At 68.5% G+C, this 46,657-nt stretch carries 37 protein-coding genes; 23 read left to right on the forward strand and 14 right to left on the reverse strand.

Features of this window, described 5'->3' with window-relative positions; translation table 11 throughout:
* Positions 1 to 515: 515 nt before the first annotated feature.
* From ACFXOM_RS34780 to ACFXOM_RS34820, 9 genes are all read right to left on the reverse strand, one after another.
* Entirely contained in the window at positions 516 to 923 is a 408-nt protein-coding gene (locus ACFXOM_RS34780; RefSeq protein ID WP_385041413.1) for a hypothetical protein, read from the reverse strand.
* 331 nt (positions 924 to 1,254) lie between these two features.
* Positions 1,255 to 2,706 carry a hypothetical protein gene (locus ACFXOM_RS34785; protein ID WP_385041416.1) on the reverse strand — a complete coding sequence of 484 codons (1,452 nt, stop codon included), beginning with the start codon at positions 2,704 to 2,706 and terminating at the stop codon, positions 1,255 to 1,257.
* A complete protein-coding gene (locus ACFXOM_RS34790) occupies positions 2,703 to 4,016 on the reverse strand; it encodes a DUF4365 domain-containing protein (RefSeq protein WP_385041419.1) in 1,314 nt (437 codons plus the stop codon). The genes ACFXOM_RS34785 and ACFXOM_RS34790 overlap by 4 nt, the downstream gene beginning before the upstream one ends.
* A 264-nt stretch (positions 4,017 to 4,280) precedes the next feature.
* On the reverse strand, positions 4,281 to 4,592 hold the full coding sequence (locus ACFXOM_RS34795) for a hypothetical protein (protein WP_385041422.1): 312 nt from the start codon (positions 4,590 to 4,592) through the stop codon (positions 4,281 to 4,283).
* Positions 4,593 to 4,718: 126 nt separating this feature from the next.
* On the reverse strand, positions 4,719 to 5,576 hold the full coding sequence (locus ACFXOM_RS34800; protein WP_385041424.1) for a hypothetical protein: 858 nt from the start codon (positions 5,574 to 5,576) through the stop codon (positions 4,719 to 4,721).
* Positions 5,573 to 6,289, reverse strand: coding sequence for a ParA family protein (locus ACFXOM_RS34805; RefSeq protein ID WP_385041427.1), 717 nt, complete (start codon positions 6,287 to 6,289; stop codon positions 5,573 to 5,575). Before ACFXOM_RS34805 ends, ACFXOM_RS34800 begins: the two co-directional genes overlap by 4 nt.
* A 165-nt stretch (positions 6,290 to 6,454) precedes the next feature.
* Positions 6,455 to 7,027, reverse strand: a complete 573-nt coding sequence (locus ACFXOM_RS34810) for a helix-turn-helix domain-containing protein (RefSeq protein ID WP_385041430.1) — start codon at positions 7,025 to 7,027, stop codon at positions 6,455 to 6,457.
* The gene (locus tag ACFXOM_RS34815) at positions 7,024 to 7,662 is read right to left on the reverse strand and encodes a MarR family transcriptional regulator (protein WP_385041432.1); all 639 of its coding nucleotides are present in this window, start codon (positions 7,660 to 7,662) and stop codon (positions 7,024 to 7,026) included. Before ACFXOM_RS34815 ends, ACFXOM_RS34810 begins: the two co-directional genes overlap by 4 nt.
* A complete protein-coding gene (locus ACFXOM_RS34820) occupies positions 7,611 to 8,522 on the reverse strand; it encodes a hypothetical protein (RefSeq protein ID WP_385041435.1) in 912 nt (303 codons plus the stop codon). The genes ACFXOM_RS34815 and ACFXOM_RS34820 overlap by 52 nt, the downstream gene beginning before the upstream one ends.
* 1,417 nt (positions 8,523 to 9,939) lie before the next feature.
* Between ACFXOM_RS34820 and ACFXOM_RS34825 the strand changes: the two genes are divergently transcribed.
* The 3 genes from ACFXOM_RS34825 (at position 9,940) to pglX (ending at position 24,068) form a co-directional block, all read left to right on the forward strand.
* Complete coding sequence (locus ACFXOM_RS34825; protein ID WP_385041438.1) at positions 9,940 to 15,456, forward strand: AAA domain-containing protein; 5,517 nt, start codon at positions 9,940 to 9,942, stop codon at positions 15,454 to 15,456.
* 312 nt (positions 15,457 to 15,768) lie between these two features.
* Positions 15,769 to 20,457 carry a BREX system serine/threonine kinase PglW gene (gene pglW, locus ACFXOM_RS34830; RefSeq protein WP_385041441.1) on the forward strand — a complete coding sequence of 1,563 codons (4,689 nt, stop codon included), beginning with the start codon at positions 15,769 to 15,771 and terminating at the stop codon, positions 20,455 to 20,457.
* Positions 20,454 to 24,068 (forward strand): BREX-2 system adenine-specific DNA-methyltransferase PglX, encoded by a 3,615-nt coding sequence (gene pglX / locus ACFXOM_RS34835; RefSeq protein WP_385041444.1) that lies wholly within the window; start codon positions 20,454 to 20,456, stop codon positions 24,066 to 24,068. The genes pglW and pglX overlap by 4 nt, the downstream gene beginning before the upstream one ends.
* Here the strand turns inward: pglX and ACFXOM_RS34840 are convergent.
* Positions 23,995 to 24,585 (reverse strand): ATP-binding protein, encoded by a 591-nt coding sequence (locus ACFXOM_RS34840; RefSeq protein WP_385041447.1) that lies wholly within the window; start codon positions 24,583 to 24,585, stop codon positions 23,995 to 23,997. The genes pglX and ACFXOM_RS34840 overlap by 74 nt on opposite strands.
* 173 nt (positions 24,586 to 24,758) lie before the next feature.
* Between ACFXOM_RS34840 and ACFXOM_RS34845 the strand changes: the two genes are divergently transcribed.
* From ACFXOM_RS34845 to ACFXOM_RS34885, 9 genes are all read left to right on the forward strand, one after another.
* Positions 24,759 to 25,589: a helix-turn-helix domain-containing protein gene (locus ACFXOM_RS34845; protein ID WP_385041450.1), complete on the forward strand. Its 831-nt coding sequence runs from the start codon at positions 24,759 to 24,761 to the stop codon at positions 25,587 to 25,589.
* Complete coding sequence (locus ACFXOM_RS34850; protein ID WP_385041453.1) at positions 25,586 to 25,789, forward strand: DUF397 domain-containing protein; 204 nt, start codon at positions 25,586 to 25,588, stop codon at positions 25,787 to 25,789. The genes ACFXOM_RS34845 and ACFXOM_RS34850 overlap by 4 nt, the downstream gene beginning before the upstream one ends.
* 998 nt (positions 25,790 to 26,787) lie before the next feature.
* A complete protein-coding gene (locus ACFXOM_RS34855; protein WP_385041456.1) occupies positions 26,788 to 26,958 on the forward strand; it encodes a hypothetical protein in 171 nt (56 codons plus the stop codon).
* A gap of 90 nt (positions 26,959 to 27,048) precedes the next feature.
* Positions 27,049 to 28,005, forward strand: a complete 957-nt coding sequence (locus ACFXOM_RS34860; protein WP_385041459.1) for a hypothetical protein — start codon at positions 27,049 to 27,051, stop codon at positions 28,003 to 28,005.
* 91 nt (positions 28,006 to 28,096) lie between these two features.
* Positions 28,097 to 28,396 carry a hypothetical protein gene (locus tag ACFXOM_RS34865; RefSeq protein WP_385041461.1) on the forward strand — a complete coding sequence of 100 codons (300 nt, stop codon included), beginning with the start codon at positions 28,097 to 28,099 and terminating at the stop codon, positions 28,394 to 28,396.
* A 71-nt stretch (positions 28,397 to 28,467) separates the two neighbouring features.
* A complete protein-coding gene (locus ACFXOM_RS34870) occupies positions 28,468 to 29,541 on the forward strand; it encodes a hypothetical protein (RefSeq protein WP_385041464.1) in 1,074 nt (357 codons plus the stop codon).
* Between the two features lie 142 nt (positions 29,542 to 29,683).
* Positions 29,684 to 30,571, forward strand: coding sequence for a hypothetical protein (locus tag ACFXOM_RS34875; RefSeq protein WP_385041466.1), 888 nt, complete (start codon positions 29,684 to 29,686; stop codon positions 30,569 to 30,571).
* A gap of 92 nt (positions 30,572 to 30,663) precedes the next feature.
* Positions 30,664 to 31,098 carry a hypothetical protein gene (locus ACFXOM_RS34880; RefSeq protein WP_385041469.1) on the forward strand — a complete coding sequence of 145 codons (435 nt, stop codon included), beginning with the start codon at positions 30,664 to 30,666 and terminating at the stop codon, positions 31,096 to 31,098.
* Positions 31,099 to 31,215: 117 nt separating this feature from the next.
* A complete protein-coding gene (locus ACFXOM_RS34885) occupies positions 31,216 to 31,668 on the forward strand; it encodes a hypothetical protein (protein WP_385041472.1) in 453 nt (150 codons plus the stop codon).
* A gap of 122 nt (positions 31,669 to 31,790) precedes the next feature.
* Here ACFXOM_RS34885 and ACFXOM_RS34890 read toward each other — a convergent pair whose 3' ends face one another.
* The gene (locus ACFXOM_RS34890; RefSeq protein ID WP_385041475.1) at positions 31,791 to 32,465 is read right to left on the reverse strand and encodes a hypothetical protein; all 675 of its coding nucleotides are present in this window, start codon (positions 32,463 to 32,465) and stop codon (positions 31,791 to 31,793) included.
* 87 nt (positions 32,466 to 32,552) lie between these two features.
* On the reverse strand, positions 32,553 to 33,059 hold the full coding sequence (locus tag ACFXOM_RS34895) for a hypothetical protein (protein ID WP_358278683.1): 507 nt from the start codon (positions 33,057 to 33,059) through the stop codon (positions 32,553 to 32,555).
* A 467-nt stretch (positions 33,060 to 33,526) separates the two neighbouring features.
* On the opposite strand from ACFXOM_RS34895, the gene ACFXOM_RS34900 reads away from it, so the two are divergent.
* From ACFXOM_RS34900 to ACFXOM_RS34935, 8 genes are all read left to right on the forward strand, one after another.
* Positions 33,527 to 34,018, forward strand: a complete 492-nt coding sequence (locus ACFXOM_RS34900) for a hypothetical protein (protein ID WP_385041477.1) — start codon at positions 33,527 to 33,529, stop codon at positions 34,016 to 34,018.
* A gap of 830 nt (positions 34,019 to 34,848) precedes the next feature.
* On the forward strand, positions 34,849 to 35,514 hold the full coding sequence (locus ACFXOM_RS34905; protein WP_385041480.1) for an IS3 family transposase: 666 nt from the start codon (positions 34,849 to 34,851) through the stop codon (positions 35,512 to 35,514).
* A gap of 110 nt (positions 35,515 to 35,624) precedes the next feature.
* On the forward strand, positions 35,625 to 36,134 hold the full coding sequence (locus ACFXOM_RS34910) for a hypothetical protein (RefSeq protein ID WP_385041483.1): 510 nt from the start codon (positions 35,625 to 35,627) through the stop codon (positions 36,132 to 36,134).
* A gap of 268 nt (positions 36,135 to 36,402) precedes the next feature.
* Positions 36,403 to 37,053 carry a hypothetical protein gene (locus tag ACFXOM_RS34915; protein ID WP_385041486.1) on the forward strand — a complete coding sequence of 217 codons (651 nt, stop codon included), beginning with the start codon at positions 36,403 to 36,405 and terminating at the stop codon, positions 37,051 to 37,053.
* Complete coding sequence (locus ACFXOM_RS34920; RefSeq protein WP_385041489.1) at positions 37,050 to 39,197, forward strand: hypothetical protein; 2,148 nt, start codon at positions 37,050 to 37,052, stop codon at positions 39,195 to 39,197. The genes ACFXOM_RS34915 and ACFXOM_RS34920 overlap by 4 nt, the downstream gene beginning before the upstream one ends.
* 52 nt (positions 39,198 to 39,249) lie before the next feature.
* Positions 39,250 to 40,218, forward strand: coding sequence for a hypothetical protein (locus ACFXOM_RS34925; protein WP_385041492.1), 969 nt, complete (start codon positions 39,250 to 39,252; stop codon positions 40,216 to 40,218).
* Between the two features lie 16 nt (positions 40,219 to 40,234).
* Complete coding sequence (locus ACFXOM_RS34930) at positions 40,235 to 40,825, forward strand: hypothetical protein (protein WP_385041495.1); 591 nt, start codon at positions 40,235 to 40,237, stop codon at positions 40,823 to 40,825.
* Positions 40,818 to 41,567, forward strand: coding sequence for a hypothetical protein (locus ACFXOM_RS34935; protein ID WP_385041498.1), 750 nt, complete (start codon positions 40,818 to 40,820; stop codon positions 41,565 to 41,567). Before ACFXOM_RS34930 ends, ACFXOM_RS34935 begins: the two co-directional genes overlap by 8 nt.
* Positions 41,568 to 41,806: 239 nt before the next feature.
* Here ACFXOM_RS34935 and ACFXOM_RS34940 read toward each other — a convergent pair whose 3' ends face one another.
* A complete protein-coding gene (locus ACFXOM_RS34940) occupies positions 41,807 to 42,733 on the reverse strand; it encodes an IS701 family transposase (protein ID WP_385041513.1) in 927 nt (308 codons plus the stop codon).
* A gap of 167 nt (positions 42,734 to 42,900) precedes the next feature.
* Between ACFXOM_RS34940 and ACFXOM_RS34945 the strand changes: the two genes are divergently transcribed.
* Genes ACFXOM_RS34945 through ACFXOM_RS34955 form a run of 3 tightly spaced genes read left to right on the forward strand, consistent with a single transcriptional unit; the run spans position 42,901 to position 46,024 of the window.
* Positions 42,901 to 44,109: a site-specific integrase gene (locus ACFXOM_RS34945; RefSeq protein WP_385041501.1), complete on the forward strand. Its 1,209-nt coding sequence runs from the start codon at positions 42,901 to 42,903 to the stop codon at positions 44,107 to 44,109.
* Positions 44,106 to 45,038 carry a tyrosine-type recombinase/integrase gene (locus ACFXOM_RS34950; protein ID WP_385041504.1) on the forward strand — a complete coding sequence of 311 codons (933 nt, stop codon included), beginning with the start codon at positions 44,106 to 44,108 and terminating at the stop codon, positions 45,036 to 45,038. Before ACFXOM_RS34945 ends, ACFXOM_RS34950 begins: the two co-directional genes overlap by 4 nt.
* Positions 45,035 to 46,024 carry a tyrosine-type recombinase/integrase gene (locus ACFXOM_RS34955; protein ID WP_385041507.1) on the forward strand — a complete coding sequence of 330 codons (990 nt, stop codon included), beginning with the start codon at positions 45,035 to 45,037 and terminating at the stop codon, positions 46,022 to 46,024. The genes ACFXOM_RS34950 and ACFXOM_RS34955 overlap by 4 nt, the downstream gene beginning before the upstream one ends.
* Before the next feature lie 18 nt (positions 46,025 to 46,042).
* Here the strand turns inward: ACFXOM_RS34955 and ACFXOM_RS34960 are convergent, their stop codons facing one another.
* Positions 46,043 to 46,471 (reverse strand): DUF6086 family protein, encoded by a 429-nt coding sequence (locus ACFXOM_RS34960; protein WP_385041510.1) that lies wholly within the window; start codon positions 46,469 to 46,471, stop codon positions 46,043 to 46,045.
* Between the last annotated feature and the right edge of the window lie 186 nt (positions 46,472 to 46,657).

Raw genomic sequence — 46,657 nt, forward strand, 5'->3', positions numbered from 1 at the left:
TCCATGAGACCGCCCCCGCACGACCGAAGTCCCGCTACACTCCCGCCACCCAGCGAAAGACCAGGTCAGACACCGAAATCCTGCTGGAGTACTAGCACCACGGTGGCAAGGGTTTTCGGGCGCCTGATCGTCTCCCGGTCAGGACGCGGACCTGGCGAACGGCCACAACAGGAGTCGGTGAGTGGCCTGAGTGAGTTCCAGGCATTCCGTATGAGCGCCGTCACATCAGCTGCGAGGCAGAGACCCGCAGGCGCAGGACGCGCCAGCACCAGCGCACTGGAAAGGGCGCCCCTCGCTGTCGCGCGGGGCGAAAGGGCTCGCACTACGGCTTGACTCGTTGGACGTGGCGGTCGCCTGCCGCAACGGTTGCGTGCAGCCTCGGCCGTGCTCCCGACCGAGCCCACGCCGGGCTGGGCGGACGGATCATGGACAACCGTCCGCCCCCTCATCGCCTGCCTCGCCGACGTCTCCGCCTGAAGCCGCCACATCCTGCGCGCGAGTGACCGCGCGGGACTTCAGCCTCGTACAGCCTTGAGCACACTCCGGCAGGCTTCCGTGGCGCGAGCGGTGGCTTCGGCGCAGATACGGCAGTGGTCGTGGTGCTGGGTGTGTCCGCCGCACAGGTCGTGGCTGTGCTGGCAGGCGATGAGACAGGCCTCGACCTGTGCGGTGAGGAGCGCCGGATCGTGGCCGCTGTGCCGGGTGAGGATCCGGCGGGTCGCGGCGGCGACGTCGGCGCAGTCCAGATCCCGGTCGATTGCCGCCCGCAGCGTGTCCGCGTCCTTCTCCGCGAGCATGCCCGTGGCGCACGCGGTGACAGCGGTCTCGCACTCGGCCAGTACGTCGACGGCCGTGGCCAGGACCTCGTTGCCGAGGAAGCTCTCGGAAGAGATGCTGTCGAGGAGTTCACGGGTGTGGATCATGACGACCCCAAGGAAGCGAGATGGAAGGGATGGGGTGTTCTCGACCGACGCTAGTACCCATCCCGCCGCCCAGGAAGGGGGGAGGGCACTCCGGACCGGACGTGTTCCTGGCCCACTTCCGTGAGACTTGAGGGCGCCTACGATCTGACTGTTCGGGCTCGACGGTTCCCATTGCGTCACCCGGCAGCGCAGCGGCATGTCCGCTACGGACGGCAGGGACGGCGGCCCAGGCATCGCTCCCTGCCCCGGCATCCCCGACCTGTACGTATTCACACCATCCCGCAGGGCGCAATGAGAGCGAAGACCGACCTGGTTGGGGCTTCCAACCTGCCTACATGTAGTAGGCGTAGCGGGTGGCGATGCGGGCCTCGGCGGGGACGTATTTGAGGATGGAGCCGACGCGGTAGGCGGTGCGCAGGGTGAGGGGGTCGCGTTCGTCGAGTTGGGCGTTGTTCCAGTTCATCTTGGTCAGGGCGAGGATGTCGGTGCTGGCGGTCAGCAGGTTTGTGCCGTGTGTTGCGGGCCGGATCAGCAGTGGTTGGGGGACGTACAGGCCCGGGTAGGTCCGGAAGTACGGCACTGAGCCGCGGGTGTACAGGAGCAGGGAACGCGGGTCCAGTTGGACGCTGGTGCCGCGCAGCGGTGGGAGTTGCCCGGTGCGGTACAGGTGCGGGGCGCCGCGCCGCTGGATCCACAGCAGGTCGACATGGTCGATGTCGCGCATGTCGGCGGCCTCGTGGAAGCCGTCGATCTCACCGGTGGTGAAGTTCGAGGTCTTGTGTACGACGATGCGCGCGGGCTGGTGGCCGTGGGTGGTGCGGTACTCGGTCAGCGCGTCCAGCAGCAGTTGCCGGGCGTCGGCGAGCGTCAGGCGGGGCTGGCGGTCGGTCTTGGAGATCTGCGCCGTGCCGCCGCGGACGACGACGCCGTCGCCGCGTTCGTTGAACACCTGGGCGACCGCGGTGTGCAGCTCGTTTTCGTTCGCACTGCGGTAGAAGCTGACCCCGACGTAGCAGGTGGCCAGGTCGGAGCTGTGGCGCTGCATGCGCCAGGGGGTTCCGCCGGCCTTGTAATACAGGGCGGTGTGTAGGTTCCAGGCCCGGGTGGCCTCGTCCTGCAGAGGGCGGACGGTCTGCCCGTTGGTCCTGCTGGGGATCCCGGTCCAGGTCTCCTTGCGCATCAGCTGTAGCGGTGCCGGAAGCGTGAGCGCGGTGGCCTTGAGCAGGTCGTGGAAGTCGCCTCCGGTCTCTCGCTCGTCCTGGTCCTCTTCGCGTTCGGCCGTTGGCTCCTCCGACGGCGGGCGTTCTTCGCGGTCCTGGAGTTCTTCCGGGCGGGCGCAGATCACGACGCGGCAGCGTCCGGTCTCGGCCAGCGACCGGGCGGCGTCGGCGTAGAGGTCGACTGCGTCCTTGGTAGCGGAGGCTGTGTCGGCGCGGGCCAGGCGGCGCAGTTGGCGTTCGGGGATCTCGCGGACGAGGGCGTCGTCGAAGACGAGTTCGGCGCCGAAGGGGGAGTCGGTGCTGAAGCCGGGGAACGGCTGGTGGAGGTTCTCCTGGCCGGGTTTGGTGTCCTTGGCCTCGATGTGGTTCTGGCAGCGCTGCAGCCAGCTTCGGATGCCGTCGACCGCATGCGCGGGGCCGACGAGGGCGATGGGGATCTGGTGCGGTCCGGTAGGGGAGTCGGCGTCGGCGGGGCCGTACACGCTGATGCCGTAGCGGGGATCGATGTGGCGGTTTCCGGCACGGAACTCCAGTTCCGGCTCGTGCAGCACTGGTGCTTTCATTGCGGCAGCTCCCACAGTCCCTCGGCCAGCCCGTTCACGCTCGGTTTCGGCGCTGGTTCCTGCGGGATCCAGACGCTTTCGTCGATGGCGGCGTCGCAGTCGAGCTGCAGGAGCTGGCCGAATCGGATGCGCTCATCGCGGCTTCTGAACAGGGTGTCGTCGCCTTGCAGGTAGTCGGCCCAGGCGCGTACGAGCTGGTAGACGGCGTTGTTTCGTTCCAGCCGCTTGATCTTCTGGACGTAATCGGCGTCGTACAGGGAGTCGCGCCGGCCGTCGATGGTGAAGTGGTAGGTGGGGTTGATCTCCAGGTACCACTGTTCGCCCCAGCGGCGGAAGTACAGGCTGGCAGCGTAGTGACGGCAGAAGCTGATCTTGGTTATGTCGTCCTTGCCGAAGTACGGGGTGAAGAAGGCGCGCCCGCGGCTGCCGCGGTAGCGGCCTTTGATCTTCCGGCTGGACCGGTCCGGCGGGGCCTGCATGTAGACGATCTTCTTCGTGGGATGCCAGACCAGCTCGGAATGGTGTGCGGAGCGCAGGGTGAAGTTCAACAGGGAAACGAAGCGCCGTTGCAGGTCGGGGTCCTCGGTGGTCGCCCAGGTCTGTGTGGGGACGGAAGTGACCGGCCCGTCGCAGAGCACGGCGAGCGGGCCCTCGTCCAGTCGGCACAGTGAGTAGATCCGTCCGGCGGCCAGGACGAAGCCGCTCTCGAACTGGTTGCCGTTCGAGCGCATCCGTTCCCAGGCATCACCGCGGTCACGGCACGGCGTGGACGCCTCGTGGATGAGCGGGGCGAAGCCCTCAATCGTGAGGAGGTTCGAGACGAGCTGTTCGCTTCCTTCCAGCCGTGGCAGCGGCTCTCCGGCGGGCACGCCCAGGGCCGACAGCCGGCTGAAGGCATCAAGGTCGAAGCGGTCTACGGCCTTGTCGAACTGAACGACGCGCCGTGCCTTGCGTTCAGGGTCGGCGAACCAGGTGTCGACGCGCTTCCACCACGCCTGCTGGATACGCAGGTCCACGCAGATGAGCACGACCGGACGGCCCAGCCGAAGCCAGTAGGCGATGTGGTCGGCCTTGCAGGTGAATTTGAATTCGGTCTCGGTCTCGCCCCGGAACCCGACTTCGGTGCCCTTCACCTGGGCCAGGACGGCGACCCCGGTGACTTCCCGGTCGACGTCCACGAACTCGATCTGACCGTCGATGGCGAAGTCACGTTTGGTGTCGTTCCACACGTGGCCGGCGTCGGAGACGGCCTTGTCGACGAATGCCTCGCCCCGGAACCCGGCCCGCTGCTGGACGCTGCGCTGCGGCATCCGATCAGCGCTCCGGGAAGGACACCGGAGCGCCCGCCGTAGCCCAGCCGGATCTGGGAGGCCGAGGCCGCGCGTTGTTGTCCCACCCCATGGAGTGATCCTCCGTCCTTCACGCCTGGTCCAGGTCCACTCAGGATAGGAGGGACCACCGACAACGACCCGTGCACGCATGCGGGAGGAGACTCGGAGGACGGGCGCTGGGACCTATCGAGGACTTCACTGACCTCGCCCAAAGCGCAGGGCATCGCGGGCCGGGGGGTGTGGTCACTGTTGTTCGGCCTTGGGCGGGGTGAGGTCGGGAGGATAGCCTTTGGCGCGAAGGAATGCGTCGAGGGCTATGGCGACGATGTCGCCGTGCTGGATACCGTGGTCCGCGTGGTATCGCCGGCCGCGCCGCTGGAGTTGGAGGGCGTCGGGGACGGCGTAGTTGATCTGCCCGCGACTGGTATGGCGGCCACTGATGACCTCCAGTGTGTCCGGATGGGGCGCCAACGGGTTGTCGGTCGGGTCGGATTGCGCATCGAGATCGTCAGCAAGTTCACGCAGCTGACGGGCGTGGCGCGAGAGATCGGGCATGGGCTGCTCCAGTCCGGTCCACTAGTCGACTAGCTAGCCGCCTAGTCGACTAGTGGAATAGTCGGTGGGACGGGTGTCCGCGAACGAGCTGAGCGTTCGCGGACACCCTGGGAAATGAACGCGGCGTCAGAAGCCGCGGGCGGTGAGCCATTCGTCCAGGGCGACGGAGACGAAGTCGCCGATGGGCAGGTGGTCGAGTTCGTTGTCCAGCGCGAAGCGCTTGATCCGCTTCTTGAGCTTCAGCGCCGCAGGGACTGACGAGTCGAGGCTCTCGCGCGTGATGATGCGCTGGTTGAGGATCACGGCCGTCTCGGGGATGTCCTTGGGGCGACCGGGGCCGTGAGCCCACGGCGTTCCCTCGCTGGGTGCTGCCTCGGGGCGCACGTACTGCTCCTGGTGAGATCCCGGACCATCGGTCCTCACCGGGAACGCGGTACCTGCGGCGACCGGAGAGGCTGCCGGACGAACTGCCACCTCGCCGGCCGGGGCCATGTCAGCAACCGCGGACGTGACGGGAGACGGACCCTGCTGCGCAACAGGTTCGGCCGGTTGCGTGGCCTGGGGTGCAGATGCTCCAGGTAGGGCAGCTGGGACCACAGGCGTCACCTGCTGCTCCACCGGCTCCCCACCGGGCCCCGCCTCGGGGGCGACGACGTCCGGGCCAACCGGCTGACTTGCGGCCGGCTCCGGCACGGAGCCGCTCGGCGCCTGGGCAGTCGGTTGGGCGGAGGTCTGCGCCACTGCGGGCACCGCGTCGGTCCGGCTGTGCGCCGATGCCTCGGCGGGAACGGCGGAAGGTACGGGCTGAGCCTGCGGCTCGCTGGCAGAGAGATGGCCTTCGTCCTGGGCCGTGGCCTGTTCGGCGGCGTACTGCTCGTGGGTGAGCTCGGCGGCCGGGGGAGGGGGCGGAGGGGGCGTCTTCTTGGCCCCGCCGCCGAGGGTGCGACCAGTGCGGCGGGCCGGGGGCTTCATACGTTCGGTCATGCTGCGGTCAGCTCCTTCATCAGCTCGGCGTACTCGCTCAGCTCGGTCGGGATCTCGCCGAAGGCCTCCATGTAGTGCACCCAGGAGTGGATGGTGGTCTCGGCGAGCGGGAACGCCTCGTCGCGGTCCGGGCCGATGCCTTCGCCCTCGGTGGGCTCCAGCAGCTGGGCTTTTGCCCGGCCGGGAAGGCTGGTGCGGTCGTCGGCCTTGACCATCACCACATGGGCGGTGACGCCGTGTTCGTTGCGGGCGGCGGCGCGCTCGGCCTCGTCGAAGGTGGCCACGAGCTTGCGGCGCTCGATCTTGGTGGGGGCGACCGGGACGAGCAGCAGGTTCGCCTCGGTGACAGCCTCGTGGAAGATGCGGGCGCTGCCGCCGCCGGCGTCGACCACGATCGCGCCGAACTCGGCGCGCTTGGCACGGATGTACTCGGCGATGTCGTCGAACGGGTACCGCTCGACCACCAGGTTGGCGGGCATCTCGAAGCCGGCGGCCTGGGCGACCTTGAACCAGTCGTAGGCGGACTGACTGGTCGCGTCGGCGTCCAGCAGCAACGTGGGCAGGCCGAGGACGACGGCGTAGTAGAGGGCGATGAACCAGGCCGAGGTGGTCTTGCCGGTGCCGCCCTTGAGCATGCCGACGACGATGACGAAGGCGTCCCAGGCGCTTTCAGTGGCCGCGGCCAGGGTCTTGTGACGGGTGTTCTCGTTCACGTGTGCTTGATCTCCTGAAATGGGAAGGGGTGTCGTGTTGTGCGCGCGTCGGCGAGTGGGCCGATGACGGGGGCGCCCGTGCCGCCCTGCGGCGGCGGGGATGGCGCACGGCCGCCTGCTTGATCTGCCAGGCAGCGTGGGGAACGCCCACGAGGACGGAGGCGCTCATGGCCGTTTCCTCGGGTCTTGGGCCGGTCCGTGGTGGTGCTGGGGCCGCATGCGGGTGCCTGCTTGGTGCAGGAGCCGGTAGACGGTGGCGACGGAGTAGCTGTGCTCCCTGGCGAGTTCTGGCACTGTGGCGCCGGCCTCGTACCGGGCCCGCAGGGACAGCGCGACCTTGTACCGTTCGGCGGCCCGGGCTGCGGCGCGTATCCGCTGGGTCTGCTGGGTGGTGCGTACGGTGCCGCCGGCCTCGATCAGCAGGCGCCGGGCACCGCGCCGCGTCTCTCCCACCGTTGCGGCGAGTTCGGTGAGGGTGGCGCCGTGCTGCTCGTACAGGGTGCGCAGGTGGGCTGCGAGGCGCTGGCGGGTTTGTGGGTTCTGTCGCATCCGGCGGGTCTGCCAGGAGCTGCGCATGAGGGTCCCGGCGTCGTGCAGCCGGTTGAGGACGGTGCCGTAGGACAGGCCGCTGGCGGTGACGAGTTCGTCGACCGTGGCACCGGACTCGTACTTCTGGCGCAGGGCTTGGGGTGTCACCGCCTCGCTCGCGTCAGGGGTGACCGGGGGTTCTGGGTTCATGCGAAGGACTCCCATTCGCTGAGGGCTTCGGCGTGGGCGGCGGCCAGCTCGTCGTAACTGCGCTGGTCCGATGGGGTGATGAGGATCAGGCGGCCGTCGGTGGCGACCCGCCAGTCGGCGGCCGGACGTCCTGTGAGCGGGTCGAGGACGCGCCCGTCCGGGGTGAGCCACAGGGGAGGGATCTCGTCGGGGCGCGGCATGGGGACCAGGACCTGGCGGCCGTCGCGGACGATTACCACGGCCCTGCGGCGGTGCTCCGTAAGCCGGTCCAGTGCCTCCTGGTAGGCCGCCCGTTCCGCCATGTGCAGGGCCTTGCGCCGGGCCGCGATGCCCCAGGTGCCGTGTTGCTCGGCGACCTTGTCCCAGCCCTGTGCCGGCGTGTGGCCGTTGTCGGTGTCCGGGAGGCGGATACCGAAGCCCTCCAGTGCGCGTGGCGCGAGGGTCCAGGTCTCCCCGGTGTGCTGGACGAGGCCGTGGTCGGCGAGGCGTTGCAGGGTCCGGTAGGTGGTGGCGCGGGAGACCGAGGACGTAGCGACGAGCTGGGCAGCGGTCTGGTGGGGGTGCTGGTGCAGAGCGCTGATGATCAGGAGGGCGGCGCTGCCGAGGGCGTGGTGGGCGAAGGCGTCGTGGCCCATGAGTTGTCCGAGGACGGTGGAGTCGATGTCGGCCGTCGTGGCGGTCTCAGGAGTGGTCCACTCCTCAAGTGCCGGGTCGGGGGGAACTGAGTGGACTGGAAACGAGACAGCAGAGCTGGGCCACGGTGACCGGGGATGGTGCCGTCGCCCAGGTACCAGGTGGAGCCCTCCCGGCCATGGCCCACCCGCAGGCGCCGAAGCCAGCCGCGCGGCCGGAGGACCGTCTCGTAGACGATCCGCAGTGTCGTGCGGGAGACCCCGGCTTCCTCCGCGGTCTGCCGCTCACTGGCGTGGTGCAGGGGGCCGCCCGCGATCTCGGCGAAGTTCAGGTGCGCCCGCAGCACCCGCAGCGCGGTCCGCCCTCGTTCCCCGCGCCACGGTGTCGTTTCGATCCGGTCGCGCAGTGCGGCGAGGACCTCGTACGCCTCGTGCCTGGAGCCCAGCGCCCTGGTGCTGCTGATCGCGTCGGAGTCGCTGGCCCACACCCGGCGGATGTAGTCCAGGGCGCGCGACTGCCCGGATCGCAGCGCGATGTTGCGGGCGTGGCGTCCGCCTTCGTGCTCGGGGTGCAGCAGGAGCTGCGCGAGCTGGTCGACGGTGCCGCCGACGCGCGCCACGTGGCAGGCGACGGCCGCGGTGATCCGGTGCCCGTGCTCGGCCGCGCCCTGGCGGTCCGCGCGCAGGACCACGCTCCGGCGGTCGGAGCCGAGCCTGCTGTAGCTGCCCGCCGCGTATCGGCCGGTGAGGTCGCCGAGCAGGATCAGATCGGCCGCAGCCGGAGGGAGTTGGGAGAGGCCCACTGGGCCGCGTGCGAGAGGGATGTGTCGTTGGGGGAGTGGCTGGTGGGTGGTGTCTGTCACGGTGGGGTCGTCTCGCAAGGACGTGGACGCCGCCCAGGCCCGCTAAAACCACGGGTGGCATCCGGAACCGACCTCCCATCGGTGCCAGGCGAAACCTCCAGGTTTGCCGTCCTGGAGGCTTCGTGTGCCTGGCTCCGCATCGGAGGCAGGCGTCCCCATCGCAGCTCGACCACGGTGATCGGGGGCCTCTGACTGCCTGTGAGCGGCCCGAGCCGAATTCCGGCTCGAATGCCCTGGCAGGTCACAGCCGATCGGGGTTCAATCAGAGGTAGGGCCTCTGAGTTCACACCCGAGCGACTGAGGCCCGACCGGTTCGGAAGGGGCCGGCACAGAGCGCGATTGCCTCTGGCCGACTTTCCGCCCGACTCGGTCGGCTGGCAGAGTGACTGCGTCTGATTGCCTCTGATCGGACCCGGCTGCTCAGAGAGCCAGGATCAGAGGGATTGCCTCTGACTGGCTCTGAGCGCCCCGGGTCGAATCGGGGTCGAATCAGAGCGGTTTCCTCTGACTGCCTCCGATCGCCTCTGCAACCCGTCCTTGTAGGTCACAGCCGGTCCGATCCCGGAAACCCGCAGGTCAGAAAGGTGCGTCAGGAATACCCGGCGTACAGCCCGACTCGTCTGCCGCTGTGCTCTTTCCTGGAAGGGGCTCTGGCCTGGGTAGGGGCACGTTCACGGCTTTCGTTGGCTTCCTGCTTCAGGAGTGGAAGCCCCTCTGAAGCCCCTCAGGCGGCGCCGAGTGTCCCCCAAAGGTCCCAAAGCAGAGCGGAGGGGTGCGGCGTAGCTCCGAGCTGGGTCGGAACGGTGGACAGTGGTGCTGCTGCTCTACCGAACTGTGTGGCCGTCCTGTGCCTCGCGCGGGACCGGAGTTGGTATGCCCGGCGCCCGGCCACACGGCCGGTGGGTCGAGGACGGGGGAGCCTCTCTCGGGCGAAACGAGACGTCCGCGAGCAGGTTGCCGCCACTCGGGGTCACGCCCCGGGCGGAAGCTGTCGTAGCCGGCTTCTGGGCCGAGTAACTGGGGGACGCCGAGCGAGGAGCTCGTTGCCCATGTGCGAGGGCTACGGGATGTTCCAAGCCGGGTCTCCCGAGCAACAGTCGTTTGTGCTCGGGAGATAGTGCTGTTCCACTGCGACGTACTGGCGGGTCAGAACGGTCCCCTCACACGAAGCGGTATCCGCAGGCCTGGCGCGCGAGCCTCCGAGCCGTACGCGCCGGCTTGGACGTGCGTCTACTGCCTCGTCATCGATGACGAGGCCGTCAACGTCGAGGCCGGCCGGGCGGCGGTCGTGCAGGCATATTCACTCAAAGGCAATGTCCGGATCATTGGGGACATCGCAGCTCATCAGGCGTGCCACGCACATAGAATGCCCACACTCTCTTCATGCTTTGGCTCCATCAGTTCAGCGAGGTGGCTCGTGCCCGCATCCACCGTGACGCCCGACGATGTTGTCCGCCACATCTTCCGATACCTCGCGGAGGTGGGTGAGAGCCGTACCAGGCCGGTGCGTACGCACGACGACGCCAGGCACCAGGTGTGGTTCGCTGATCTGCCCGCGCAGTTCGGCTCCTTCCTCACCGACACTGTCTCGGGTGACGCGCCGTTGTGGCTGCGGGCCGACCGCCCAGTACGGCACGTGCCGCCGAATCCACCGCTGCCGCTCGCCCACTGGTTGGACGACCGGGAGATCCATGACTCGGCGAGGAAAACGCCCCCCGAGCCGCGGGCCGAGACGGACATACCGGCGGACGACATTTCCACTGAGGGAAGCGCACGCAGCCGGCGCATCAACGTGTTCCTGGCCGATTCGCCTCAGCGTGACACCGTGTACGCCCAGTACCGAGCCTGGTCCCGTGAGTGGGAAGGGTGGGCACGTCGTGACCGTGTCATGAAGCCCGTCGTGCGCGCCTACGACCGTCTCTACCGCCTTTGGGTGGATGCCTCCGAACTCGGCGAGAGTTTCGAGCTGGTCATCGGATTCGGCTACCTCACCTGGTCGACACAGGGCGAGCTGATCCGCCGTCATCTCGTCACCTGTCGGGCCGTCATCGCCATTGACCCCGACACCGGAGCCATCTCCGTCGGACCCGATCCCGAGCACGGCAGCCCGGTGCTGGAGGAGTCGATGCTCGACGCAGGGCAGAAGGCGCGGGCGGAAGTGCGTGCCCGCGTACGGCAGGAGCTGGAAGCCGCCGGCGACACCACAGATCCGCAGCTGACCGACCAGCTGCACCGGGCCCTCACCACCTGGGCGATCGCGGCCCACGAGGCAGGCCGCTACGACCCCGCACCGAATCGACACCGGGCAACGGGGGACCCCGACGTACCGGTCGTCAGCTTCGCGCCGGTGCTGTTGCTCAGGGAGCGCACCCGGCGCAGCATGCTGGAAGCGCTGCGTGCCGTCGCCCTGTCCATAGAGCAGGGTGCCGAACCCACCCGTCTACTGCGGGCGATCGCCGGTGAGGGCGGTGACCGCCCGCTGGGAGAACCGGGCAGCGGTGACGGCGCGGCACCACCGCCCGAGCTGTACTTCGCGCTGCCCTCCAACGACGAACAGCGCACCATCGCAGAGCGGCTGCGGGACCGGGAACTCGTGGTGGTACAGGGACCGCCCGGCACCGGCAAGACACACACCATCGCCAACCTGGTCACCGACCTTCTCGCACACGGCAATCGCGTACTGATCACCAGCCACACGGCTCGCGCCCTGAAGGTCCTGAAGGGCAAACTCCCCGCCGGCATTCGCGAGCTGTGCGTAAGCCGCACCGATGACGGAGCAGGCCAGCAGGAACTGGAGCACTCCGTCAAGGCCATCCTCGACCGGCAGGGAGATTTCTCCCCGCGGGTGTACCGGCGACGCATCCAGGAGCACGAAGAGCGTCTCCGGTCCGCCCGGTCCGCGCAGGCTCGCGCCTTGAAGGCGTTGCGCGCGCTGCGGGAGCAGGAGACGTACCATCATCCGGCCGAGACCGGCGACTACGAGGGAGTCCTGGCCCAGATCGCCCAGCGGCTCGCTGAGGAGCACCCGCGGTTCAGCTGGATTGGGCCAGTCCCCGCCGATGCCCCGATGCTGGACGCCGAGGTTCTCATGCGCCTGCGTCGTGCGGCGCTCGCCTTCACTGACCGACACCGTGCTCTCGCAGCGCCGGTCAGCGCCGCGCTGCCCGAGCCGGGGCAGCTCCCCGTGGCGCTCGCCTTCGCCGAGGCGGTCGAGACGATCAGGACAGCGGAGGCCGACCTCGCCGTGCTCCGGCAGGACGGCTCCATGTCCCGTCTTGACGACGCCGTATCCGCCCTCACCGCGGTACAGCAGAACCAACTGGCCGTCGCGCTGGACCGCTTCGATGCCGCGGCCCAGGCGGCCACCTCCATGCCGACGGCGTGGGCCTCCGAGCTGCGTGACGAAATCCTCGCCGGGCAGGACCTCGGCGCGCGCAGTCGCCACCAGCGCACCACCACGGCCCTCACCACGATCGAGGAGGCGGAGCGCGCCTTGGGTGCCACTCTGGTCAGCGGACTGGAGACGTATGACGTGCCGACGGCTCTCGGCCTCGCCGGCACCCTCAAGGATGGCCTCGCCTCCGGCGCGAAGCTGCGCGGAGCCCTGGGCATGAAGACCAAGCTCCGCAAGGCTGTCGGCGACTTTCCCGAGACTGTACGGGTGGACGGCCGCACGGTGGACACGGAGGCCGCCGCGTCCGCCGTCATGCACCGAGTCACGCTGGAGCGGCACCTCCAGGACATCGAACGGGAGTGGGGCGACGGCCCCGACGCCTGGCAGGCCACCGCCCGGCGTATCACCCGACTGCGCCAGGACATCGCCACTCTCACCACTCTGACCGCTCTCGCCGATCTGCGTCACGCCGTGGTCGGCGCTGCCGCAGCGGCTCCCGGGCTGGCCGGCGTCGGCTGGGGCGACCCGGTGCGAGCCACCGCCGTACGAAACCTCCTACAGGCCCGAGCGGTGCGCAGGAACGCCGATCCCGCCCGCACTCTGATCGACGACGCGCTGCGTGTACTGCGCGCCGCGGCGCACCGCAGGGGAGCCTCGGCGGCCCTGGAACGAGCTCGCGTCGCGGTCGAGTCCCGAGACCCGGTGGCCTACGGCGCCGCGGTGAACGAGTTGGACGACCTGCGCGAGGCGTGTGAGCGCAAGAAGGCATGTGACGACGCCTACCGGCTGGTCGCGGCCGAACTCCCCGACCTCGCCGACAGAGTCGAGTCGACGCCCGAGGACGGCGAGTGGGACACCCGGCTCGCAGACTTCGAGGCTGCGTGGGCGTGGTCGGTCTGGTACGACCGCATGAAGGAGCTGACGGACCCGGAGGCCGAAGCCCGTCAGCTACGACTGCTCGCCGAGGCGGACGCCGAGATCCGCATAGGCCTGGAACGGCTTGCAGCCGACAAGTCCTGGTTCAGCTGTCTGTCCCGGCTCACGGACGACCAGGCCGTGGCCCTCACCTCGTACCAGCAGAACGTCCGCAAGCTGGGCAAGGGAACCGGCAAGTACGCGGCCACCTACCGGAGACAGGCCCGGCAGAGTCTGCAGGCCAGCCAGGCAGCGGTGCCCGCCTGGATCATGCCGCTGCACCAGGTGACCGAGACCGTGCCGATGGACCGGGCCGGGCGCTTCGACGTCGTGATCGTCGACGAGGCCAGCCAGTCCGGTCCAGAAGCGCTGCTGCTCGCCTGGCTGGGCGCGAAAGTGATCGTCGTCGGCGACGACCAGCAGGTCAGTCCCGCCCAGGTGGGCATGGACCACGACGAGCAGTTCGCACTCCAGCGACGGCTCCTCGCCGCGTTGCCCGCCGCCCGTCGCAACCTGTTCACACCGACCGCCAGCCTCTTCGACATCGCGTCCGGTCTGGCCGGAGGCCGCGGCAGGCTGATGCTTCAGGAACACTTCCGATGCATGCCGGAGATCATCGGATTCTCCAACGAGCTCTGCTACGGCGGACGACTCCAGGCTCTGCGGCAGTACGGCGCCGACCGGCTGCCGCCCCTGCGCCCGGTGCACGTGCCTGATGGATACGTCGAGGGGAGCGGGCAGAAGCAGGTCAACCGGCCCGAGGCAGAGCAACTGGTGGAGGAGATCGTCCGGTGCACCGCCGACGCCGCCTACGCGGGGCGCACCATTGGCGTGATCACCCTGCTTGGAGCCGGGCAGAAGTACCTCATCGAGGACCTGCTGGCCGACAGGATCCCCCTGGACGAGAGACAGCGTCGACGTCTGCGCGTGGGAAACGCCGAGGAGTTCCAGGGCGACGAGCGCGACATCGTCTTCATCAGTACGGTCGTCTCGCTGACCGGCCCCGACGGGCCGCGCCGCCCTGGCCACTTCACCAGCTCCCTGAACCGGCAGCACCTCAACGTGGCCGCGTCCCGCGCCCGCGACCAGGTGTGGCTGTTCCACAGCTTCACCCTCACCGAACTCGGCGAGACCGATCTGCGGCGTGCCTATCTGGACTGGTTCTCCCGCCCGGCAGAGGAGCAGGACGGCCTCGGACTCGGTGAGGTCCGGCCGGATGTCCCGCACGAGGCCTTCGACAGTCTCTTCGAGCAGCGTGTCTACCTGGCTCTGCGAGCCCGGGGCTACCGGGTGCGACCGCAGTATCCGGCAGGCCGCTACCGGATCGACCTCGTCGTCGAGGGCGGCACCAGACGCCTTGCCGTGGAGTGCGACGGCGACGCGTTCCACACGGAGGAGAACGCCGACGCCGACGCGGCACGCCAGCGTGAACTGGAGCGTGTGGGGTGGACGTTCGTCCGCATCCGGGGCAGCCGCTTCTTCCTCGACCCGGAGCGGGCACTCGAACCGCTGTGGGCGGGACTCGACCGTCTGGGCATCGAGCCGGCAGCGCACTCACCCGCACACCGGGCTTCCGAGGTCAGCCGCCTCGGGCCGACGGGCGACGGCGGCAGGGTCCCGAACGGTGACGCAGCACCTGCCACCCCCGGTGCCCCGTCGGCCGGGCGATACGACAGCCCGTCCGAGCCGTCGCACGGCACAGACGCGACGCAGCCCCGATTCGTGACCGCGGCACGGTTGCACCGCGACGAGGTCAATGCGGCTCAGCACGCGTTCAGTATGCGGGCGACCGTTCCCGGGACTGCACGGTTTCTCGCGGGAGCGGGTGCGCCGGGCTTCCCGGGATCCGATGCCGTGGACATCCTGCGCGACGGGGATGCCGTCGTGCGCGTTGCCCACCCCGAGGTACAGGCCATGATCCGTGCCGCCATCGCCCGCGCCGACGTACCGGTACGAGGAGACGCCGGCCAGGTGGGGCTGGCTCGACACCACACACCCGGCTCGTTCGGAGCTTCTGACGGCTGTACGACGGAACTGCTGCGTGTAGAACCGGCGTCTGACCGGGTCCCGAGGAAGAATCTTCCGTCCGTGCCGCGGCAGCCGGCCCGCGCAGTGGAACCCGTCGCCGTCACGGGATTTGCTGCGCCCAGCCGTTCCGGGAACTCCCTCCGACTCCCGATCGACCGGCTCAGCGTTGCCGCCCATCGACGGGTGCAGCGCGAGCTCCAGCGCGTGCAGGACCTGCTGGACCGGCCGCTCCCGGAGATCGTGGCTGTGGACTCGTCCTCCAGGCAGGCCCAGCTGGCCGATCACGACAGGCGGCGCCTAGCTCTGCAAGAGCGGCGCAGCCACCTGCGTGCTCTGCTTGAGCAAGTGATCCCTGACTCTTCTTTCAAAGGCGGGGCGATGGTTGTCCCTGGATGCCTCGTCGGGGTTGAGGGGCCGGACGAGCCCGGCATCATGACCTACGAGATCGCGATGCTCCCGGGCGGCGATGCGGAGCGGTTGAGCCCCGACTCCGCCCTGGGGAAGGCGCTGATGTGGCGACAGGTCGGGGATGAGGTGAGCTGGCGGACGGAGGGGGGCGCCGACGTGCGCCTCATCATCCGGCACATCCAAGACTGAGGGACTGCAGCGGTGTTGGGGCTGCGGGCGGTTCATGACCGGCCTTGGTCATCGCCGTAGGCGTAGTGCGGGCCGCGCTTCGTGAACCTCTTACCTTTGGGGTGGATTTAACCGTTATAGAGCCTTCGGTCGTTTCGTGTGCCCTGGTGTACGAGGTGCAGGGCTCTCGCTTCCCGCCAAGCAGGCGGTATGTCCCCGTAGCCCCTTCCTCGTCACCCCTTCTCATGCCACAGGCAGGGACTAGGATCTGCACCCTGGGTCTGACCATGGGGAACGGTCGCCCGCGCAGGACAAGAGGAGCGGGGAAGAGGCATGCGGGAAGGCCGGTGGGTCACGGTCACCGAGTCCGAGTTCGATCACGAGCGCCGCGGCCTGGACGCGATTCGGGAGAGATTGCCGGACTCCGACCCTTGGCGTGCCTGGTCGAACTTCACCTTCACCGCCCATACCGGCCACGTCCGCGAGGTGGACCTGCTGGTCGTCGCCCCCGGCGGCGTCTGCATGATCGAGCTGAAGGATTGGCACGGCTCGGTCACGTCCGAGAACGGTACCTGGGTGCAGACCGCTCCCGGCGGTCGCCGCCGTACGCACGGCAATCCGCTTCACCTCGTCAACCGCAAGGCCAAGGAACTGGCCGATCTGCTCACGCTGCCCGGAGGCAAGCGGGTCTGGGTCGCCGAGGCCGTCTGCTTCACGGACAACAGCCTCCGTGTACGGCTGCCCGCCCACGACCAGAACGGTGTGTACACCGTCGACCAACTGGTCGAGATGCTCGGGCAGCCTCCGCGTGACGAGCGGCGCCGCATCACCGCGATCGGCTCGCGCGAGATCGAGGCGGCCCTCAAGAAGATCGGCATCCGCAAGAGCGACGCGCAGTACAAGGTCGGCCCGTACGAGCTGGAGCGGAAGTCCTTCGACTCCGGGCCCACCTGGGCGGACTACCTCGCCCGCCACAGCGATCTTCCCGAGGCCGCCCGCGTCCGCATCTACCTCAGCGAGCGCGGCTCCGACGCCTCGCTGAGGCAGTCCGTCGAGAACGCCGCCCGGCGCGAAGCCGCGGTGCTGGGCCGTTTCAAGCACCCGGGAGTGGTCGAGCTCAGGCAGTACTTTCCTTCCGGGCACGCGGCCGGCCCGGCCCTGATCTTCGACTACCACCCGGACACCCTGAAGCTGGACGAGTACCTGGTCCAGTACGGCGAGAAGTTGGACATCCTCGGCCGGATGGCGCTGGTCCGCCAACTCGCCGAGACCATGCGCTCCGCGCACTCCAGCCGCATCCACCACCGGGCGCTCGCCGCCCGCTCCGTGCTCGTCGTTCCCCGGCCGCGAGGCCGGAAGGGCAGGGCGGTGGGGGAGGAGGCCGCCTGGCTCACCCCGCAGCTCCAGATCTCCGACTGGCAGATCGCCACCCATCGCAGCGGTGATTCCTCCCAGGGCATGACCCGCTTCGCGCCGACCGCGCTGTCCGCCCAGCACGTGGCCGATGACGCCGACGCCTACCTTGCTCCGGAGCTCACCGCCCTCAACCCCGACCCGGTGCACCTCGACGTGTACGGGCTCGGTGTTCTCACCTACCTGCTGGTCACCGGCAAGGCCCCGGCCGCCAGCCAGGCCGAGCTGCTGACCCGCCTGGAGGCGGGGGAGGGGCTGCGCCCCAGCTCCCTGGTGGACGGGCTGTCGGAGGACGTGGACGAACTGGTGCAGGCCGCCACCGCCTACCGGCCGGGGCAGCGGCTGTCCGGCGTGGACGAGTTCCTGGAGCTGCTGGAGGTCGTCGAGGACTCCCTCACCGCCCCGGCTTCGGGGGCCACCGGTACGGAAAGGCCGGGCGACGAAGACGACGAGACGGCCGCCGACAAGGATCCGCTGGAGGCCGTCGCCGGTGACGTGCTTGCCGGCCGGTGGGAGATCCGCCGCCGCCTCGGCACCGGCTCCACCAGCCGCGCCTTCCTCGTCCGCGACCTTCAGGCGGAAGAGCGCAAGGTCCGCCCGCTGGCCGTGCTGAAGGTGGCCCTCTCCGACAGCCGCAGCGAGATCCTGGCTCGCGAGGCCGAGGCCATGGGCCGCCTGCGCCCCCACTCCGGCATCATCCGCCTCGTCGAACCCGAGCCGCTCCACATCGGCGGGCGTACGGTCCTGGCACTGGAGTACGTCGGCGACGAGCGCGACGACAGCGGACAGGGCACCGAGGGCGGCGGCCGTCCGCGCCGCCGTGAGGAGACCGTCTCCCGCCAGCTCCGCGAGAACGGCCGCCTCCAGGTCGACCAGTTGGAGGCGTACGGCGACTACCTCTTCGGAGCCGTCGACTTCCTGGAGGGCGAGGGCGTCTGGCACCGCGACATCAAGCCCGACAACATCGCCATCCGCATCCGTCCCAACCGCACCCGCGAACTCGTCCTCATCGACTTCTCCCTCGCCGGCTACCCGGCGAGGAGTACCAACGCGGGCACCGACGGCTACCTCGACCCCTTCGTCGACGTCATCACCCGCGGTTCGTACGACTCGCACGCCGAGCGGTACGCCGTCGCCGTCACCCTGCACCAGATGGCCTCCGGCGAGCTGCCCAGGTGGGGCGACGGCAGTGTCCTGCCGCGCATGACCGACGCGAAGGAGTGGCCGTACCCGACCATCGCGGCCGAGGCATTCGACCCGGCCGTACGGGACGGGCTGGTCGCCTTCTTCCAGAAGGCCCTGCACCGCGACGCCGGCAAACGCTTCCCCGAGCTGAAGCCGATGCGGGACGCCTGGCGCAAGGTCTTCCTCGACGCCTCCCGGACCGTCCCGTCCAGCCACCGTTCCCGCCACCCGGCTGCCGCGACCACTGCGGCCACTGAAGAGGGGGTTCCCGCCGGAGGGATCGCGGACGCCGAGCCGGAGACCGCCGAGCAGCAGCGCGACCGCCTCGCTGCCGAGGTCACCCGCGACACCCCGCTCACCGTCTCCGGCCTCACGCCCGCCGCCCAGTCCTTCCTCTACGGCCTGGGCATCACAACGGTCGGTGAACTGCTCGACTACAGCCGCCGCAAGCTCGTCAACGCCCCCGGGCTGGGCGCCAAGACCCGCAACGAGGTCCAGCAGCGGCAGCGCGAGTGGGGCGAGCGACTGCGCGAGATCCCCGTCTCGCCGCTGACGCCGAAGGCCCGGGCGGAGGCCAAGGAGGAGCTCGAGCAGCTCACCGCAGCAGAGTCGGCCTTCGTGGGGGAACTCGCCACGGGCGCCTCGGCGGGCGCACTGCCCCCCCGCATGCTCCGCTCCGTCAGCCTCGACACTCTCGCCACCGTCTTCGTACCCGCCGTCAACAACAACGGCTCCAACCGCAACAAGGCCGAGATGGTACGGCTGTTGCTGCGCCTGCCCGACGAGCACGGTGTGCTGCCCGACATCGGGGTCTGGCCCAAGCAGAAGGACGTCGCGGAGGGCCTCGGGCTGAGCCACGGCCGAATCCCGCAGATGCTCAAGGACGAGCGCAAGCGCTGGAAGGCGGAGCCCGCCGTCCGGGCACTCCGCGAGGAGATCATCGATCTGCTCGTGAGCATGGGCCGGGTCGCCTCTGCGGTGGAGATCGCGGATGCCCTGGCGGTCCGGCGCGGCACGCACCTCGCGGGGCGCGAGCAGCGGCGCGCGATGGCGCTGGCGGCCGTACGAGCCGTGGTCGAGGTCGAGCAACTGCTCCCGCAGGAAGCCGAGTTCCAGCACCAGCCCAACCGCAAGGCGACCGACGAGTCCCTGGGCGCCGGCCTGCTCGCCCTCGACGTACGGGAAGACGACGGCCCGGACACCCCGACCGCGCCCGGTCTGCTGGAGTACGCGACCCGTCTCGGCAAGACGGCCGACCGGCTCGCCAGGCTGGACACCCTGCCGACGGCGGCCACCGTGCTGGCCGAGCTGGGCGCGCTGACGGTGCCGCCGGGAGCGGTGGACTGGGACGAGCGGCGCATGGTGGAGCTGGCGGCCGCGGCGTCCGTGAACGCCGCTGCCACGCCGCGCCTGGAGATCTACCCGCGTGACCTGTCGCTGGTCAGGGCGCTGCGCCTCACCCAGGCCGGGCTCGTCCGCTGGATCCCCGGAATGCCCGAGGGGCAGCAGCCGGGCCTGACCGGCGAGGCCGTGCACGAGAGGGTCCGTGCTCGTTTCCCGGAGATGGTCGTCCCCGACGGGCGCGGCAGCACGCACCACGAACTGCCGACGGGCGGCCCGCTCACCAAGGCGTTGCGCGACGCCGGCTTCGAACTGTCGCTCAGCATGCACGAACGCGAAGGCGTGCTGCGCTACCTGCCGACACGGGTGGACGACGCGTCGAGCTACCTGACGACGGGGGCGTGGCGGCAGTCGACACGTACGGGCGCGGTGACGCGGTACGCCGACGACCCGCAACTCGCGGGCGCGGTACGCGCGGAGGAACGGCTGCTCGCGTCGGCCCGGCGGGACGGGTACCGGGTGCTGACGGTCGGGCAGCGGTCGGTGCGGGAGGCGGTGACCGGGCTGGGCAGCGAACGGCTGGGCGCGGAAGCGGTTTCGGTGACCGAGCTGTTCCTGGAGGCTCTGCACGCGCAGGTCACGCCGGGCACCAAGCCCACCTGGGACACCCTGCTCAAGGCGGACGCCGCCGAGCCGGGCTCGAAGGGCGCGGTGCGGTTCGCGGAGTACGCGCGCACGGCGTGGGGCGCGGTGGAGCCCCGGATCGCGGAGCTGCTGGGCAACGGTGGCGGGGCCGGGCCTGTGCTGCTGACGGAGGCCGGGGTGTTCGCGCGCTACGACGCGATGGGCGTCCTGGACCGGCTGGCGTCGGCGGCCCGGCGGGGCGGGCGGGGACTGTGGCTCCTGGTCCCACAGAGCGACCCCACGCGCGAGCCTCGGCTGGGGCAGGTGGCCGTGCCGTACCAGGCCGGCCTGGGGGAGTGGATTCAGCTTCCGGACACATGGGTGGGCAATGCCCACCGTGGGTCCGGCGGGGGTGCTGCAGGTGTTGGTTCCAGTGGTGTCGAGGGAGACGTCAAGTGATCGACCGCAAGGCTCTGTTGAACGACCTGAAGCAGCAGGTCAAGGCGGTTGAGACGGATCTTGGGCGCCAGGTGAGGGCGCTGGGGGATGTCGGCGCCCGCCTGAGGGCCGAGTACGACCAGGCGCGCAAGCTGGGGCGCACGGCGGCGACGTGGAACGCGTGGCTTGACGAGCGGGTCACGCAGGTCGCAGTGGCATGGGTGCTGGGAAGCGTCTTCGTGCGGTTCTGCGAGGACAACCGGCTGATCCCGGAGCCGTATCTGACGGGGCCGGACGATGACCGGCGGGAGCTGGCGGAGTCCCGGTACGACGCGTATGTGGAGTCGGACGAGGACCCGACGTACCGGGGGTGGCTGGAGAAGGCGTTCGAGGAGCTGGGACAGGGGCAGGCGGGCCGGCTGCTCTTCGACAAGCGGCACAACCCGCTGTACCAGGTTCCGCTGTCGCACGACGGTGCGCGGGATCTGGTCGAGTTCTGGCGGGGGAGGGACGAGGCGGGAGTCCTCGTCCACGACTTCACCGACCCGCTAAACGAGGACGGTACGGAGGGGTGGGATACGCGGTTCCTGGGGGATCTGTACCAGGACCTGAGCGAGGCGGCGCGGAAGACGTATGCGCTGCTCCAGACGCCGGAGTTCGTGGAGGAGTTCATCCTCGACCGGACGATGAACCCGGCGGTGCGGGAGTTCGGGTACGAGGAACTGAAGATGATCGACCCCACGTGTGGGTCGGGGCACTTTGTGCTGGGGGCGTTCCGGCGGCTGGTGCGGCTGTGGGGGGAGGGGCAGCCTGGGCGTGATGTGCATGAGCGGGTGAGGGCTGCGCTTGACTCGGTGCACGGGGTGGATATCAATCCGTTCGCGGTGGCTATTGCTCGATTCCGGTTGCTGGTTGCGGCTATGGCGGCGGGTGGAGTGCAGGCGCTGGGGGAGGCTGCGAAGTACGAGTGGCCGGTTAATCTGGCGGTGGGGGATTCGCTGATCAAGTCCCGTCGCGCTCAGCAGGGTGACCTGTTCGGAGCCGTGGACGAAGACTTGGTGGACGAATTGGCCGAGTTTCAGTACGCCACGGAGGACGTGCACGATCACCCGGAGATCCTGCGGCCGGGTCGATATCATGTTGTGGTGGGGAATCCGCCCTACATCACAGTGAAGGACAAGAAGCTCAACGAGTTGTATCGGGAACTGTACCCGGCTTGCGCGGGTACATACGCGCTGTCGGTTCCATTCGCCCAGCGCTTTTTCGAATTGGCCAAGCGCGGAGATTCAGACGGACAAGGCTACGGCATGACTGGGCAGATCACCGCTAACTCCTTCATGAAGCGGGAGTTTGGGACGAAGCTCATCGAGGGCTTTTTCGGGCATGCGGTTGAGCTCACTGAGGTCATCGACACGTCAGGTGCTTACATTCCGGGACACGGAACGCCCACGGTCATCCTGGTCGGCAAACAGCGGGGTGGGAGTGACCGATCGCCAGTTATCCGGACTGTTCGCGGCGTGCAGGGAGAGCCTGCTGCACCAGAGAATGCTGAGGCGGGATTGGTGTGGCGAGCGATTGTCGAACAGATTGACATGCCGGGTTCGGTAAGCCAGTGGGTATCCGTGGACGACCTGGACCGCAAGAAGTACTTCGGTAAGCAGCCTTGGATTCTGGCCGACGGCGGACTGGAGATGGTCGATCAACTTGGGCAAGCAAGCAGCCAAGTACTGAAGTCGGTCATCGAACCTCCGATCGGGCGGGCTGTTCGCGTTGGTGCTGACGGGGCGTTTCTTCGGCCTCTCCGAGCTACGTATCAGACTCACGCCGATCGTCGGGGTCTGCTGCCGTTTCTCACGGGCGATGTGGTTCGGGACTGGGCTTCTCAACCTGACGAGGCAATCTGGTTCCCGTATGTGCCAGGTTTCGACGTCGCGAGTCTTGCTTCCGAACTTTGGCCGATGCGCCGACTGCTTGAGGCGCGGAGTACCTTCCAAGGAGACATGGCGGAAGCGGGGCTGAAGTGGTGGGACTATATGCAGTACACTGCGTCGGCTTACAAGACCCCTCTGTCCATCATGTTTGCGTTCGTGGCGACTCACAACCACTTCGTATTGGATCGCGGAGGCAGCGTGTTTAACCGTCACGCGCCGGTGATCAAGCTGCGGGAAGGGGCGAGTGAGGAGGAGCACCTGCGGTTGCTTGGACTTCTAAATAGTTCGACGGCCTGTTTTTGGCTTCAGCAGGTATCTCACAACAAGGGCGAGGGTGGCGGTGCACGGGTCGACGCCGGGTACTCAGCCATGGGTAGCGAGGCGTGGAAGAACTCGTTCGAGTTCACTGGCACGAAGCTCCAAGAGTTTCCGCTACCTGCCAGCTACCCGATGGCGCTCGCCACCGCCCTCGATGCGCTCGCCCAGCAGTTGGCCACCGCTTCCCCCTTTGCCCTTGTCGAGAATGAGACTCCCACGGTTTCCGCTCTCCGCGATGCAAGGGCCCGTTGGGAATCCCTGCGGGCCCAGATGATCGCCCGCCAGGAGGAGTTGGACTGGCAGGTCTATTCCCTGTACGCCCTGCACGCCGAGGAGCTGTGCGCGCCTGCGAACTCCCTCCCTGAACTCTCCCTGGGAGAGCGGGCGTTCGAGATTGTGCTGGCACGGCGGGTGGCTGCCGGTGAGGCGACCGACGAGTGGTTTCGGCGTCATGGCTCCACGCCGACTACGGAGCTTCCCGCCCACTGGCCTGAGCCCTACAAGGCCGTTGTAAGTAAGCGAATCAATGCGATGGAGCAGTCACGGGCCATCCGGACTCTGGAGCGGCCGGAGCACAAGCGTCGTTGGAAGACGGAAGGTTGGGCCTCCCTCCAGGAGAAGGCACTGCGCTCCTGGCTGCTCGACCGGATGGAGAACCGGGGCCACTGGTTTGATGAGAACGGTCAGCCCACCATCCTCACCTTGGCTCGCCTCACCGACGCGCTCTCCCGTGACGAGGACTTCGTCTCCGTCGCCAAGCTCTATGCGCCCCGCAAGGAACTCGCGAAGGTCGTCGCCGAGCTGATCACCGACGAGCACGTGCCGTTCCTCTCCGCCTTGCGCTACAAGCCCTCCGGCCTGAAGAAGCGCGCCGACTGGGAAGAGGTGTGGGACCTCCAGCGCAAGGAGGATGCCGCGCCTGACGAGCCCGCAAAGCGGAAGATCCGCGACTCGATCCCCGTGCCGCCGAAGTACACCTCGGCCGACTTCCTCCGCCCCTCCTACTGGAAGGCGCGCGGCAAGCTCGATGTGCCCAAGGAGCGGTTCATCTCGTACGGGCAGACCAACGCCGCCACCCCCGAGCTGTACGGGTGGGCCGGCTGGGACCACCGGGAGCAGGCGCAGGCCCTCGCCACGTACTTCACCAACACCGTGCTGTCCACCGAGGAGATCACGCCGTTCCTCGCCGGCCTGCTGGAACTCCAGCCGTGGCTGGGCCAGTGGCACAACGAGTTCGACATGCTCTACAGCGGTTCCCCCGCGGACTTCTTTGCCGGTTACCGCCAGCAGAAGCAGGGCGAGCACGGACTCACGGACGAGGACCTCCGTGGCTGGCGTCCGCCGGCTGCGACCCGAGGTCGTCGCGCAGCCGTGAAGCAGTAGCCAGAAGAAGATCGACCTCCGTCGGGTCAGGGGCCACTCGCTGCGTGTGCGGGTGGCCCTGTTGCCGCACGCGTAGCTCCGCCCACACGGTCTTGCCCGGTGCCGCCTGGCGCGGGCTGACGCCCCAGTCGTCCGCGAGGGCGGCGACGAGGTGCAGGCCGCGGCCGGACTCGGACAGCGGGTCGGGGATCGAGGGCGTGGGCGACGGCTGCTTCTCGGTCCGGGTGTCGGTCACCTCGATGCGGAAGGTGCCCTCGGCCAGGGTGAGTCGGACGCGGAAGTCGCGCCCGGGAACGTGACCGTGCCGCACGGCATTGGCGGTCACTTCTGCCGTGATGAGGGTGAGCGTCTCGTTGACCGAAGTCGTGTATGGGTGGCCCCAGTCGTTCAGGCGGTGTGAAACGAGCCGACGGGCGAGGCGGGCACCGCGCGGCGTTGACGTGAAGCGCATGCTGAACTCGCGGTCGGGTGCGGGGTGCTGCGGCATATGCCCGTTCGGGGGAGTTGCGGACTTCATGGGGTCAACGGTCCAGGACTCTGCGTAGCGTTGAACAGGAGCGATGCGCTGACGGGTACGGGCTGTACACGTGGGCGGTGCGCTTGTGTGCGGCGCGGCGCGTGACCGGGTCCTGTGACCGCGCGTTGGCTCAGGATCGGTGGCTGTGGTGGTCGTACGGGAGGAGCTGCGGCGTGGACGACGAGGTTCAGCAGCCGGAGTACGAGGTCGGGACGGGCTTTCTGTGCGTGTTCGGGCGACAGCTGAAGCTGTTCCGGGAACGGGCCGGGATGGACCGCGCGAAGTTCGGTTCGCTGACCGGGTACTCGGCCTCGACCATCGCGGCGTTTGAGCAGGGGAGACGTATTCCGCCGCCGAGGTTCATCGACCAGGCGGATGAAGTGCTGGGGGCGGGACAGGTGTTGTGCGCGAGTAAGGAGGAGGTCGCTCGGGCTCAGTATCCGGCGTTCTTCCGGGATGCGGCCAAGTTGGAGGCCGAGGCGGTCGAGCTCTATGTCTACGACACCCACGTGGTCAACGGCCTTTTGCAGACGGAGGAGTACACGCGGGCTCTGCTGGGGATGCGGCGCCCACTGCTCGACGAGGCGACCATTGAGCAGCGCGTTGCAGCACGGATCGCGCGACAGGGCATCTTCGGCAGGTGGCCCGCCCCGTTGCTGAGCTTCGTCATGGAGGAGCCGGTCGTGCAGCGACCGCTTGGCGGTGAGCAGGTATGGCGCGGACAGCTTGAGCAGCTGCTCTTGCTTGGCCAGAAGCGGAACGTCGAGCTTCAGGTGATGCCGCTCGACCGCCAGGACAATGCTGGTGTGGATGGCGCGTTCACCTTGCTGACGCCAAGGCAGGGCCAACAGGTTGGCTACATGGAGGCTCAAGGTCGGAGCACATTGGTCACGGAGCGAGAAGCGGTCCAGGCGCTGTCCGCACGCTATGGGATTATCCGAGCGCAGGCACTTACGCCGAGTGAGTCCCTGGCCTTCATCGAGAAGCTGTTGGGAGAGAGATGAACGCTGAAGCAACGCGCGGTCCCGCGCCTGCGCTTGTCTGGGCCAAGAGCAGCTACAGCGGGGCTGAGGGAGGTCAGTGTGTCGAAGTCGCCACCACCCGCGTCACGGTCCACGTCCGCGACTCAAAAGACACCACCCGAGCCGCACTCGCCGTAAACCCCACGGCGTGGACCGCGTTCGTCCACTTCGCGGCACTCTGACAGGGGTGGCACCCAAGGCAGGGCCCTGCGGCAGACGCATGCCTGCCGGGGCCCTGCGCACGTCCCAGCGAGACCAGAGCGCCAACTCTGCCGTCCGGACAAGCTGAGCCTCGGCTACGCGGTGCTCGCGGGTCCCTGCCTCGCCCATCAGGCTCACCCGACACAGCGGGTGCCCCGGCCGAGGCTGTCAGGGAGGACGCACCGCGTTCGTCGAGTTCGCGGCGCTCTGGCAGAGGCAGGGCCCTCGCTCGCCTCCTGCGTCAGGGTTGCTCGGTACCGTCCGCGACAGGGCCTGCGCGCGGGACGGGCCCGTCGCCGCGGCCCGCACTGGCCTGTCGGCGTGCCGTGGTCTGAAGTGGCATGTGGGGCTGTGGCCGGGGCGCCGGCACCCGCCGGAGAGTTTCTGGAGATCCGCGAATTGCACGGCAGGCGCACACAAGCATGAAGGGGCGCAATACAGCACGAGCCTGTGGAGCATGCTTTCCTGTGTGATGTATTCCCGCGCGGATGCAGTGACCGAGACTGGTGAACGCCGTGATCAGAGCCGCTGTCCGTCGGTTCCCGCAGTCATGCTCCGGGCTTGCTTCAATGTCTTCTTGATGTGACGCATACGCCACACCTGGATCTGTTCTCACGGTGATTTTCGGTAAAGGCCGCTCAAAGCTCTAACTCGCCTATCACGGGTACATCAGGTGTTTCGGTCCAGCGGGACCGCATGGTGCGCCCCCTGTCGCGCCACCAGCCGAACCACCTGAACGGTGTGCTTCAGTTGAGAACGCCGAGGCTACGACGGACACCGCCATAGCCCCGGCGACGGCAAGAACCCTGCCTGCCTGCAACCTTGCCCGGAATTCGGCAGACAGGATCCTCTTCTCCGAGCCACCAGGGGGCCCACTTATGAAGGTACACATGCCCAGCGATCACTACGTGATCGAAAAGCTGGGGGGCGCACACCGATGAACCCACAGCATTCTCCCGTATCGACCACGGTGAAGACCATGGCCGTGATCATCGCCGTTCTCATCGGCATCGTCGCTGCGCTCACGGTCGGCATCATCGGGGCAGCAGTCGGCGTCGGACTGCCCGCCGCCCTGGGGTGGGGTGCCGGCGGCTTTGTCGCGGCCGCGCCACTGGTGCTCCGTATCGAGCAGGCGCTGAGTCTGCTGTGAGGAGGGTGGTTGTGGGGGGGAGGGGGGGTCCCCCCCCCCCCCCCCCGGCACCCTCCCCCAACCTTCTTCCGCACACCAGGAGTCCGCGCCATGGCCCGCACCAAGACCACGTACCGCACCATTCACCCCGAGACCAACGAGGAAGTCACCTTCACCAAGGGCGGCCGCCCGATCCGCTGGATCACCTGGGGCGACCTGGGCAAGGGGTTGGTGCACTTCGGCTACAGCTCTCAGGAGACCTACGAGAAGGCCGTGAAGGCGCCCCGGTCGTCCAACCCGTACGCCAAGCGGTACGAGGCCACCGCTGCGACGGTCGTCGAGGACGAGACGCCCACCGAGCAGGCGCCCACCGTCGAACCGGTCGCCGCCGAGGAGCCCAAGCCCCAGGAGCGCCCCATGCGCGCCGGCCTCACCGTCACCCCCGACTCCCCGCGGCCCGGCGAGATGAAGCTGAACGTGGAGCTGGACGGCGAGATGATCGGCGTCGTCTTCGACGAGTCCCCGGCCAAGCTGGCACGCGGCCGGTTCGCCGCCTGGTCCTCGAAGTGCCGCAACCGCGGCGGCATCGTCGGCTTCTACCTCTCGAAGGAGGACGCGGCCGAGGCAATCGCCGACCTGTACGCGGCGGACGGTCCCGGCGGCAGTAAGGCCCCGGGGTTCGCCAAGAGGCGGGCCAGGTTCTTCGCGCTGCCCACCGTGCGCCGTGATTCTGTCGCCCGTCGCGCCGCATACCTGTACGACGGCACCCGCACCGTGACGGCGTGCTGGGCAGCCGCGCTGGAGTGGGACGAGGGCGAGCACCCCGGGCCCGACCCGGAGACGGGTGAGCCGGTCTACGTCCGTACGCACTCCGCGAGGACCCGGCACCTGCCCAACCCCAAGAAGCTGGGCCGCCGCACCCTGTGCGGGCAGGAGTGGCAGCTCGCCTCCTGGTACCGGCACAACGGGGAGATCCGGCGCCCCGACACCTGGATGATCCTCGGCCTCCCCACGTGCGGAGGCTGCGCCGAGTCGCACGCCGCCCGGCAGGCCCGCGCCGCCGCGTAGCAGCTCCCCCGCGGCCGGGGCGCACCCACACCACGTCCCGGCCGTGCGCTGCCCCCGTTCTGCCCACCCCACTGACCTCGAGGACTTCACCATGCACGCCACGATTCGCGCCCACCGTGCCCGCAAGGCCCGCTCTCCCCGCTGGACCGACCGCCGGCCCCGCCCCGCGAGCATCCGGTCGACGAGCACCACCGTCGGCGCCGCCCGTGCCTGCCTCGCCCGCTCGTACCGGTACGGGGAGCGCCGCTCCGCGCCGTGGCTCAAGGCGCGCGTGGAGCGGGGGGAGTCCGCGCTGCGCTTCGGGGCGTACGGCCGTCCGGTGCCCCGCCCGCCGGTCGACCGCTCGATGCTCCCCCGCGAGGAGCGCATGGGCCGCCCGCGGCACCCGTAGCCGCCTGTCCGGTCGGGGTGCCCAATGCGCCCCGGCCCCGCCGTTCCCCCTCGATCCCGGAGAGAAGACCCGTGTCCGTGTTCACCATCACCGACTACACCACCGACAAGCTTACGCAGGGGCAGCGCCGGGTGATGCTCGCCGCCGTCGACGCGGACGGCCGACTGCCCGACGGCGCCAATAAGCGCGTACTGAACAACATTCCGGAGTCCTGGGCGCGCACCGATGCGGCGGCCGGGGGCCGGTTTCTCACCGCCGAGGGTCGCGCCGCGCTTGCGCCGCTGGGCCGCTTCTCCCTTCTGGCACGGGCCAACCCTGAGACGGGCAGCTTGCCGGGCACGACCGGGCACAGTGACATGCTCGCTCTGGTCCGCGACGGTCTTGCCGTTCTCCAGGACGACGACGGCCGCCCCGTGCCGGTCGCGGACCGATGGGAGCGTGGAAACTCCCTGCGCATCACCGAGCGCGGCCGGAGACTGGTCGGCATGCCGCTGACAGCTCCCGAGTTCGCCGAGCGCCACCCCGTGGGCTCCCGGGCGATGTGGAAGCGGGAGGAGGGGGAGCCCGCCCGGCCCGTGGCGATCCTCGGCTGGCCGCTCGCCAACGGCACCGTCTACGTACTGCCGGTGGACAGCCACCTCAGCTACGCCGCATGCAGGGACCGGCCCGCGCCGGCCGAGCAGATCCGCCCTGCGCCCCAGGTCCCCACGACCACCGCGGCCGACCGCTCCGACGACCGAAGGAACACGATGACCGACAGGAAGCCCGCCCCGACCCTGGACGACGACCTTGAGGCGCTGCGCGGGCTCGCCGCCGCGGTGGTGAAGCCGATGACGCCCGGGGCGGAGACCTGGGAGCAGGTGAAGGCCCTCGAGGAGCGCGCGACCGCGGGCTACGAGTTGGCGGAGCGGTTTGCCGAGTTCGACCAGCGGGCGACGGCGGATCGGCGTGCGCCGAAGGAGTGGAGCATCGGCCGGGAGCTGTCCGAGGAGCAGGTCGCGGCGGAGCTGGAGAAGCGGCCCGAACTGCGTGCCCTGGGCGGGATGGTGGCGACCTTGGCGCACATGGGCATGGCGCCGTGGCAGATGGCCAACCTGGTCCGCAAGGTGCAGGCGCACCGGCAGGCCGGCGCCGAGGAGAGCTGAGCGCGGCGGTGCTGCGGGGGCCGCCCGGCCGGGTGGTCCCCGCTTTTCTGTGGGTTGCCCCTTCCCCGCGAGTCTCATTGCTGTACTATCTGGAGTGTTGGCGGAGAGCACCGCCGACGAGTCCCGAACGAAGGAATCCCGCATGTCTTCTGCCGTCCTCTTCGACCTTCCGGCGTCCGCCGAGAACAGTGCAGCCATGCGACCGGCAGCCCCGAAGAACCCCGGGCGTCGCTCGTACGACGACGTTGACCGGGTGACGTACCTGGGCGCGCATCAGCCGTCGTGGCTCGCCCGGCCGGAGTTCGGCGAGGACTGCGTCCCGCTCTGCGTCGCGAACCACCGCCTCTCCGGCCGCAAGACCCTGCCGCGCTCCGTCACCCCGTGGATGCTCGACAGCGGCGGCTTCACGGAGCTGTCGAAGTACGGCCAGTGGACCGTCACCCCGTACGAGTACGCCGCGGCCGCGCGCCGGTACTACGACGAGATCGGGATGATGGACGTCTGTGCGATTCAGGACTGGATGTGCGAGGACGAGATCCTGGCGAAGACCGGCCTGACGGTGGAGCGCCACCAGTACAAGACCGTGGCGTCCTTCCTCAACCTCATGACGCTGGACGCCGATCTCCCGTGGATGCCCGTCCTCCAGGGCTTCAACCTCGACGACTACCTGCGCTGTGTGGACCTGTACGAGCGGGCCGGTGTGGACCTCACCCTTGAGACGGTCGTCGGCATCGGCTCCGTGTGCCGTCGGCAGACCACGGACGAGGCGGTACGGATCATCGAGACGCTGTGGTCCATGGGCATTCGCCTCCACGGGTTCGGCTTCAAGGTCACCGGTCTCCGTGAGGCCGCCCACCTGCTCTACTCCTCCGACTCCCTCGCGTGGAGCCTGAACGCCACCAAGCGGGCCCCGATGCCCGGGTGCACGCACAAGCACTGCGGCAACTGCCCGCGGTACGCCATGGCGTGGCGGAACCGTCTCCTGAACTCCCTCCCCGATCACCGGCAGCTCCTGACGCTGACCGCCTGATCCACCAGATTTCCGGGGCGTCCACCACGGGCGCCCCGGGCCCACCGGCGGGGAGAGCACCCCGCCACCGACCCGAACGAAGGGACACCACCATGTACCAGAAGCCCGACCTGAACACCCCGCTCGCCAACCTGCGCACGAACACCGAGGCGTGGAAGACCAGCCTCGCGCGGCACTCCTCCGAGGAGCGCAAGGGCAAGGGACTCGCGTGGGACGTCGAGCTGATGGAGGAGCGAGACGACATCGCCGCGAAGATCGTGGAGGACTTCGCCACGATCGACGCGGAGATGTCTCAGTGCCGGGTCATCGACAGCACCGCCCCTGAGGCGTGGACCATCGACCGCCTCACCGACGAGCAGATCGCCGCCGCCAAGGCCGACTGGCCGGAGCTGGGTATGTTCGACGACACCACCATTCGTCAGGTCGCCGATGCCCTTGGCATCCGCATGGTGCGGGAGCTGGGACGGCAGGCAGTTCGGCGGTCTCCCGACGTCCTCGGCGTCATCGAGGCCCGCGCGTCCAAGTAGGCCCCTCCGAGCCGTCCACGGCCCGCCCCAGCCCGGGAGCGGCGCCGTGGGCGGCCCGTCCGTCTGCACCTGGGGCCGGAGAGCACCGGCCCCGTCCCGAAGGAAGGAACCGCCCCCATGCCCCGTGCCACCCGCGTCAGCACGATCCGCCGTCACCTCGTCGAAGGCGGGCTCATCGACCTCGAGCTCGGCGAGGCCACACAGAAGGCCGACCACCCCGCCCGGCACGAGACCGACGGGTTCGCCGCCCGACAGCACGTCAACGCAACCGGGGCGTTGCTCGTCATCGTCGGAGCGTACGGACCGGACTGGTTCACCACCATGCGCGAGGCCCGTCACCGACTGGAACAGCCGTACGTGAAGTGCCACGTCGACGGCGACGCGGCCGGGCTCGCCGACCACGAGCTGTTGGTGCGGTGGGCGACGTCCGCGGAGCTGCAGGCCCGCAAAACGGCCCAGGGAGCACGTCAGGCACAACTCGCGGCTCTCATGCGGCAGCAGGAGACGCAGCAACGCGCTGAGGAGCAGCGACGGGCCCTCGAGGACGCCGGGCAATCCGGTCTGTTCTGACGCCACAGGCGCCGCGGATCTGCGCGTTCTGCGGCCATCCGTTTCTCTGGCCGCCGACCGCCTCAACCTGAACGTGGGCCATATGCGGGTTGCAGGCGGCCCACGTTCATGTTGAGGCAGCCTCAGCTATCGGCTAGTTCCTTCCGCTGGCGAACCCGCTCACGCAGCGCGCCCACCATGGGAAGCGTCAAGCCCAGGAAGAGGAACAGCACGGCCAGGGCACTCAACGAGGGGCTCACAACCTCCTCGACGTCCAGCGACCACGGGTCGCCGAGGACGTAGAAGATGATGTAGGAGCCCTTGGACACGGTGTACGCCATGCCGAGCGTCGCGGCCATGGAGGACAGCGCGTAGCCGGCACCGCTCCAAGGTCGGATGCCCCAGTTGCGCTGCGCGGTCCTTCCGCACATAAAGGCCAACTCGCCGCAGGTGACCATGACGTACGACAGGTAGATCAGCAGGTATGCAGCCACCGATTCGTTGTGGACATACGCGGTGGTGAACTCCATGTCCGGCTCGTTCGTCGCCAGGAAAAGCGGCACCATGATCGCCAGCTCCACCATGGCAGCGAAGGCCCGCTGGAACATCGCGGCGCGCAGGTACTCGGAACGGTAGGCCAGGTCCACCATCGTGATCTGGAGAGCGGCGCACCAAAGGATCGCGCAGATGTGGGCAATCAGCTTGCCGGCGTTGGCCACACCGGTTGCGTCCTCCGCTGCCTGGGCGACCACGGGGACGGCGAAGAAGACGCCGAGGGTGCAGACGCCGAAGGCGGCGGCGATAGACCAGGTCGACACGCGCGGGTTGCCGACAGCTCTCCTGGTGCAGAGAGCGGTGACCAACAAGCCGGCCACAGTGCATATCCCGAAGACTATGCCGTCCACTTAGAGCCCTTCCAATGCATCGGCCGCGTACTGGGCGGCCTCGTCTTTAGTGCGCCGTCGTTGACGTCGGCCCGGTTTCTCGGCGGCCTCTCTGTGCGGTACCGGTGCCATGCCGAGGTCGGCGCGTCTGCGCTCCAAGTCTGCAATGACATTCCGCAACTCACTGTCGGGCAACCCGTTTAGGAGAGCTAGGACACGGCGGGCAGACGGATCCTCGAAGGCCTCCAGCGCGTCAAGGTCGTCGTAGCTGTCGTAAGGAAGCAGGTGTGCGGGCGGTACGCCGCCCAGAGCTTCGCACAGGGCCATGATCGTCCCGACGGTCGGGTTGTCCTGTGACCCGTTGGCCAGTTTGGCGACAGCGGCGTGGGAGACCGATACGTGATTGCCGGGAAGCGCGTCGACAGAGGCGGACAGTGACCGTGAAGTGTGTGCCCGGCCGTTGGTGTCCCGTCGGCTGGTCATGAGGGCCTTGAGCTTGTCTGCCAGCGACGGAGGGTTGGGGCTCACCGCGCACCCGTCTTGCCGGGCATGGCCGGGAAGCCGTCCGGCCGATGACTGCACTCAACCACGTACCGTCTCGCTCTCTTCGATCTTGTCTCTGTGTACTTTAGTTGACACAGGTAGGCGTCGAAGGCATGATCACAGATTGTGCGCAGCGTGCACACATTCCGCTTCTGGGTCATGGGCCCGTGGGGCTCACCGGGCCTGCCTTCCGGGAGGTTGCTGGGCGTCACCGGCTCGTCGTGCGGTCGATTCCCGGAAGAGCACACTACTGAGGAGAGACCAGCAGGCATGAGAGATCCTGGGCGGTGGACCGCATCGGATCCCCCACGCTCGGCCCGCAGGTGCCCGCTCTGCTCGCGGTCGCACGGGAGGGCGATGGGCCCTCTCTCCATGTCACAGGATGCCAACCTGCGCGTTCAGGTAAATCGAACTAACATTCGCCCACGAGATATCCGACGGGACGGTCAACTGTGACGATCTCCGACGCCATGCCTCAACTCTGGGCCTCCAGACTGCTGTTCGATGCAGTCAGGCCGGGTGCTGCCGCACCGCTGGGCTTGCCCGACCTTGAGAACTCGATCGAGTTCCGTCTCGGCCCCGAGCACACCTCCGTCCAGAGCGTGCGCCGCGCCCGCGGTTTCGTTGCGAAGGTGTTGCCAGCGCTACTCGCCGGCGCGCCCAATGCCAACGTTGTCGGGGAAGCGACGCTCGCTGTGCTGACCGAACTCGTCGACATCACCGCCCGGCACCGTGCCAGCATCGATCTGAGCGGCCGGGTCTCGTACGACGGGGAGCACGTCCTGCTCGCCGTCGGGGAGATGGATCAAACGCTGCCTGACCCGGAGGAGGAGCCGGGGCTGTTCATCGTCCACCGCCTGGTCGACGACATCGGCCAGTATCGCGGCGATGACGACGGGTATGCGACTTGGGTGTCAATTCCGGTTCGACCGAAGGCCCGGTAGTCTAAGCCGCCCCGCGTTTCCGCCCACTTGGCGTTTGGGGAGGGGTAACCCTGCGCTCTCCGAGGGTGGTTGCCGCTCGGATATCGTGACCTTGTCCCGTCATTGGGCGTGCCCCAGGGCAGAGCCGTTGGCCTCCTTTGGGGGCGGATCGGAAGTAATCCGTCTGTCGTTTGGCCAAACGTGAGCCGATGCCTGGCGGTAGACCGTCGAGGTGAAATGCAGCCTGCGTAGCTCGGTGCTCCGAGTTCCCGGTAGCGCCTTGCACGGAAATGCTCACCTGTAACACTGATGACTATGGGGATGTGATGCACGTCACGGGTCGTGTCCACATGTTGGACGCTCCCGGGTTGGGCTGGCGCGTCTGCGTCATGACCCCTCGTTGCTGTGCCAGAGGCGCCACCACGAAGGCATGGAGCGAGGGCGGGAAACGTAAGTAGCCATCAAAGTAGCCGCGGAGGGGGCCATCCTGCATGTTTGCGCAGGTGGTAGCGCTGCGGTGATTCTCCCCGGCGTATAGCCCGACTCGTCTGCCGCTCCACGTTTCCGCAGGTCAGAGGCCATGTTTTCTCGCTGAACAAACTGGCCGGGTCGAATTCGGGCCGTGTGGGTGGGTGACGGTGCGGAGATATACCGCTCGTATCGTCCATCCTGTCCTGTCGATAAGGGGTGGATAGGGCGTATGGGGCATCCGGCGGGTGCAAGATGCGGCCCCAGGTCAGTTGCCAGCGAGTTGGGACGCTTCGGGCGCCTTCGAAAGTATGGTCCGGGGTGTCCCTGCTGGCGGGACAGGGTGCAGGTCATTCCTGGACCTGTGGGCGGAGGGCTGGCAGGTGTCGGTGAACACGGTCGCGGAGATCATGGCCGGGCTCGGTCTGCAGGGCCGCAAGCCGCCCAGGCGGCGGTCGCTGACCCGGCAGGGCAAGCGGAAGGCTGCCCCTGACCTGGTGAATCGCCGTTTCGACGCGGTGGCCCCGGACGTTCTCTGGTACGGCGATATGACGGAGATCGAGACCGGTGAGGGCAAGATCTATCTGGCGACGGTCATCGACGCGTTCTCGCGCCGCTGCCTCGGCTACGCCATGGGCGAGCACCATGACGCGGCCCTGGTCGGGGCGTCGTTGAAGATGGCCACCGCGACGCGCGGCGGCCGAAGGGACGGGACGATCTTCCACAGCGACAGGGGAAGTGAGTACACGTCAGAGGTGTACAACACCCTGTGTGACCGCTTGGGCGTGGTGCAGTCCATGGGGCGGGTGGGGTCGGCGCTGGACAATGCCGCCGCGGAGTCGTTCAACTCGCTGATCAAGGTCGAGTACATCCACCGGCACCAGTTCGCCAGCCGCACCGAGGCCCGCCTGAAGATCGCCACTTGGATCACCGGGTTCTACAACCCGCGACGCAGGCACAGCGCGGCCGGCGGCCTGCCGCCGGAGGAGTTCGAACGGACCATCACCGAAGCACGCAAGAAAAGCGACCAGAGGTGCCAGGCCGCATAGGAGAGGTCTCTACGAAACCAGGGGATTGACAGTGCCGTCGGAGCATGGGCGCCCCTACCTTTGGTGATGATCTCATTACGAGATGCCAGGCCTGAAGTGGGGGAGAAGCAATGGGGAATGACTGCGAGCCGGGTGCGGACGCCACACTCGCGATCAACCAGGTGAGCGCCTGGATCGTCTCGGCGGACACCAAGGCCGGCCTGCTCGCCGCGAGCATGGGTGTGCTAGTGGCGGGGTTGCTGAGTCAGGCCGACACCTTGCGGTCCATGGCGCCACCGCGCTCGGTACGGGAGGCGTTGATCCTCGGGCTGACGCATGTCGTGGTGCTCTCGATGGTCGTGTCCGTCTGGTTCGTGCTGCGCACGCTGGCGCCGAGATCGGTGACGAGCGCCCCGACCCGTTACGGCTGGCCGACGCTGGTGCGCAAGAGCGGTACCGGCGACGTCGTCGTGGAGCCTTCCGCGGATCCTGGGCAGGCGCGGGCGGAGGCGTGGCAGCACGCGGTCGACCTGGCCGTCGTGGCCGAACTCAAGTTCGCCGCATTCCGCAGGGCGTTGACCTGGGCGGTGGCTGCAGGTGGAGGGCTGGCAAGCCTACTGCTGGTGATCGTCTGGACATGATCTGACGAACTATTGGCGAAAAGCGTGTCACGGTGGTTACTCTCTAAACATTCCACCCTGAAATGCGGGATGTCGGCGTCGGAGCTGCTCGTCCAAGGTGTCAACGGGGGGAAGCCCTGTGACGCTTGACTTTGGGGGGACGAGCAGCGTGACAGTTTTGCGACTTTTACCTGTACATCACGTCATGCTGGGCGTGGACATCCGGGGATCGTCGCAGGAAAACCGCGACGACAGTGTCCTGCCGCATCTGCGTGCGAGACAGACCGACGTGATCGCAGACGCCCTGCGCTCCCAGGGCATCGTGAAGGACCACTACGCTCTGCGCAGCCGCGGTGACGGCGGCCGATACGACTTCGTTCCGGGCATCTCACCGGTTCCCGTGGTGGAAGCTCTCACCGAGCGCCTGCCGAGCTTGTTGCGGCGCCACAACAAGCAGTCCTCGGAGGCCCTCCAACTCGGTCTGCGCCTGGTCGTGCACGGGGGATACCAGATCCCCACCGAGGATGGCGACGACGCGGACGGAGCCGCCGTCAACCTGCTGCACGGCATGCTGGACTCCGGTGAACTGCGTGAGGCTCTGGCCGAGGGCGAAGCGCCCTACGTACTGGCCGTGTCGGAGGACATCTGGAACGGCGCCGTGCGGCACGGACACGGAGACCTCGATCCGGATGCCTTCGGGCCCACGGAGCTGACCGTGAAGGGCGGCGCGCGGGTGGCCGCGTGGCTGTGCCCGGAACTCCGTCACCCTCGGGAGTCACAGCCCGCCCAGGAGACCAAGAGCGTCCAGCCCTCTCGCCGCGACGCGGACGACGGCGCACCCCGGCGGGCGGACGACCGGAGCGTGGGCGGCGGCATCACCTTCAACGGCGCGGTGAAGGCCAAGAACGTGGTCAACGGTCCCCAGTGGAACATCCGGTGAGCCCGTCCGAGCGGTTGCAAGCCGCCGAAGAACCGGGGGACGACGACAGCCCGAGTCAGGGCCCGGGCGCCGTCGGCGACCAGTCCGACGGATCCCACGACGAGCACTTCGAGCCGGACGAAATGCACCGTCTGCGCTCCGCGCTCGACAGCGACGTCGGTCGGTTCGACAACGCCGGCACGATGACATTCCAGCGCCGGGTGCGGGCCGAGTCGATCGTCGGCGGCAACCAGTTCATCCTCAACATGGACGGACGTACCGCCCGCCGGCCCAGCTGGTACCACCTCACCGACGTCGAACTCAGGGAGATGGAACAGGTCTACGTTCCTCCGTCGAGCGCGCAGCAGGCGACGCAGACGCTCCGTGCACACCATGTGCTCGTTCTGCGGGGCCCGCGCCACACCGGCCGCCAGTTCCTCGCCACCGCGGTTGCGGTGAGTCTCCTGGAGCCCCGCGGCCAGTGCCGCTTCCTGCACCCGGGAACCGACCCTGACACGCTCGTGGCCGACGACCTCAAACCCGGCTGCGCCTACGTGCTCGAGACCGGACAGGGAACCGGTGACCGCGCCCTGAACGGGTTCGCCCTGTCGCGGCTGTCGCGGATTCTCGCCGACCGGCGGGCGTATCTCGTACTGACCGTTGACGACGGCTCCCCCGCGCCTGTGGACGCGGCCGTGTGGACCGTTGCCGTGAGGGAAACCCCCGACAGAAGCGCGCTGTTACGGAGTCACCTGCTCTACCGGCTGTCCTCGGGCCGACGCTCGCACGCGGACACGCTGCTCGCCGACGGTGAGGTGGCCGACTGGCTCGCGACGCGTCCGACGCCCGCGGAGATCGCGCAGACCGCGCGCGACCTGGCCAGGACCGCTGACGGGTCGGCAACCGTCACCGCATGCATGGCACAGGTCGCCGTACGCATCAGGCACGACGCCGAGGAACTCCTCAAGAACAAGGAGGTGCACCGCGAACTGGCCCTCGGGGTCGCCTTCTTCGGAGGCTTCCCCTACGCCACCGTCAATCGTCTGGCGCACTGTCTGGCCGATGTGGTGTACGAGGCAGCGGCTCACGGAGGAGCCAGGCCACGCGCCTTTCTCGAAGTGACCCGCAAGCAGCGGCTCGACGCGGTTCGGGCCGTCACCTCCAGGGCCACCGTCTACACCCGCTACGGCAGCAGCCCGGCGGAGGTCGTGGACTTCGCGGCCAGAGGTCTCGCACCGGCGCTCATCGATGTCATGTGGCAGGACTACGACGGCGCCGAACTACTGCGCTGGCTCTCGGAACTCGTCCATGACCCCGACGCGGCGGTCCGGCGGCGAGCAGCGGTCTCCGTGGGGCGGCTGTCGCTCCAGAGCTTCGCCGAGATCGCTGAAGAAGTGCTCCAGCCGTGGGCGCTGTCCTCGGACCCCCGCGACCGGGCGGCGTCGGCGATCGCCTTGTCCGTGGCCGTACGGGATCCGTCCGTCGCCGCGCATGCCCTGGGGTTGGTGGAGTCGTGGAGCTCCGCACCCGGGCGGTACCGCCGTATGACTGCCGCCCTCGCGTGGGGTCTCGCGGTGAGCCCGGTGCATCCGGTGGCCGGGATCCAGGGACTCGGCCAACTGCTGGACACCAAGGACACCGGAGTGGCCTGGGCGGTCCGGGTCGGGCTGTCAGCCGCCTTCACCAGCGGTCTTGCCCCGCTCGTCCTTGAGGCGATGGGCGCGTGGCTGGCTGACGCCGGTGATCCCGCGCGCGGACAACTCCTGGGCGCATTCCTGCGGATCTGCCGGCTGCACGGCGCCGACGACCGGCCTGACGCGGTCAACTGGCCCTCAGTGCTCTGGATGTTCGACCGGTACGGACAGTCGGGGCCCGACCGCCGGGGAGCGGCGCAGATCGACGAGGACGTGATCGACCTCTGGCGGGACGCGCTGGGGCACCGCGCCACGGCCGGCGAGGCACTGCGTGTTCTGGAGTCGTGGATCAAGCAGGCCGACCGGTACGGCGAGTCCCGCGAAGCACTGCTGGACCTCCTGGACGAACTGGTCGTGAACGAGAGCGACTTCCAGCGACTCCACCACCGTCTGCGGCGGCTCGCCGATGAACCGCCCGCTCCCTCCTACACCGCGCAACTCGCTCTGCAAGAGCTGGACGCGCTGCGCTGAGGCACGAGGACGCGCTGCGCTGAGCAACGCGTCATGGACGACAGGAGCCAGTGTGGCCATCACCGACGGACCCGTACGAGGTCCCTTCACCATGACCCGTCCCCGCAACATCGAGGACCACGCCCGTCCCGGAGCCGGCGAGTGCGCGGTGGTCATGCTGGGAACGCAGCTTCGCCGCCTGCCCAAGGGAGAGTTGCCCACTTCGGGGATCGGCTGGTTCCGGCCGAGAGGCCAGTACTGGATCGTGGACCTGAGGGATCGCGGTACGAGCTTCGACGTCGAACTCGACAGCGCCGACAGGGGGCTGCGCTTCCACGGCTCGATCGAGGTCGACTGGTGTGTCTCCGACGCCGAACTGGCCGCCGAGAAGCACCCTTTCGACGTGAAGCGTTGGTTGCAGCGCCGCATCGTGCCCCAGCTGACCGCCGCCGCCCGGGACTACGGAATGGACGCGGTGGGTGAGCTGGAGTCCTGGGTGGCCCGGCAGCAGTTCACCGGGCAGAGCGGCGACGGCCTGCTGGAGATCCTGGAGATCTCATGCAGTCTCCGCCCCGACGCCGAGGCCACCGGAATCACCCGCGCGGGCACGCTGAGCGGCATGAAGCGCGGCAACGCCGCCGAGGTGATCAGGGAAGGCGAGATCGGCCTCATGGCCGAGGCGCTGGTCCAGAACCCTGAGACGGCGATGGACTTCTACCGGGACCTTCAGGAGAGCAAGCGTCTCGCACTGCTCGCCCACCTGGAGATGGCCAAGGCCGTCACCGGTGCCGAGGGCAGTGAGGAGCACGAGCGGGCTCACGCCTTCAACGAGTTGGCCAACCAGCTCCGCAACATCCTGCCGAGCTCGGCCACCCAACTGCCCACCGCGGGCGCCGAGGTACCGCGCCAGCTGGGTGAGAACCGCTCCCGGCGCCGCGACCGGCGGGCGCGCGAGCGGGACAGCGGTGTCGAGGACACCGTGGTGAACGAGGACGGCGGCAGGCGCGGCGACGCGGACAGATCCCGCCACGACGACGAGTGACGGGATTCGACGCACGATGATCGAGATCTTCGACCTCCTTGCGGAGGTGTGGGACGAGGCCTTCTCCTGGTTCGTCTACCCGATTCGGATTCCGCTGCTGACGGTCGCCTCGGCGGTGGTGATCTGGATCGTGCTGCGCAAGGTCGTGGCGCCGCTGAATGGCGCGGCGGGCTGGACGGGCGCCAAACTCTCGCGCCTGCTGGGCAGTGTGCTGCTTGCTCCGGAATACGGATGCACCCTGCTGTTCATCGGCCAGGGCCGAGGCATTCCACTGGCCCTGAGGATGTACGGCGAGTGGGTGGAGAACGTCGCGGACTGGACCACGAACGCGGGCAAGGCCCTTGGGCGGGTGATGCAGGCCTGCGCGGGTGTCTCGTTCAAGGTGGTCGCCGCCTGCGTCCTGCTCTATCTCGCTCTGTACAACGTCCACGCGCTCGGCAGCGCGGATGAGCCGGCTGCGCCTGAGGCACCCGTGGTCGTCTGGTGGGACTCGTTCAAGAGCTGGGCCGACGCAGACGAGCACCCGCTCTGGGAGGATGGCACACCCGTTTCTCCCTCTCCCGGCCCCAACGCCCATCCTTCTCCGCAAAGGAGTCACCGTGGCTGACACCGACGATTTCTTCTCATCCGCTGAACAACTCCGCCAGGAGCAGAACGACTTGGTACGGCAGCGCGAGGAGAAGGCCCGCGCCGTCGAAGCCGCGCAGGACGAGTTCACCGAGCGGTTCCACGCACTCGCCCGGGAGAGCGCCGCGCGGTTACGCGCCGCGGAAGTGCCGTTGCGCCCTCTCCCCCTCAAGCCGCAGCCGCCCGCGCCGACCCCACCGGCTTCTCGCCTCGCCCGCGCCTTCTGGACGCCGCCCCCGACGCCGGAGGTCCCCCACATGCGGGCCTGGAAGTGGTGGTGGCTGAAACCGAACAAGCGCGAGTACACCCTCATCGGCAGTCACATGACCTGGGGAGGGCACTACGCGTACGGCGACAAGGTCGGTGAGTGGGTGGGGTTCCCGGTTCTGCTGCTCGACGAGTCGGGCGGTGTCACCGTCGGAGTGAGCGCCAGGTACGACGGCTTCGGCACGAAGGACGACTTCCGTACGTACGCCTTCCAGCCGGCCTCCGAAGGCGGCCTGCAGGACCTGGGGGCGGGCAGGAAGATCGACAAGGTCACCCCGGAGATCCTCACCGGCCTCATGGGAGAGAGCCACTTTCCCTACGGCTGGGCGGGTGACCCCGGCTTCGCTCAGCGGCAGGCGGCGGTGGAGCAGTGGAACGCCGAGGCGCAGTCGAACTGTCTGAACCGGTTGGCCGCGGGAGTCCTGTACATGATCGAAAACCCGACGGCCGAATAGGCGATCCTTCTCACGGGGCCGTCCGCGCCCTAGTACTCCAGCAGGATTTCGGTGTCTGATCTGGTCTTTCGCTGGGTGGCGGGAGTGTAGCGGGACTTCGGTCGTGCGGGGGCGGTCTCATGGAGACCGCCCCTCGGTCGTGGGACAACGCCGCAGGTAGTGACAGCGGCGGGCGACTGCTTGGCGTCTGCGGCGCCAGTTCGACCAGCTCAGTGCGTGGTGTCGTCCGCGGTGTCCGCTCAGGTGCGGGGGCCGGGGACGACAAGCTGCCAGGAGTCGCCGAACCTCCGCCACTGTGAGCTCGACGACCCCGACCGCCCCACTGGTTGCGCCCCCTTTTCCCGGGCCTGGTGTGCCGTGGCGGCCAGGAAGGCGTGCGCGAGCATGGCCAGGGTGATGTGCCGATACCAGCCCGTGTAGCGGCGGACCTCGTACTGGTCCAGGCCGCATTCGTTCTTCGCGGCCTGGAAACACTCCTCGATCGCCCAGCGCGCTCCGGCGACCCGCACCAGCTCCTGGACGGTGACCTGAAGGGGCGCGTAGGCGAGGTAGTAGGCGATCTCGTCGGGCCTGCTGATGCTGCGCCGGGCCAGTGCCCACCGCATCCGGTGGGGGACCTCGCCCTGGTAGTCGAACTCGGCGACGGGCGGCAGTCGCACCGCCGCCCAGTGATAGATGCGGGGTCCCTTCGCGCCGTCGCCGCAGGAGATCTGCTCCCATGCCTCGTCGGGGGCTTGTGCGAACAGGTCCTCGATCCGTGAACAGCCCACGCTGAACTGGGACTTGGGGACGGCCAGTACGTAGCCGGCGCCCGACTGTTCCAGCAGCCGACGGAATCGGTTGTCCTGTCCGTAGGCGGAATCCGCGGTGACCCAGGCGATGGGCAGCGGCGAGGCGAGGGCCCGCAGCACCATGTGCCGGGCCAGTTCGCCCTTGGTGGCGAACCCTCGCTCGTCAGGAACCTTTGCGGTGCGGCAGCGTTCACGGTCCTCGGTCCAGGACTTGGGGAGGTAGAGCTCACGGTCGACCAGGGCCCGGCCCAGGGTCGTGGCGTAGGCGGCGAAGACGCCGATCTGGCAGTTCTCGGTGCGGCCTGCGGTTCCGGAATACTGACGCTGGACCCCGGCCGAGGTGGTGCCCTTCTTGATGAAGCCGGTGTCGTCGATCTATGCTGATATCCGCATAGATCGACCTATGCCGAGACCGCGACTATGCCGAGGCTGTGTGCTGTTCCGCTCCTTCGTGGGGTTTCGGCTGTGCAGGGCTCTGCATAGTTTCCGTGCCGGGCAGCCTCGTGGGCGAGGGGGCAGGGTGCTCCCGCTAGGGGGCGGCGATGCCGTTCGGGAGTACGCGTCGGAAGGCGGGTGTCCTGACCGCGCAGGTCGAGGGCTACCGGGTGTGGTTGGCGGAGCGGGGGTACACCACCTTGACCGCCAGGAACATGCTCAAGGATCTGGGACAGGTCGGTCAGTGGCTATCGAGACAGGGCCTCGATGCAGCCGATCTGGACGAGGGGTTGTTGCAGCAGCACCTCGCCGACCTGCGGAAATCGGGTCGCCGCCGGGTGGCCGGGCCGCGCGGCCTGGTCCCGCTGCTGACTTTCCTGCGGGAAGCCGGGGAGGTGCCGGCCCCGCAGGTGGCGGTATCGCCGGCGGATGTTCTGCTGGAGCGGTACCGGTGCTGGATGGAGTCCGAGCGTGGCCTGTCGGCGTCGACGATGCTGCGCTATGGGAACACCGCCCGGCGCTTCCTGGCCGAACAGGCTGTGACCGAAGGCCAGTTCGCGCCGGACGCCTTGACCGGGGCGGACCTGAACGCGTTCCTGCTGCGGGAGTGCGCCAGGGTCTCGGCGGGTTCGGCGAAGGGACGGGTGGCCGAACTGCGGTCGCTAATGCGGTTCCTTCACTTGCAAGGCGTCATCCCGATGAAGCTCGGAGGCGCGGTGCCTCCGGTGGGCGGCTGGCGCTTCGCCTCTGTGCCGCCAACGATGGCCGCCGGCGACGTTCAGCGGCTGCTGGACCACACTCCGCGCCAAGGGGCGGTCGGCGTCCGCGACTACGCGATCTTGATGCTGCTGGCCAGGCTCGGGCTGCGCTCGATCGAGGTGGCCCGGCTGCTCTTGGACGACATCGACTGGCGCTGCGGCGAGATCGTCGTCCGCGGCAAGGGACGCCGTGAGGACCGGCTCCCGCTCCCGGCCGACGTCGGCGAGGCCCTGGTCGCCTATTTGACCGGCCCAAGACCTCGCCTGGATGCCCGCCATGTCTTCCTGACCTGCAAGGCTCCGCACGGTCCGATCCGAGCGGACCTGGTCGGCGACGTGGTGGAACGAGCCTGCCGCCGGGCTGGCACGCTCAAGGTCGGGCCGCACCGGCTGCGTCATGCCCTGGCCGCCGACATGCTGCGACACGGCGCCGGGCTCACCGCGATCGGGCAGGTGCTCCGGCACCAGGACCTGGCGACGACCGCGCTCTACGCGAAGGTCGACTTCATCGCCCTGCGCGCGGTCGCCCAGCCCTGGCCCGGGATGGGGGCGGCATGACCGATCTTCACCAGGCCGTCGAGGACTACCTGCGGCTTCGCCGCTCGCTGGGGCACCAGATGGCCGAGGCGGCCTATCTGCTGCCGGACTTCGTGCGCTTCATGAACAGCCGCGGCGAACAGACCGTGACCGTCGCCGCCGCGCTGGACTGGGTGAAGACCCGCGAGCCCGAGGTGATCACCACCGTCAGTCCCCGCCGGATCACCGCCGTCCGCGGGTTCACCCGCTACCTGAGCGGGATCGACCCGGAGACCGAGGTGCCGCCGCTGGGACTGGTGCCCTACAACCAGCGCCGGGGCCAGATCTTCCTCTACTCCGACGCGGACATCGCAGCGATCATGACGGCGGCCAAAGAGACGATTCCTCAGCCGTTGCGGGCGGCGACCTATCACACGCTGATCGGGCTGCTGGCGGCGTCCGGCCTGCGCATCGGCGAGGCAATCAAGCTGGACCGCGACGACGTCGACTGGACCGAGGGGGTGCTTCATATCCGCGAGTCCAAGTTCGGCAAGTCCCGACTGGTTCCGCTGCAGGACAGCACCACGAACGCACTGCGCGAGTACGACACGCTGCGCGAAGGCCTGATGCCCAGGCCCAAGGACGCCGCGTTCTTCATCTCTCTCACCGGCAAACGCCTGATCTACGCCTGCGTGCATCCGGTGTTCCGGGCCCTGGTCGACACCGCCGGCGTCGGCCTCGACGCCCCGCACCGGCCACGAATTCACGAACTGCGGCACACCTTCGCCGTCCGAACCCTGCTGCACTGGTATCGCACCGAGGACAACGTCCAGGCGAAGATCCCGTCCCTGTCGACCTATATGGGACACCGCGAACCAGCCTGCACATACTGGTACTTGTCGGCGGCCCCGGAACTGCTTGCCCTGGCCGCGGCCCGCCGCGACGGCGTCCGGCGAGCGGCCCGCCCATGACCCTGATCGCACCCACGCTGCAGGCGTTCTTCACCGAGCGGCTCGCCCGCCAGCGCCGGGCCAGCCCCCGCACCATCGCCGCTTACCGCGACGCGATCCGCCTCCTGCTCGGCTTCGTCCAGCAGCGGACCGGAACAACCCCGGCGAAGCTGGACTGGAACGACCTGAACGCGGACGTGATCTCCGCGTTCCTGAACCACCTGGAGGACGAACGCGGCAACAGCACCAGAACCCGCAACGTCCGCCTGACCGCGATCCGCTCCCTGTTCTCCTACGCAGCACTCCAGCACCCCGAACACGCCCTGATCATCCAGCGAGTCCTGGACATCCCGCCGAAGCAGTTCGACAAGAGGACCGTCATGTTCCTGACCGGCCCGGAGGTCGACGCGCTGCTGGCGGCACCGGATCCGAAACGCTGGGAGGGGCGACGGGACAAGGCCATGCTCGCGCTGGCCGTCCAAGCCGGCCTGCGCGTCTCCGAACTCACTGGCCTGAACTGCGACGACATCAGCTTCGGCGATGGTGCCTCTGTCCGCTGTGAGGGCAAGGGGCGCAAGCAGCGCACGGTCCCCCTCGACCGCCCCGTCCAGAATCTGCTGCGATCCTGGCTGAACGAACGCGCCGGACACTGCGGCGACCCCTTGTTCTGCACTCGCACCGGACGACGCCTCAGCCGCGATGCCGTCGCCCAACGCCTGAACATCCACGCCAAGACCGCCGGGCAAGCCTGCCCGTCCCTGCTCGACAAGAGCATCCACCCGCACGTCCTGCGACACAGCTGCGCGATGTCACTCCTGCAGGCCGGCGTCGACACCACGGTCATCGCGCTCTGGCTCGGCCACGCTGGCGTCCGATCCACCGACGCCTACGTTCACGCCGACATGACCATCAAGGAGAAAGCACTGTCGCTCGCCGCCCCGGTCAGCGCGAAGCCGGGCCGTTACCGCCCTGGCGACAAGATCCTCGCGTTCCTCGACGGCCTGTGACTATGCCGAAGTGCCTTCTCAGCGCGCCATCGCGAGATCCAGCTGCCGAGCCTGCTCTCGAACCCGGACCGCCCAACCGACACCGGAACCAGCCTTTGCCGGAGCCACCTGGACATCGTGCAGGCCAACCTGGGCAGAACCAGGCTTGCCTGGCCAGCGCACCTCGGCACCCGCCCGTTCGGCCAACACAAGCATCGTCGCGATGAACCCGTCAGACAGCCCCTCCAAAACGGCATGATTCGAGCCGTCCCGCCAGGCGAGCAGGGCGCCGACGAACGATGCCAGAGAATCCGGAGCCACTTCGGCCTCGTCCTCTTCCATCGGGCCGATCCCCGACGGCAGCCCAAGCACCTCTGCAAAGACCGCCGTCTGACCCAGGAAGAGCGCCGACACACCGTTCGATGGATTCCACAGGGTCACGTCCCCCAGCGAGAAGTACTGGCTCATCAAACACCTCTCCGCTGGTCCAGTTGCCGCACCGCGAGCAATCCTATGACCCAGCCGGCATCAGATCGGCATAGTCGCGGGCTCGGCATAGGTCGATGATCAGGACACCACTGTCCTCGGCGAGCTTGTCGGCGACGTATTGCTGCAGGTCGTCGCGGATGTCATCGGGCTCCCACTTCGCTCCAG

Origin of the sequence: Streptomyces sp. NPDC059169, assembly GCF_042755225.1 — a bacterium.
Taxonomy (GTDB): Bacteria; Actinomycetota; Actinomycetes; order Streptomycetales; family Streptomycetaceae; genus Streptomyces.

Coding starts and splice junctions, on each gene's coding strand:
- ACFXOM_RS34780 (WP_385041413.1), bottom strand. CDS start 923: ATGATCCACACCCGTGAACTCCTCGACAGCATCTCTTCCGAGAGCTTC.
- ACFXOM_RS34785 (WP_385041416.1), bottom strand. CDS start 2,706: ATGAAAGCACCAGTGCTGCACGAGCCGGAACTGGAGTTCCGTGCCGGA.
- ACFXOM_RS34790 (WP_385041419.1), bottom strand. CDS start 4,016: ATGCCGCAGCGCAGCGTCCAGCAGCGGGCCGGGTTCCGGGGCGAGGCA.
- ACFXOM_RS34795 (WP_385041422.1), bottom strand. CDS start 4,592: ATGCCCGATCTCTCGCGCCACGCCCGTCAGCTGCGTGAACTTGCTGAC.
- ACFXOM_RS34800 (WP_385041424.1), bottom strand. CDS start 5,576: ATGACCGAACGTATGAAGCCCCCGGCCCGCCGCACTGGTCGCACCCTC.
- ACFXOM_RS34810 (WP_385041430.1), bottom strand. CDS start 7,027: ATGAACCCAGAACCCCCGGTCACCCCTGACGCGAGCGAGGCGGTGACA.
- ACFXOM_RS34815 (WP_385041432.1), bottom strand. CDS start 7,662: ATGGGCCACGACGCCTTCGCCCACCACGCCCTCGGCAGCGCCGCCCTC.
- pglW (WP_385041441.1), top strand. CDS start 15,769: ATGCGGGAAGGCCGGTGGGTCACGGTCACCGAGTCCGAGTTCGATCAC.
- ACFXOM_RS34840 (WP_385041447.1), bottom strand. CDS start 24,585: ATGAAGTCCGCAACTCCCCCGAACGGGCATATGCCGCAGCACCCCGCA.
- ACFXOM_RS34850 (WP_385041453.1), top strand. CDS start 25,586: ATGAACGCTGAAGCAACGCGCGGTCCCGCGCCTGCGCTTGTCTGGGCC.
- ACFXOM_RS34855 (WP_385041456.1), top strand. CDS start 26,788: ATGGCCGTGATCATCGCCGTTCTCATCGGCATCGTCGCTGCGCTCACG.
- ACFXOM_RS34860 (WP_385041459.1), top strand. CDS start 27,049: ATGGCCCGCACCAAGACCACGTACCGCACCATTCACCCCGAGACCAAC.
- ACFXOM_RS34865 (WP_385041461.1), top strand. CDS start 28,097: ATGCACGCCACGATTCGCGCCCACCGTGCCCGCAAGGCCCGCTCTCCC.
- ACFXOM_RS34875 (WP_385041466.1), top strand. CDS start 29,684: ATGTCTTCTGCCGTCCTCTTCGACCTTCCGGCGTCCGCCGAGAACAGT.
- ACFXOM_RS34880 (WP_385041469.1), top strand. CDS start 30,664: ATGTACCAGAAGCCCGACCTGAACACCCCGCTCGCCAACCTGCGCACG.
- ACFXOM_RS34885 (WP_385041472.1), top strand. CDS start 31,216: ATGCCCCGTGCCACCCGCGTCAGCACGATCCGCCGTCACCTCGTCGAA.
- ACFXOM_RS34910 (WP_385041483.1), top strand. CDS start 35,625: ATGGGGAATGACTGCGAGCCGGGTGCGGACGCCACACTCGCGATCAAC.
- ACFXOM_RS34930 (WP_385041495.1), top strand. CDS start 40,235: ATGATCGAGATCTTCGACCTCCTTGCGGAGGTGTGGGACGAGGCCTTC.
- ACFXOM_RS34945 (WP_385041501.1), top strand. CDS start 42,901: ATGCCGTTCGGGAGTACGCGTCGGAAGGCGGGTGTCCTGACCGCGCAG.
- ACFXOM_RS34950 (WP_385041504.1), top strand. CDS start 44,106: ATGACCGATCTTCACCAGGCCGTCGAGGACTACCTGCGGCTTCGCCGC.
- ACFXOM_RS34955 (WP_385041507.1), top strand. CDS start 45,035: ATGACCCTGATCGCACCCACGCTGCAGGCGTTCTTCACCGAGCGGCTC.
- ACFXOM_RS34960 (WP_385041510.1), bottom strand. CDS start 46,471: ATGAGCCAGTACTTCTCGCTGGGGGACGTGACCCTGTGGAATCCATCG.